Origin of the sequence: Lysinibacillus zambalensis (assembly GCF_040183165.1) — a bacterium.
GTDB lineage: Bacteria > Bacillota > Bacilli > Bacillales_A > Planococcaceae > Lysinibacillus > Lysinibacillus zambalensis.
On sequence record NZ_JBEGDG010000019.1, the window covers coordinates 1 to 57,671 of the forward strand.

The window sequence follows — 57,671 nt, forward strand, 5'->3', positions numbered from 1 at the left end:
TCGACTTGCATGTATTAGGCACGCCGCCAGCGTTCGTCCTGAGCCAGGATCAAACTCTCCATAAAAAGAAATTTGATTAGCTCAAATTGTTTTTGCTGGCATCATGTTTGATGTCCAAAATTTTGTTTCGTTCACCAACTCGAGGTTGGTTACTAAAAACTTTATTGATTACGTTTTGCTTGTTCAGTTTTCAAGGTTCATTTTGTCGCTGTTGTTTTCAGCAACTTTATCATCATAACTCATCTACAACAAGAAGTCAACAACTTTTTTTAAAATCTTTTTTCAAATCTTTTTTTAAAGTCGTCCTTCTTGTTAAGGACAAGTAATAATATATAATATAGCAATTTAAAAATCAAGCTTTTTTTGAAAAAAGTTTAAAAATCTTTTTCTCATCGACCACAAACAATAGAATTCCTACTATAACAATTAATCCACCAATAATTTGTGTAGCTATTAAATACTCTTTAAAAATGAAAAGAGCTAAAATGGCCGCGCCAATTGGTTCAAATAATATCGCAATAGAGACTACATTTGTACTAACGTATTTGATAGACCAATTAAATAGTGTATGACCCAATAAATTAGGCACGATCGCTAATAAAATAAACCATATCCAGTCCATAGTTGGATAAGGACCAAACGATTCACCTTTAATAAGAACATAGATAAATAACGTAATTGTACTAACAGCATAAACAAGCATGGTATATGTCACAAGAGATAACCGCTTACGTACATCTTGTCCAAATAAAAAGTAAGCAGTAACGAGTGCACACGCAATAAGTGCAAGCATGTCTCCATAAAATGCAGTACCGCTAAGTTTAAAATCTCCCCAACTTATTAAAATACTACCAACAATAGCAATCGCGCCTGCAAGTATTGTTTTTAGAGTAATGCTCTCTTTGAAGAAAAAATATGTACCTACAAATGCAAACAACGGCTGTAGTGTAACCAAAACTGTAGAACTTGCTACAGAAGTGTAATTGAGTGATTCAAACCACAAAATAAAATGGAACGCTAAAAATATGCCTGCAACTGAAGAAAATAGCCAATCTCGTCTTCTTAATTGTTTTACTTCATTAGTGTACTTCCAAAAAAACAGAGGAGCCATTATTAATACCGAAAACAACATCCGGTAAAACGCAATAACCCCTGCCTCTGCATTTGCTAACTTTACAAATATCGCAGATAAGGATACAGAAATAACACCTATAAATATAGGAATGTATGGGTGAATTTTTGGTTTCTCCATTAAATCCAACCTCCAATCATTTTTACCGGACATAAATACGTCTGGATACGACTTTGTGCTATCCATGATATCTACTTGAGACTTTAACTTATACCAGCATCTATTTAATCACCTATAACGTCGGAGACTTTCTGTAGCTACTTTCGATACCGAGACCGTTTGTAGCTGACGTTTCACTTTCGCCACATAAAACAATTGCTGAAAGAAACAAAAAATACTTATACATCATTCCTATCGTGATGTACAATACAAAAAAGTAATGTACATATAATAATGACACCTTGCATATCTCTTAGCAATACGAAATATCTGTGGAGGGTTGCGTATGGAAACCTTATTTGGAAATATGATTACATATGAAGTTGGCATAAAATTAGTAATTGCAGCCACATTAAGTTTAGTAATCGGCATCGAAAGGGAATTAAAAAAGAAGCCTGTAGGATTAAAAACGAGCTTAGTCATCGCCACTTTTAGCTGTTTATTAACTATAATTTCGATCGAGACCGCCTACTCAACACCCCCAAGGTCAGATATCAATATTACAATGGATCCTCTACGCTTGGCTGCCCAAGTTGTTAGTGGAATTGGATTTCTTGGAGCAGGTGTTATTTTAAGGCGCGGGAATGATAGTATCTCAGGTTTAACAACCGCTGCAATGATTTGGGGAGCTGCTGGGATAGGGATTGCAGTCGGTGCAGGATTTTATATGGATGCTACTTTAGCTGTTATTATCATTGTTTTCGGCATTGAGGTTTTATCGCCGTTTCTAATGAAAATAGGGCCAAAAAGAATTCGTATGCGAGAGATATCATTGAAAGTTCAGATTAAAAATGATGAAAAAAGTGAGTCCTTTCTAGAATTTCTAAAGGAAAACAATATTATTATCGAAAACATACGCATTCAAGATGTTCCAAATAATAATAATATTTTTCACGAATTAGATTTACGTTTATCATTAATAGTATCTGATAACTTACTGTCATTTTATCGTTCATTACGAGCACTACCCTATATAGAAAAAATTGAAATGGAAATTTTAAACTAGTTGGAGGATTCTTTCGTGGGAGAACTATTAAAACTATTAAAAAACGGGAATAAACCATCTTTGTTGGCAGCAGTTGTCAATGCCTTTTTAGGAATTATTAAAGGCATCGCCTTCTTCTTTACAGGTAATGTTGCCATGTTTGCAGAAATGATGCACTCACTAGGGGATGCAGCAAACCAATTATTTGTTTATATCGGCTCAGCACTTTCGAAAAAAGCACCGACAAAACAATTTCCTGGAGGCTTTGGCCGAATTGTAAATTTAGTTTGTCTTTTTGCTGTTATAATCGTGGCAATCCTTTCTTATGAAACTGTAAAAGAAGGCTGGCATCATTTTATACACCCAGCTGGAGAATCTAAAGGAATGCTCATTGCACTTGGCGTATTATTGATCGGTATTGTTTTAGAAGGATCAGTTCTTGCGAAAGCTGCTGTTGAAATACTACATGAGACCGGGCAAGAAAAAGTGGGAATACTAACAGCTATCCCTAAAGCTTTCCCTTATTTAAATCGCGCAAAACCAGCAACAAAATTAGTGTTTATGGAAGACTTAGTCGCTACAGGTGGTAACGTGTTAGCCTTCGCTGCTATTTTAATAGCGCACTTTACAGGTTGGGCAAATATAGAAGGGCTCGTTTCGATGATTATCGGCTTTATGATGTTCTATGTAGTAGCAAAAGTTTTCCTTGATAATGCACGAGGCGTTATTGGCGAAACAGACGAAGAAATGCTAAATCATATAGCTCATCTTGTTATGGATGACCCAAATATCAAAGATATTGTTCGTTTAGAGGTCGTTAAAGAAGGTGAATTTTTACACGTGGAATTAGTTGCTGAAGCTGATCCTAACTTATCACTTGCTTTCCTAGATGATGTCCGCGACCATTTAACAGAGGTCATTTTAAGTCAGAAGGGCGTATCAAAAGTGGCCATTCTATATGATGAGGATGACGGAAAACAAAATTGGGTGCATATTGGTGAAAGACCAGATCACCCAACACCCAAACAATAATATCATTATCCAGCATAATTTTTCTAAATAAGATAAATAGCCAATTGCCATGTTTCAGGCAGTTGGCTATTTTTATACAAATGAACGATGTCTCTAAGCAACGTAATGCGACATCAATTTTTTTATAAGGAAGCCTGAACATCAAAACTACGTTGCCTCCTATCCGTTTTCAATTAAAGTGAGTTTTGCAAAATAGCTCGCACATCTTTTTCCTGTAATTTTTTGAAGTTTCCAAATGGCCCATTTTGCATTGCATGTTCTACGATTTGATGGAATTTTGAATCATCGATTTCATAATCTGCAAGGTGACTCGGAGCTCCTATTGAAGTCCAGAATGCCGATAAAAGATCAATTCCTTCGTATGCTACTTCTTCTGGAGTCTTCCCTGCAGCGTCGACACCGAAAACGCGTGTTGCAATACCCGCAAAACGTTCTGGATTCACAGGTACACTTAGACGCATCCAATGTGGTTGTAATATTGCTAAACCGCCAGCGTGCGGAATATTGTATACTGCAGATACAGCGTGCTCAATATTATGTGACGCCCAATCACCTCGAGAACCAATTGATAAGAATCCATTTAATCCTATTGTTCCAGCTAATAAAATCGTTTCACGCAACTGGACATTCTCTAAATCTTCTATTAATTTAGGAGCTGTAGTAATAACTGTTCGTAATACTCCTTCGCACATTTCATCTGTAATCGGGGTATTCGTCGTGTTATGGAAATATTGCTCAATAACATGCGACATCATATCAACGATACCGTAAACTGTATGATTTTTTGGTACTGACACTGTATACGCTGGATTTAAAATTGAAAATTCCGGGAAAACCGCAGGGCTGCCCCAGCTTAGTTTTTCTTCTGTCTCCGCATTTGTAATGACAGAGCCTGAGTTCATTTCAGAACCTGTTGCTGCTAGCGTTAATACCGTTCCAAGCGGCAAAGCGTCCTGCACAAATACTTTACGCTTTACAATGTCCCAAGCATCGCCATCATATTTTGCCCCAGCGACGATTAACTTAGAACAGTCAATAACGGAACCGCCACCAACAGCTAGAACTAGATCAATTCCTTCTTTTTTACAAAGATCAATACCAAGTCTCGCTGTTTCCACACGTGGATTTGGCTCAACACCACTTAGTTCAAATATTGTTTTATCTGCTTCTTGTAACTTCTCGATGACAGCATTGTAAACACCATTTTTCTTAATACTACCTCCACCATAGACAACCAATACCTTTTTACCTTGCTGCGTTAACTCTTTTGATAGCTTTTCAAGTGCAGTTTCACCAAAATGCAACTTCACCGGATTATAAAATGTAAATGAATCCATTCAATTCGCCCCTTTCTAGTTGGATTTTCTCATATTTCTGTTAATGAACGCAAAGATTTAAAACCAAAATATTAGCTCCAATTTGTCACTTCAAACGTTCTAACTGTCTGTCCCCCTATTAGCCTCTCAAGCTAACTTATCGAATGACTTCATATAAGATGTCGAAGGTTTCATAATATGTACGTTCTCCAAATACGACCTAAGCAGAACCTCTTTCTCATGCAAAAAAGGAACGCATACAAAAAAACGAGTCATCCAATTAAGAATGACTCGACTTTCATATTATATTGATTAAACCCATCCACGGAAGCGTGAAGCTTCTGCAGTGCGGCGAACACCTACCATATAAGCTGCTAAACGCATGTTAATGTTACGTGTTGTCGCTGTTGTATAAACGTTTTCAAACGCATCAACCATTTTTTTGTATAGACGTTCTTCAACTTCTTCTTCTGTCCAGTAATAACCTTGGTTATTTTGTACCCATTCGAAGTAAGAAACTGTTACACCACCAGCAGATGCTAATACGTCTGGTACAAGTAGAATACCACGATCAGTTAAAATTCTAGTTGCTTCAGCTGTTGTTGGACCGTTCGCTGCTTCTACTACGATGTTTGCTTTAATGTTGTTTGCATTGTCCGCAGTAATTTGGTTTTCGATAGCAGCTGGCACTAGAATATCACAATCAAGCTCTAATAATTCTTTGTTTGAAATTGTGTTTTCAAATAATGTTGTTACAGTACCGAAGCTATCACGACGATCTAATAAATAGTCGATATCTAAACCTTCTGGATCATGAAGTGCACCATAAGCATCAGAAATACCGATTACTTTTGCACCTAAATCATGCATGAATTTCGCAAGGAAGCTACCTGCGTTACCGAAGCCTTGAATAACAACGCGTGCGCCTTTAATATCAATGCCACGTTTTTTCGCTGCTTCTTGAATAACGATTGTTACGCCTTGTGCAGTTGCACGGTCACGACCTTGAGAACCACCAAGTACTAGTGGCTTACCTGTAATGAAACCTGGTGAGTTGAATTCATCCATACGGCTGTATTCATCCATCATCCAAGCCATAATTTGTGCATTTGTAAATACGTCTGGCGCAGGAATATCTTTTGTTGGTCCTACGATTTGACTAACTGCACGAACATATCCACGGCTTAATTTTTCAATTTCATCCATAGACATTTGACGAGGGTCACAGATGACACCGCCCTTACCGCCGCCATAAGGCAGATCCACGATACCACATTTCAATGTCATCCACATTGAAAGCGCTTTAACTTCTTCCTCAGATACGGCCGGATGGAAACGAACCCCACCTTTAGTTGGTCCTACAGCATCATTATGTTGTGCACGGTAACCAGTAAATACTTTTGTTGTACCATCATCCATTTTCACAGGAATACGCACTTGGAGCATGCGAAGCGGTTCTTTTAACAATTCATACATTGCTTCGTCATAGCCAAGTCTATTTAGAGCCTCTTGAATGACTTCTTGAGTTGATGTGAACAGATTTAAGTTTTCAGACATTATTAAATCGCCTCTTTGTTTTTATAATGATAGTATATCGGCATCATTGTAACATACTTCCGAATTGAAATGTGAACATTTTGTTAAAGATTAAAAACTTTTTCAATTTGTTCGATTGACCAATCTAAATCTTCTTGAGAAATAACAAGTGGTGGCGCAAATCGAATAACAGTATCATGTGTTTCTTTACATAATAGACCTAATTCTTTAAGCTTTTCACAATACGGACGTGCTGCCTCTGTTAATTCCATTCCGATAAATAAACCACGACCACGAACATCTTTAATAACTGGGTTATTAATATCTCTTAATTTCCCTTTAAAGTATTCACCAAGTTGATGTGAACGCTCTGCTAATTTTTCATCTAGTAATACTTTAATTGAAGCAATAGATACAGCACATCCTAAAGGATTACCGCCGAAAGTTGAACCGTGTGATCCTGGATTGAAAACTCCTAAAATTTCACGATTTGCAGCTACACAAGAAATTGGGAATACACCGCCACCTAAAGCTTTCCCTAGAATGTACATATCAGGTTCTACTTCTTCCCAATCACATGCGAACATTTTACCTGTACGTGCTAAACCAGCTTGGATTTCATCTGCAATGAATAAAACATTGTTTTCACGGCATAGCTCACGAGCAGCTTTTAAGAAACCTTCTGGAGGAATAACGATTCCTGCTTCACCTTGGATTGGTTCAATTAAAAACGCTGCTGTGTTAGGAGTAATGGCAGCTTTTAATGCTTCTAGATTACCGTAATCGACTAACTTAACATTCGGTAACATTGGACCGAAGCCACGACGATATTCTTCGTCAGATGATAGAGATACAGCAAGCATTGTACGACCATGGAAGTTACCATTACATGCAATAATTTCAGCTTTTCCATCTTCTACACCTTTTATATCATATGCCCAACGACGAGCCGCTTTAAATGCAGTTTCTACCGCTTCTGCACCTGTATTCATCGGTAATACCATCTGTTTATTCGTTAATTCACCAACAAGCTCATACCATTCACCAAGGTTTTCACTATAAAACGCACGAGAAGTTAATGTTACTTTATCAGCTTGTTCCTTTAACGCAGCGATAATTTTCGGATGACGATGACCCTGGTTTACAGCAGAGTATGCGGATAGCATATCTAAGTATTTATTACCTTCCGGATCTTTTACCCAAGCACCCTCAGCCTCTGAGATAACGATCGGTAGCGGGTGATAGTTTGCAGCACCAAAATTTTGAGTTTGTTCAATAACTAGTTTTGTTTTTGTCATATAGTATTCTCTCCTTACTTTCATGATGAAAAATCTATGGAAGACTATGTTTTTCTATAAGTAAATTTAATAGGACAATTCCGCATTTTCTGAATATAAAAAAACAAGAATCTGCCTAGCTACTCCTAGATAAGCCGCTATACCATTATCGTCTGCGGTTCTTGCTCAGCCTACTTTATTAGGAGGAGTTTTGCAGATTCTCTTATTAGCCCCGGCCCCGGTCAGATTCAGTTTTGCGCTTACACAAAACCGAATCCGTGACATACACCGAGGGCTATACTTCTTCAGTTTGCTAAAGAAGTTATAGCATTTCTGAAGTTGTTTTTGCTTGCATGTGAAGTTGTAGATAGTCAGGGCCACCTGCTTTTGAGTCTGTACCTGACATGTTGAAGCCACCGAATGGTTGGTAACCTACGATTGCACCTGTACAACCACGGTTGAAGTATAAGTTACCTACATGGAAATCTTCACGAGCCTTTTCTAAGTTCATACGATTATTTGTAATAACCGCACCAGTTAAACCGTATTCAGTATCGTTTGCAATATCGATTGCTTGATCGAAATCTTTAGCCTTTGCGATTGCTACAACAGGACCAAAAATTTCTTCTTTCATAACACGTGCAGAAGGATCTACGTCTGCAAATACTGTTGGTTGGATGAAGTAACCAACTGAATCATCAGCTGTACCACCTGCAACAAGGCGACCTTCTCCTTTACCAATTTCAATGTATTCTGTTACTTTATTGAATGCCGCTTGGTCAATTACTGTTGCCATGAAGTTTTTGAAGTCTGTTGGATCACCAACTGTTAACGTGTTAGTAAGCTCAATTACACGATTAACAACTGTGTCATATACATCTTCAACGATAATAGCACGAGAACATGCTGAACATTTTTGACCAGAGAAGCCGAATGCTGATTTTACGATAGATTGTGCTGCAAGCTCTAAATCTGCTTCTTTATCAACAACGATTGTGTCTTTACCGCCCATTTCAGCGATAACACGTTTAATCCAAATTTGACCATCATTTAAAACAGATGCACGTTGATTAATACGTAAGCCTACATCACGAGATCCAGTGAAGCTAATGAAGCGCGTTTTCGGATGATCCACTAAGTAGTCACCTACTTCTGCACCAGAACCTGGTACAAAGTTCACAGCACCTGCTGGAAGTCCAGCTTGCTCTAACACTTCGATAAATTTATAAGCAACTACAGGAGTTGTTGAAGCTGGTTTTAATAATACAGTGTTACCTGTTACTAAAGCAGCAACTGTAGTCCCTGCCATAATTGCGAATGGGAAGTTCCATGGCGAAATAACAATACCAATACCTAGTGGAATATAGTCATAACGGTTATATTCACCAGGACGGCTCTCTACAGGTTGACCTTCTTTAATACGTAGCATTTGACGGCCATAGTATTCTAAGAAATCAATTGCTTCTGCAGTATCTGCATCAGCTTCAGCCCACGGTTTACCCGCTTCTTTTGTTAAAAGTGCAGAGAATTCATGTTTACGACGACGGATAATTGCCGCTGCTTTGAATAGTACGTCTGCACGAATAGCTGGATCTACTTTTTTCCAAGTTTTAAAAGTTTCGTCTGCAGCTTGCATCGCTTTTTCAGCTAGTTCTTTGTTTGCTTTTGATACGCGACCAATTACTTCTGTTTTCTTTGCAGGGTTATATGAAACGATTTTATCTTCTGTCGTAATACGTTCGCCACCGATAATAAGTGGGTAGTCTTGACCTAAATAACTTTCGACTTTATTTAATGCTTCTAAATATGCGTTGTAATTTGCCTCTTGAGTAAAATCTGTGAATGGTTCGTGTTTGTATGAAATCATACTAAATCCTCCCTCGTGAGATGTGTTTTAACTTTTTTCAGCCGAAGTCTCCCACCTAAGGTGGTGAGATCAATGCTAGTTTTAAGTTGCTTTTCAGCGGGTGTCCAAACGCCCGCTGAAAGAAGTTAAAGCCTCCGGCGGATGTCACGGAATTCGGAATGGAGTTCTTTGTGCAAGCACAAAGCCGAATCCGGACGCAATTATGCCGAGGCATAATTGATACGTGCAAAAACGTTGACGCAAAATATCTTTGCGTTTAGAATATTCTTACACTTATTATAATGCAAAATTTCGTTGCATATTTCAAGTAAAAAATTTTTGAGGTGCACATTTTATGAAAAATTCCGAACCTTTACTCCCTTTTTATGAGTTTATCGCAACAAATGTAACTGTTGGTATACATGCTGTAGACCTTTCTGGCAAAACAATTATTTATAATACGAAGATGAAAGAAATTGAGGGATTTCATTTTGATGAATTAGCCGATCGTTCTGTTATTGAGATGTTTTCTTTCCGCCAGCATGAAAGTACTTTAATGCGTGTGTTACAAACAGGTAAAAAAGAAGTTAATGTAAAACAAACATACTGGAATAAAAATGGTCATGAAATAACAACGATTAACGATACTTTTCCACTATATGTTGAAAATAAACTAATTGGAGCTATCGAGTTTGCTCGGGACATTACATCACTCGAAAAGCTAGTTTATCAGCCTCTTCGTCGATATGGTGAACCTTTAACATTCGATATGATAACAGCTGTTTCTGATTCGATGCGACAAGTTATCGCAAATGCCAAGAAAGCAGCAGCTGTGAAATTGCCAGTATTATTAATTGGTGAATCAGGTACAGGAAAAGATTTAGTAGCAGAAGGTATACATCATGCAGCTTCGACTGACCCTGAAGCATTTGTAACTCTAGTGAGTCGTCGCTCTGCTCAATCTGTTTTAGATAAATTACAGGAGCTCTTACAGGATGACAAGCCATACACTTTTTTCTTTGAACGCATTGATTTTTTAAGTCTAGATATTCAAGAGCAACTATTAGAGGTATTACAGTCTCTTCCACAGTCAAAATACATGCTCATTGGCAGTGTAGGAAGTGATCCCATTACTTTAATCGCAGAAGATAAACTGTCAAAATCACTGTATTATTTCTTTGCAACGATGGCCATTTCCATTCCTAATTTAACAGATCGAAAAGAAGATATTCTTCCATTCGTAGATGATTACTTTAACCGCCATCAAGAACGATTTGCTTCAAATGTCACGGAATTATCACCTGATGTACAGGATTTATTTTTGCAATATGATTGGCCAGGAAATTTAAAGGAGCTTGAGCTGTTACTAGATGAAACGGTGTCATTTATGACTACTGAATCAACAGTTACCTCAGATTTATTACCAATGCATTTCCGCTTCAAAGTACAGCAGCAAGGCGTATCTAATCACGAGCCGGAATTTTTTATGTTCCAGCAACAGAATGATGTTATGCCGCTCGATGCTTATTTACGTGAAGCCGAATCCTATTATGTGCAAAACGTCTTAAATTTATATGAAGGCAATATTACAAAGGCCGCTACTGCACTTGGCATGAGTCGTCAAAACCTACAGTACCGAATTCGAAAAATAAAAAATTCGCTATAATTAAATACTAAAAAACGAGGATACCTTCATATTTGAAAGCACCCTCGTTTTTTCATCTCGCATTAATAGACAGTTATTGTCCTGACTGCTCGATCCAGTCTTGTAATTTATCTTTTAAGGAATTAAAACCATTCGCATCCGATTCATCTACACGGTCCTGCAATGATTTACGTGGTGGCGCATCTTTTTTACGCAATGTAGCCGGGCGCTCCTGCAAAGCACGAATCGATAAACTAATTTTTTCAGCATCTTCATCGATTTCAAGTATCTTCACTTCTACCTCTTGCCCAACTGACAAAAATTCACTAACGTCCTTTACAAAGCCGTACGTAATTTCGGAAATATGTACAAGGCCTTGTGTATCTTCATCAAGCGCAACAAATGCACCGTACGGCTGTATACCTGTAACTTTTCCGTTCAACACGTCTCCTAATTCATATTTTTTTTCCATAAACTTTGCCCACTTTCTTTTTGTTTGCTACGTATATATCACCATAAATTATAACATACGTAAATAAGTGGGGCAAAAAATCATCCCATCAATCAGCGATCCCTGATATGCGATAATTACCTTCTTTGTTTTTCGATAATTTAATAAAAATTTGTCTACCGTACATATCCTGATACTCTCCTGAAACACGAACAGCAACCATTGGATAAATACCATCATATTCCCCTAATTGACTAAAAATATCCAAACTTTTAACTTTGTCTAACACACTTGTATTAATATTTGCTTCAGGCATTAATATAGCTTTTTTTAAAGATTCATCCCCTATAGTTTTTGCATATAAAAAAAGAGAAACCAAATTCAATGGTCGTAGTTGATCGATAAATGTTTCAGTATCACTTTTTTTATACTGCTCATATATACTCTTTATCTCTGATTCATCAATACTTACAATAGTAAAATCACTATTATTAACAAATCCTTCCGTTTCTTGATTTTGCAATATCATTGTCCAAATATCGTAGACTGTTAACTGAGCTAAAGTATCTGAGTGATTGTTCTGTAGTAGCTCAATCAAAATTGTTGAAGCAGTTTTTTTCATAACTTCCCCGTACTTCCCATCAGCTACTTTTTGTAAGAAATTCATATAATCTTGATGTGGTTTCCCATCTTTTGTTAAAGCAGGATAGGTTTCCGTTCCTTTCAACAATACCAACCATGTATTTTTATAGCTTTGTCTTAGAACCTCATAAGTAGATGAACCTGAGTTTATATCCGCTAGTAACGAGCGCTCCATTATTTTCAAAGATTTAGCCGTTTCTTCCCGCGTATACCTTAAATCATCTGCTAATAATAAATGCCCCTTTTCTAAATACTCGAAGTAACCAAAAATATCAGGATGTAATTGCTGAATAGAATCCTGTGCAAATTCACCATTAATCGGATTAGCCTTAAAATAAAACGAACCTTGATCATCTACTTTCAGTTCCATAAATTGATTGTTCGCAGCTTCAATAATTGCATTTAAATCTGATGGATATTGATTGTTATCCACTTCCTTCTTTGAGAGAGGTTCATATTGCACAAGAAGATTACTATAAAAACCTTCAAGTTCCAGGACCGTTTTTTCATATAAGTGATAAATCTCAAATGATTCATCAAAAGATAATTTTTCCCGTCCATTAATAGCTTCTAAAGCTCTCCTAGGTGTCATCAATTCATTAAGAACACTTTCTTCTGCATTTTCTAAATACTGGTTATCATTAATGAGTAAATGTAAATTGTTTCTTGTGTAAAAGTCTAACTTAGCATCAGCATTTTTAATAAATTCAAAGGCATTTAGTTCATCAATAGAAACTTTTAACTCTCTTCTTATTTGTTCTTTTTTACTATTATACTTTTTAGTAATATTCTCGACCCATTTTTTAGTTCCAGCTTCCTGTGTCTCTTCCTGAGAAAGATCATCTTCACTATTTGCGTTTTCTGATTGATTAATCACATACGACGAAACGAGAACACCTACTAAAAGTACACTTGCCATGCATGCTATCCAGACTGCCGGCTTTTGCCATCTTGAAGGGGGCTTTTTTGTTATTACTGTTTCTTGCGATTGTTGTGTTGCATCTTCTGCCTCAATTTGTGCGAAAACGGTTTCTGGATCTAACTTTTGTTCCATGCGATCATAGGATTTTTTTAGAAGCTCCATTCGTTTTTCAAACTGTTTATCATCCATTTTCAACACTCCCCTCCTGCATGATCACCGCTTTGAGCTTTTCCTTTGCACGTAATATACGAACTTTGACTGTTGATAACGAAATATTTAGTACCTCTGCTATCTCCTCATACTTTAATTCATGGAAGTAAAATAATATAAGTGGATAACGATATTTTTCATCGAGTTCATTAATAGCATTATGTAATAGCCTATCCTCTTCAAAATTAAGGACATGCTTTTCTGCTGAAGATGCGGGTATTTGTTGCTGTGCACTTAGTCTTTCTTCCTTTGCTTGCTCTCGTTGTTCTTTGCGATAATAATCACGCGTTGCATTCAATGTGATTTTATAGAGCCATGTCGTAAAACGATCCTGCTTAAATTGATGTAAAAAACGATAGAGCTTCACAAATACCTCCTGTGAAACATCTGCTAAATCATTACTATGTACGCCGCATTGAAAAGCAAACTTTTCAACTGTTCGTTGATGTATTCGGATTAGCTCTATATAGGCGCCTTTGTCTCCTTGCTGAGCCCGTTCTATTAATTCGGTTTCTGTCACAGTCATCCCCCCTTTACATATGTAACGAACCATTACTCCCAATTGTTACATATTTAAATATATTTTGGATTCCCATCATACCGTGTGGTTGATTCCCTTGTACTTCGCGGGTAGAAAATCCAAGTGCACTATCATTCGGCATTTTATCCGATGTAAAAATTTTAGATCGCTTTATTTTCGACTTTGTAAACTTTTAACAATGGCGATAATAATTATGTTCATCCAGGGGATTTTACTAATGTTTAAAATAGCTTTATTTTTATAGCTAAAAAAACGAGGTTGTCTCATAATTAAAAGACAACCTCGTTTTCTATAGAAAAGCAAAAACATAATTGTGCATCCACCAGAAGTTAAACCAATACAATATTGGTCACTCAGGTATTTTCACCTTTTGAAGAAGTTAAATAATGCATTTTGCTTCAAATTTTATCGCAATAAGTTTGTATGAAATGGCTACACAATCTTCATACGGAATCCATTCTTCAAACGAATGCTCATATGTTTCTTGAATAACCTTTGCAAGAACAGATGGATCGTCGATACCTTGCAATGCTGCTACAACATCTGCGGTTTCAGTATCATAATGATCTGGACCTAAGTGGAATGGATCCCACTCCTCTAGCAGATGTACGGCTGCTTGATTCATTTTTATATTTTCCAAAATACTCACCTATTATCCTTTTATCATACTCGTATGATACCATAGTAAATAAAAAAGAAAAGAGTGATTTGCTTGTCTATTTTTGATCAAACTATTAACCGTCGTTGTACAAACTCTGTAAAATGGGACGCAATGGAAAACGTATATGGGCTACAAGATGCTTCAGGCATACTCCCAATGTGGGTAGCTGATATGGATTTTGCTGCGCCATTAGCTGTATCAAAGGCGCTGCAAGAGCATGCTGAAAAGACTGTTTTTGGCTATAGCTTTGTTAGCGATGAAGCCGTACAGGCAATCGTAGACTGGCAAAATACTCAACATGATTGGCACATTGAAAAAGAATCCATTGTTTTCTGTAATGGTGTTGTCGCTGCTTTAGCCGATAGTATTATGGCATTTACTAATCCAGGAGATAAAGTTCTTATTTCATCACCTGTTTACCCACCATTCTATAACATCCCAAAAAGCAATGGCCGAGAGGTTGTTAATTGTCCTTTAGTAGAAAAAGACGGGACATATGTCTATGACTTTGTAGCCTTTGAGCAAGCACTTGCTCAAAATGTGAAAGCCTACATATTGTGTAATCCACATAATCCCGGTGGCTATGTATGGGATGAAGCTACATTAAAGGAAATTGTACGACTATGTGCAAAATATGATGTAGTAATTATTTCCGATGAAATTCATTCTGATTTAATGTTAGATGGCTCAAAACATACGCCATTAGCAAAAATCGCTGGCGATGAAATTGATCGCATTATTACATGTATGGCACCGACAAAAACATTTAACCTAGCTGGGATTCAAGTTGCCTATATGATCGTGACAGATAAGAAAAAGAGAATGTTACTAGAAGCAGTTCATATGGCTAGCGGGCAAGGCTCATTAAATACTTTTGCCGCTGTGGCACTTCAAGCCGCTTATACAGAAGGTTCGCCATGGTTAAACGAAATGCTACCTTACATTTCAGCTAATATGGACTATGTGATTGCCGAATTAGAACAATTACCTGGAATCCATATTACAAAACCTCAAGGCACTTATTTACTTTGGATTGATTATCGAGAATTAGAACTTGATGAAAATGAATTCATGCAACGATTGCTTGAACATGGCAAACTAGCATTAGAGCCAGGTACAAAATATGGCGAAGAGGGTCGCGGCTTCCTGCGTATGAACGTTGCTTGCTCATTTGAGACAGTGAAAGACGGTGTTCAGCGCTTTAAGCAAGTACTTCAGTAATAGGAAATAAATAGCAAAGGATATCTCAAGGTTTTTTTGAGGTATCCTTTTTTGTTTAGAATTATATCTCATATGGAGTTTAAGTTTTTGAAGAATGGAGCGAAGATAAAATTTTAACATGAGATTAATGAGAAAATATGATGCCTCGCAATCCTTAATGGCTGCGAGGCATCTGGTACAATCAATTATGCCTCCGCATAATTGCGTCTGGAGGCTTAACTTCTTTCATTTGGGTGTTTGGACACCCAATGAAAGAAGTTAAATATTTTGCTGATTGTTTGTATTATTTTTCTCTGAAAGAATACGTGCTTCGAGTTCCTTTGATTTCATTTCTTGTCTCTTAGAAATCTTACGGAAAACGGTAAAGACAACAATACATAATATAAGCATTATTAAAAATTCAAAAGCTGCAGGAACATAGCCTGATTTATCTTCTGGGAAATATAAAAATTGATACATTAAATGTTTCATGTTTTACACGTCCTTACAATTATTATTCAAAAACTGTAATTGACTCGATTTTCACATCTTCTACTGGTTTATCGCGCATGTCTTTTTCTACGTCTGCAATTTTGTCAACGATGTCCATACCTTCAACAACATGACCAAACACTGTATGTTTATGGTCTAACCAAGGAGTACCACCATTTTGAGCATATGCTTCAATAATCTCTTCTGGGAAGCCAGCACCTTGTAATTGACGAAGCATATCACTTGGAAGGTGCTTCATTTGTACGATAAAGAATTGTGAACCATTTGTGTTTGGACCCGCATTTGCCATTGAAAGTGCACCGCGAAGATTAAATACGCTATCAGAGAATTCATCCTCGAAAGAGTTACCCCAGATTGATTCACCGCCCATACCTGTACCAGTTGGGTCACCACCTTGAATCATGAAGTCTTGGATTACACGGTGGAAAATGATGCCGTCGTAGTAACCAGATTTTGCATGGCCTAAGAAGTTTTCAACCGTTTTCGGTGCATGCTCAGGGAATAATTTAATTTTGATGGCACCTAATGTTGTTTTCATTTCTACAAGTACTTCGCCTTCAAGTACTTCTGTTGTTAATTGTGGAAACATTGAAGTCTCTCCTTTAAAAGTAAAATTTCAGTTTCAATGAAAATGATAATACTATCATTTCTGACCTCATTTTAGTCTAACATACTTCTTAATGGTTTTCTTCACCAAAGTATTGACGATTTTTTGCACTTTTAACTTTTTGGCTAATAAGCAAAGTGTGGGGTTGATTTCCGTTCCGACTGGGCGACTCCTTATGGACGGTGTAATAGGTGAGACTCTAGAGCGAGCAAGTTGAGGAACGAAGGCTAAAAACATCAGGTCCTGTGATAACGCCTTCGTGACCAACATCCTATTGGCCCGAGACCCTGCAGCGTAGCGGGTGTTTACTGTGCGAAAGCGTAGCGACAGCAACAATGTTTTATCTGTGCGAAAGCGTAGCGACAGCAACAATGTTTTATCTGTGCGAAAGCGTAGCGACAGCAACAACAAAGCGCCCAGCCGAACGGAAATCACCCCCACGTTATGATGACGAACTTACTTTATGAAAATTTATTATCGTATTTAAACATACCAAGAGTTGTTCATACTGCTAGCCAAGGTTTTTGATAAAGTGCAAATAGGTCGGAACGAGTATTTGGAAACCATCCAAAATATGTTATTCTTTTGAGTGACTCATATTTAGAGTGGAGGCACACATGAAAAAGGCTTTTGGTTTTATTATCATTTTACTATCCTTACCTGTCCTTTGGTGGATTAGTACAAATATTAGGACGGAAATCCATGCGGCAAAAGCGCATGAGAAGCAAATTGCTAGCGCTATTCACTTACCGGAAGTTCAACCACAGCTTCCAGTAACACTTATTGATCAAAACGGCAATACATTTAGCGAGGAATATGTCGAATGGAGGCAACCTCTAACACTACAAGAAATCCCAAAAATTGCCCAGGAAATTTTCATCGCTAGTGAGGACGCTCATTTTTATGAGCATATCGGCTTTGACCTCAGTGCTATCGTTCGTGCAGTTGTTGCTAACTCAAGCACAAATTCAACGTCTCAAGGTGCCAGCACTATTACACAACAACTCGTTCGTATGCGTTATTTATCCGATGAAAAAACATATGAGCGAAAATTAACAGAAGTATTTTATTCCTATGAGCTTGAGAAAGAATTTGATAAAGACGCAATTTTAACGATGTATCTAAATGAAGCCTATTTTAGCAATCAAGTTTATGGAATTGGCGGAGCAGCTACCTATTATTTTCAAAAACCACTCCAAGAATTATCTATAGCTGAAATTGCATTTATTGCGGCTATTCCAAATAATCCCTCACTTTATAATCCTTTAAAAAATTTTGATAAAACAAAAGCTAGACAAGAGCGGTTATTAGATACACTCGCAACGAGCGGCGCTATTACAAAAGAAGATGCTAATACACATAAAGCTGAAACGATAACATTAAATGTAAAGAATAAAGCGCAAAGCTACCCTATGTACAGCACTTACGTCCTACAAGAGCTTAAATGGTTAGTTGCAGAAAAAGAAGGCTATGCGGATCGTCTTGCAAAAACACAAAGCGAAGAAGAAAAGAAAAAAATCAAAGCGCAGCTAGACAATCGACTCAAAACATTATTTCAAAATGGATTAACGATTTATACAGCGCTTAATCCAGACAAACAAGCAAATGATGAGAAAAAGATGACTGCCATTCTAGGCTCAGGCAAATTACAAGCAGCCGGAGCAGTTATTGATAATAAATCCCGTGAAGTAGTTAGTCTTTATGCAGGGAAAAACTATGAAAAGTTTGGTTATCATCGAGCCTTTCAAGGAACGCGTCAGCCAGGCTCTGCCTTTAAGCCATTAGCGGTATATGCACCTTTCTTTGAAACGACAGCACATACACCTGATTCTATAGTGAGTGGTGGCAGTTATTGTGTCGGTTCATTTTGTCCACAAAACTATGGCGGCTTTAAATACGGTGATGTACCCATTCGAGTAGCATTTCAATATAGCTACAATACATCGGCTCTCCGTCTGTTGAACACAATCGGAATTGATACAGCATTTAGTTATTTAGATCGCTTTAACTTCCGCTCCATCGTGGCAAAAGACCATAATTACGCTGTCTCCTTGGGAGGCTTAACGTATGGTGTTACAGCACTTGAGCTAGCAGACGCTTATACAAGCTTTATAGATGGCTCATACGTGCAGGCCCATAGCATCCGTAAAGTAACAGCGGCTGATGGAACGGAGCTTTACAGCTGGGATCCAGCACGCGATCAAATTTGGTCACCGAAAACTGTTAAGAATATGCGTTCAATCCTTTCAGATGTTGTTACTCGAGGTACAGGACAAGGCGTTTATAGTAGAAGTAACTATATCGGTGCGAAAACAGGAACAACTAACAACTATCGCGACTACTGGCTTGCAGGATTAAACGATGAATACACAGCAGCAGTTTGGCTGGGTTATGATAAGCCACAATCTATGGAAAGATTAGAAGACTATAAGATTCACCATCAACTATTTAATGTTTTACTACAGTAAATAGTCATAAATCCTCAATGAAAAGGAGCAGCCCTAAGTGAAATTCATCACTCTGGGCCGCTCCTTTCATTGCTTTAACGTTTCTATGTAATTTTAAATTTAATGGTTCATCACCAAAAGTTATGGATGACTTTTGTTAAAACATCTACTGTGTAAATAAGTTGATTGTAGTGGAGGCTTGGCGACTCCTTGGGGATTAGCAATAGAGGAACGAAGGCTAAAAGCATCACATCCTGTGATAACACCTTCGTGACCAACATCGTGTTGGCCCGAGACCCTGGAGCGAGCATCACGAGTGAAGCGGCTCATCGGACGCCCCCAGGAAGCTTTGCTCTGTGCGAAAGCGTAGCGACAGCAACAACAAAGCGCCCAGTCGGAACGGAAATCAACCACACGTTTTAGTGATGATCCCATTTAATGTGCAAACGGTAAGCTTGCCAAGATGCCATTATACAATTTTAAAACAACATAAATTATTAGCGATAATAGTATTGTCCACATAAATAGCTCAAATACTAGTAAGCCAATCGTTCCACCCATCGACATAAACTGACTCATTTTATAGATAAGGTAAATAAAGTAGATAAAAACGGTTAAGACAAAAATACCTACTAAAACGTAAATAAATTGAATAGCGAAAGCTGAACATATTGCACCAACTAATAATATGATGTATCCGCCTCGCGCTTGATGAACTGTCGCACCATCATTATCTTTTGAGAAAAATAACATTCCAAGCTCATGAATAGTTTCCCCTACTAATTTTAATGCTGAAAATAACATAAAAAAGATTCCCGCAAAAACAATTAGTAAAAAAACACGGAGCTCGAAATCGGATAAAAACTCCCGCATGCCAGAATATACACCAATTGCATGAAAAACTTGCAATGATTCACTTACAGCATACATACCAAACGTCAAACTAAATAACAAAATCGTGATTAATGGTAGATAACCATAAATATAAGGGTTTTTCATAAAAAATTTTTTCCTCTATTTTTATTGATAACTTCTTATTTATAATATATCCAAAATTCTTCCACTATCGCAAGCTAAATCCTATGAGTGCATATGCATTCATACAAAAAGTGCGTTATAATTAACCTACTTACTTGCATAAAGGAGGATTTTTTTGTTACAAGTACTTTATATTTTCATTCCAATGCTTGCTGCAATATTTGTGCCATTTTTATATAAACGCATTAAAAATATTCACACAGGCTGGTTTGTTCTTGCAGTCCCTGCTACACTCGCGATTATTTACGCTTCATATATCGCAAAAGTAGCAGATGGTAAAGTTTTTCTTGAAGAGCTTCCTTGGATTCCATCGCTTGATATTTCCGTCGTTTCTTATTTAGACGGACTTAGCTTGCTATTCTCATTACTAATTACCGGAATTGGCTCGTTAGTCGTACTTTACTCTATTTTTTACTTAGACAAACATAAAGAAAGATTACATAATTTTTATGTTTACTTATTACTATTTATGACCGCAATGCTAGGAGTAGTACAGTCAGATCATTTAATTTCTTTGTACTTCTTTTGGGAGCTAACATCCATTTCGTCATTTTTACTAATTGGCTACTGGTATTCTCGTGATGCATCTCGCTTTGGTGCACTTAAATCAATGATGATTACAGTCGGCGGCGGCTTAATGATGTTAGGGGGATTCATCCTTCTGTATTTAATGGGGGGAACGTATTCAATCCGTGAACTTATTGTCATGGCACCTAATTTAGTGCAGCATCCAATGTTCACTTGGTCACTCGTTTTAATACTTTTAGGCGCATTTACAAAATCTGCACAATTCCCATTCTACATTTGGTTACCAGATGCAATGGAAGCGCCAACACCAGTAAGTGCATACCTTCACTCTGCAACAATGGTAAAGGCAGGTATTTATTTAGTTGCACGCTTTACACCAATTTTCGCAGTTTCTGAGCTTTGGGTATGGCTCGTTACAGGCGTAGGTATTTTAACGCTATTCTGGGGTTCGTTCTTCGCTGTGAAACAAACAGATTTAAAAGGAATCCTTGCGTTCTCTACAGTGAGTCAGCTTGGCCTTATTATGTCATTGCTCGGAGCTAGTGCCTTAGCATTTCATGGCAATGGGGCAACAGATACGATTAAATTTGCTGCTTTTGCGGCGATCTTCCACCTGATCAACCATGCAACATTTAAAGGAAGCTTATTCATGATTGCAGGTATTGTCGATCATGAAACAGGTACACGTGATATTCGTAAGCTTGGTGGCTTAATGAGTATTATGCCGCTTAGCTTTACAGTTGCGGCAATCGGAAGCTTATCAATGGCTGGTCTACCGCCATTTAACGGCTTCTTAAGTAAGGAAATGTTTTTAACAGCAATGCTTGCACTGCAAAATTTTGAATTTTTTGGCTTTGACACATGGGGAGCACTCTTCCCGATTGTCGCTTGGGTTGCTAGTATTTTCACATTTGTCTACAGCTTCTATTTTGTTTTTAGAACATTTACTGGTAAATATACACCAGAGAAATTACCTCATAAACCACATGAGGCACCGATTGGCATGCTGATTTCACCGATGATTTTAGCAGCATTAGTGGTAACAATATTCTTTATTCCGAACCTAGTAGGGGATACTTTTGTAAAGCCAGCAGTACAAGCTATTCAGCCATTCTTATATGATTCACCAAAGGATATTAATATTCACGTGGCGGCTTGGCATGGTGAAATTACACCTGAATTAATCATGACATTTGGCATAATAATTATTGGGGTTCTATTGTTTGTATCATTACCGAAATGGCAGGGTATTTATCAAAAATTCCCACGATCTTTAACATTGAATAATGCATACGACAAAATAATGCTTGGACTAGACGTAGGGTTAAATCGTGTATCACGTCTATATATGACGGGCTCTATGCGTCATTACCTGCTATATATGTTTAGTAGTATTGCAGCGATTGTCATAGGTTCTTTATTTGTGAAGAAGGCCTTTACAGTCTCCTTCCAAGATACTGCACCTATTCGTCCTTACGAAATCATTTTAGTCGTAGTATTAGTCATTGGAACAGCTATTACAATTCTGGCAAAGTCACGCTTAACAGCGATTATAGGCCTTGGTGCTGTCGGCTACACAGTAGCATTGTTCTTCGTTATTTTTAATGCTCCTGATTTAGCATTAACACAACTTGTCATTGAAACGATTTCTGTAGCGCTATTTTTACTAGCGTTTTATCATCTACCGAAGCTTGGAAAACGAGAAGAGCGCATGAGATTCCAATTGAATCGGGCAATTGTTTCCATTGCTGTCGGTGTTATGGTTACGCTTATAGCACTGTCTGCACATTCACAAAAATTGATTCCAACGATTTCGAAGTATTATGAGGAAACAGTTTATTCAGAAGCTGGCGGTGGAAACATTGTCAATGTAATTTTAGTAGACTACCGTGGCTTTGATACATTATTTGAAATTACAGTGCTAGGAATTGCCGGCATGGCCATTTTAGCAATGATTAAGCTACGCATGAATAGAAAGGAGAAATCGCATGAAAACAAATGATGTCATTATACAATTTACAACAAAAATTGTATTCTTCATTATTTTCTTCTTCTCCATTCATATCTTCCTTGCTGGTCATTACACACCTGGGGGCGGCTTCGTCGGTGGACTTTTAACATCGAGTGCTATCGTACTTTTAGTCCTTGCCTTTGATTTAAATACGGTTCGTAAAGTTTTACCAATAAATTATACGTATTTAACTGCAATTGGCTTACTTCTAGCCCTAGCAACAGCCGCTTTCCCAATGTTTGTAGGTAAACCGTTTTTCACACATTTCTTTGATTATTTCGATTTACCGCTTCTAGGCAAACAGTCATTACACACGGCTATGCTTTTTGATAGCGGTGTCTATTTGGTTGTTGTCGGCGTTACGATGACCATTATTCAAACGATTGGGGAGGATGAATAATGGAAATAATTATGGCGTTTGTCATTGGCTTTTTGTTTATGGCAGCGGTTTATTTAATCTTATCCAAAAGCTTATTGCGTATTATTATCGGGACAGGTCTTTTAAGTCATGGTGCTCATCTTCTCATTTTAACGATGGGCGGGCTTGGTGGAGAAGCACCACCTGTTTTAAAGGAAGGGGCAAAAACTTTTGCAGACCCATTACCACAAGCGCTTATTTTAACTGCGATTGTTATTAGCTTTGGGGTAACTGCTTTCTTCCTTGTACTTGCTTACCGTTCTTACCAAGAACTCGAGACAGATGATATAAGCTTAATGAGAGGAAGTGATGAGGATGAATAACTTCCTTCTACTGCCCATCATCATCCCGTTTTTCTTCGGCATGATTTTAATGTTTGGGCAAAAAAATTTAAAATACCAACGTTCATTCGCATTACTAGGAATAGGACTTGCACTTATATCAGCCATTTCACTGCTTATAAAGGTGAAGAATGATGGTATTCAAAAGGTGACGTTCGGTGACTGGCCTGTGCCGTATGGTATAACGATGGTTTCAGATATGGTGTCCGCACTACTTGTCACAACAACGCTACTGATTGCCATCTTTGTTGTTTGGTATGGCTTTGGTTCCATCACTAAGGAACGTGAACGCTTCTTCTATTATCCTGGAATCATGTTTATTTTAACTGGGGTTAACGGGGCATTTACGACAGGCGATATTTTTAACCTTTTCGTATTCTTCGAGGTATTGTTAATGGCCTCTTATTTGCTCATCGTTCTTGGGGGCGAAAAAGGACAGCTTAAAGGTTCCATTAAATATATTTTAATTAATGTTATTTCATCTGCATTATTTGTTATAACAGTTGCCTTCCTATACTCAGTAGTAGGTACATTAAACATGGCAGATATTGCAGTAAAAATTGCTGACATTAATCAGCCAGGTATTGTTACGGTTATAGCTGTACTATTTTTAATGGTATTTGGGTTAAAAGCGGCTATTTTTCCTCTATACTTCTGGCTTCCAACTTCTTATGCGGCAGCTCCAATACCAGTGCTAACGCTATTTGGTGCACTATTAACAAAGGTTGGCATTTACGCGATTACTCGAACATATACATTGTTCTTCGTTCATGATTTATCATATACGCATGATCTACTAATGGCATTAGCAGTTGCAACAATTATTGCGGGCTGTATCGGTGCTCTTGCCTATCACGATGTGAAGCTTATCATTATCTATAATATCGTCATTGCTGTAGGTGTTATTTTATTCGGTGTATCTCAAATGAATGAAATCGCCCTAAAAGGTGCCATGTTCTATTTAATTCATGACATGCTTATAAAAGCAGCGCTCTTTATGTTGATAGGTATAGTGATTTACATTACGGGCACATCTGATTTACGAAAAATGGGCGGTCTTATGAATAAATATCCTGCCCTCGGTTGGTTCTATTTAATTGCAGCATTTGGTTTAGCAGGGATTCCCCCACTTAGCGGCTTCGTCGGAAAGCTGTTAATTGCTCAGGGAGGCTTTGAAGCAGGCAGTAAATGGAGCAGTATTTTTATTTTAGCTTCGTCACTTCTCGTGTTATTGTCAGTTATTCGTATTTTCCTTTATGCCTTTTGGGGTGAGGAAAAAGAAACGACAGGTACTGTCGATAAAAAAGTCTATCATACATTATTCGTGCCTACTGTTATTCTAGTGCTCATTACCGTAGCCTATGGTGTTGGTTCTGAATGGATTACCCCATTTATGGACGATGCAGCAAAACTATTAAGTGATCCATCTATTTATATAGATGCTGTATTGAAGGAGGATTAGTGATATGGCATTTCAAATTATTTTAAATGTTATGCTTGCCTTTGTTTGGATGTTCCTTTCTTCTAATTACACAGCAACAGGCTTTATCATTGGGTTCATTCTCGGTATTGTATTACTCATTATTATGCGTAGATTTTTTACAACCCGTCTTTACGTCTACCGCATATGGGCAATCATTAAACTGACTTTACTCTTTTTAAAAGAGTTAGTGTTAGCGAATATACAAGTGCTTCGAGTGGTCTTAAAGCCAAAGTTGGATATGCAGCCTGCGTTCTTTGCCTATCCTACTGTTTTAACACAAGAATGGGAAATTACATTATTATCGAGTCTCATTACGTTAACACCTGGTACTGTAGTAGTGCACGTATCAGATGATGCAAAAACGTTGTATGTACATGCTATAGACATGAGTGATGTCGATGAAGCAATTACTGCAATTCGGGATTCATTTGAGAAAGCGATTTTGGAGGTGAGTAAATCATGACAACGTTTATTATTACTGCAATTGTGGTGATTTGCTTATCGATGGTTGCAGTTATTTATCGAATGGTAAAAGGACCTTCTGCATCCGACCGTGTGGTAGCATTGGATTCATTAGGTGTATCAGTCATCTCGCTAATTGGACTGTTTTCAGTATTGGTTGAAACAAGCTTCTTTCTGGAGATTATATTATTGTTAGCGATCTTATCGTTTATCGGTACGGTTGCTTTCTCTAAATTCATAGAGAAAGGAGATATCATTAAACGTGACAATACTCGCTAATAGTTTAGTTATCTTTTTCATTTCTATCGGGGTGCTATTTATTGTCGTGACTGCCATTGGTCTTGTCCGTTTACCTGATTTGTACACACGTGCTCACGCTGCTTCAAAAAGCGCAACGCTCGGTGTCATGTGCGTACTTATTGGCGTATTCTTTCACTTCTGGCTCATTGAAGATCACTTTAACCCCCGCATTTTGCTTGGTATACTGTTCCTGTTCATCACAGGTCCTGTTGGAGGACATATTATGACTCGCTCCTCATACATCGCTGGTGTAAAGCCTTGGAAAGGCACAGTACACGACGAGCTTGGTCCTGAAATTGTTCGAATGAAAAAGGAACAAGGCATTAAATAACTTTACAAAAAAAGTGGCAATGAATAGACTTCATTGGCCACTTTTTTAATTGTTTGATAGCATAAAAAATTCCTTTTCTAAACCAATACCTTCCCAAAAGTTTAATGCTAAGTCATTTTCTAAATCTACATAAACATTTACTACAGTAGTATCATGTTCGTCATTAAACCAATTCACTAAATCATCTACAAGACGTTTAGCAATCTTCTGTCTTCTATATACTGGTACTACATAAACTTCGTCTATTTGACCATAGTTCATATCGTAAATAAAATCTTTTTTGATCGATGCCAATCCAAAACCAATCATTTCATTATTTTCATTCGTTGCTATATAAATGGCCCCATATTTTGATTCAATATATTGTTCTAGCTGTTCTTGAATTGCCTTCCTTTCACTCTCCCCTAATTCACAATCTGCCGTTTCTATCGCATTTTCATTCCATAGTTCCAATATTTCATTTAATAATTTCTGGTTTACAACATCCTTAGTTAATAGTTGAATATGTATGCTCATTTCTTTCATCTCCTATAACGTTTGATGATTTAATCATCTCACAATATATGGAATAATTCGATTAAAACAGGAGAATTTCTCATATAAAAAATCTGCCACCTTAAAAGTAAGCAGATTCTTTATATGAGAAATTTATTAAATATAAACTCATCACTATAACGTACGGTTGTAATCCTAAATATATCCTTTTGAAGTTAATATATCTGTGAGCTGTTCTACGCATTCTTCGATAGAATGGAGTTCTGTGTCTAAAATAATTTCTGGAATTTCCGGTTCTTCATAAGGAGCACTAATCCCAGTAAAATTAGGAATTTCCGCATTACGTGCTTTTTTATAAAGACCTTTTGGATCACGCTTTTCACACGTTTCAACAGAACACTTCACATACACCTCTATAAATTCCCCTGCTTCCACAAGCTCACGGACAACTTGACGATCTTCTCGGTAAGGTGAAATAAAAGCAGTTAGAACAATTTGTCCATTTTCTACAAAAAGCTTAGATACCTCTCCAATACGTCTTATATTTTCCTTTCGACCAGCTTCATCAAATCCTAAATCCTTATTTAAGCCATGGCGAACATTATCACCATCTAAGACAAATGCTTGATTGCCACGTTCAAAGAGTCGGCGTGCAAATGCATTCGCCACAGAGGATTTTCCGGATGCTGATAAACCTGTAAACCATAAAATAAAGCTTTTATGCTTGTTTTGTGTACGACGCTCCTCTTTCGTAATAGACGCTTCGTGCCAAACGATGTTTGAACTCACTTTATAACCTCCTGACGCATTCCTTTAATTAGTACATCCACAACCTCTTGACGACTAAATGTACCTGGAGGCACTTCGCCATTACGCAACATTTCACGAACCTTAGTACCCGATAAAATGACATGCGCTGAGCTTTCATGTGGACAAGTTTTCGTCGTTGCCATCCCCTCACATTTATTGCAATAGAAGCTATGCTCAAATTTTAATGGAATAATTCCTAATTCATCTTCCGTAAATTGTTCAAAGATTTTTTGTGCATCGTATGTACCATAGTAATCGCCAACACCTGCATGATCACGCCCAACGATAAAGTGTGTACAGCCATAATTTTTTCGTACAAGTGCATGGAAAATAGCTTCCCTTGGTCCTGCATAACGCATGGCAGCTGGAAACACCCCTAATTGCACACGATTTTCAGGATAATAATTTTTCAGTAAAACTTCGTAGCTTTCCATGCGAATTGCTGCTGAAACATCATCTGATTTCGTTTCCCCAACTAGTGGATTTAAAAATAACCCATCAATTGTTTCAAGTGCAGCCTTTTGAATAAATTCATGTGCTCGATGTACAGGATTCCGTGTTTGGAAGCCAACAATTGTTTTCCAGCCCCTTTCTGCAAAAAGCTGGCGTGTTTCAAACGGATCAAATGAATAGGCTGGGAACTTTTGCTCTAGACGTTTTACTAATGTAATTTTTCCGGCCACATAAATACTTGGACGTTCATGCAACTTTTTAACACCAGGATGCTCCAAATCCTCGGTGCCGTATATTAACAATGCCTCTTTCCGTTTATTTGGCTCATAAATGTCAGCAACTTCAATAACGCCATAAACAACATCACCATATACTAATTTTGCCTCATCACCCTTCTGCAATGTTGCAGCTACATCCTTTACTACAGGTAATGTAATCGGAATACTCCATACCACGCCTGACGCTAAACGTGTATGTTCAACAACTGATTCATAATCTTCCTGCGTTAAAAAGCCTTCAACCGGACTGTAACCGCCAATAGCAATTAGCTCTAAATCACTAAGTGAAATGGCATCAAGCTCAATAACTTTATTTATATGCGTTATATCCTTTTCTGGATTAAAGGCTTGCACTAATAGTCCACCATGTGGTTGTAAACTCATAAAAATCTCCTCCTAATTTTATTGAATTACTCAGTTTTATATTTAATCAAGCGTGTTAATTAACCATTTTTATCCACTATAATTAATTAGAAGGCTCTGGCTTTCCCACGGGAGTCGAGTAGCCCTGCGCTACAATCAGTTAAAATGGACATACATTAGTAAAATATCAACAAAAAAATCATTTTATCAGCCCATAATAACCCTATATTTTCCTAATCCATACGCCTAATATTTAAGTTTATTTACATTGATTTTTCATCTTAGGCAAATTGGGCTTCTTCGATTAATTCCTTCCTTATAGAAATGATTGGGAATTCTTCTGAATTGACTGGCTTCCTTACAAGTGGTCCGGGTCACCTCTGATTTGAACAACTCCTCTTTAAAAGTGGTCTTGACCCCAGTTGATCCAAAAGTAATTCGGGTATTTAAATTCCTTCTCCCGCATCGTATATTGAACGCTCTTCTTCACGCATTGTTCGCATTAAGCTAATGACACCAAGCGTTCCAACAATAACACTGCCAATTAGTACGATGATATAGAAATCTTTCTCTAAGAATAGCTGTACTAAAAAATAGGAGATGGCTAAAGAAAGGATTGGAGAAACAATCCAAATGCGGATTATTTTTTTCACAATATGCTTATGAAAAATTTGTTTTCCGTTTTTGGCCATCCCCATTCCGATAATTGAAGAGGATGTTACTTGTGTTAACGGCACGGGAAGTCCAAAGATAGAGCTTATACCGACTAGTAATGCACCTGTACTCGATATTAGTATCCCTTCTGCTTTCTCAAAGCGCATAATTTTTTTCCCGTTTGTTTCAAGCACTCGTTTTCCAAGTAGCATGGCACCAAGCGCTACAAATGCCCCACCAAGCAATATTCCTGTTGTTACACTCATCATTCCTGCACCAACGAGAGGTCCAACTGCATTTGCTACGTTATTCATCCCTGCTGAAAAGGCTTCGAAAAATCCAGCGAACACAAGTAGGATCGTTAATATTGAATGATCTTTTAACCAACCCTTAACACTTAATTTATACAGCCACTTCCCAAAGACAAATGCAATGATAAACGCTATGATTGGCACTATTACCCAAAATGATATGATGACGAGCAATGATTTAATATATAACACTTTGTAGGCAATCCCTACACCTACAACTGCTCCTACTGTCACTTCACTTGTCGATAATGGGATGCCTAAAAGATTGGCGAGAAATAGTGAGCTTGTCGCAGAAATCAAAATAATAATGACAATCTTTACTGTAATGTACTCCTGCGGCATTATGCCAGAGCTGATTGTTTTTACTACTTCTCCACCTCCAAGGACTGCCCCCAAAAAAACACCAACTGAGCAAATGAGCAATGCTTGCCAAGCTTTTTTGATGGCACCTGCTCCGTAAGCAACTCCCATTGAGGCTGCCGCTCCACTAGCACCTATGTTCATCGCAAAAAATAAACTAATTGTTATTGCTATATATTCAAGCATGGTAAAACTCCTTTATTCATGTAATCCACACTCCGTTTTACCAGACCCTTGCCATCTGCCTGAACGCAAATCATCCATTGTAAATGCCGGTTTTGTACAGTGCTCGCAGCCGACGCTTGGATAGCCTCTGTCATGCAATGGATTGTACGGTAAACTATGCTTTGAGACATAGCGCCAGACATCCTTCCAAGTCCAATGAATAAGTGGACAAATTTTAATGGACTGAAACTTATCGTCACGATTGATAAAGTTCGTATTTTGCCGGGTTGGTGATTGCTCACGACGTAACCCTGATATCCAAGCCTTTGCGCCCGCCAACGCTCCATGTAACGGCACAATCTTGCGAATTTCGCAGCATTTATTTGGATTAGAACTCCATAATTCATCACCATATTGAGCTGCTTGTTGTTCGAGAGTAAGTGCTGGTTTTTGCATAATAATGTTCAGCTTCGGATATTTTTCTTTTACTTTATCAATCGTTTCATATGTTTCCTTAAAATGAACATCTGTATCTAAAAAGATGATCGTAGCATCGGGCTTCACCTTTGAAATAAGGTCAATTAAGACAATTCCCTCAATCCCAAAGCTACATGCATAGACGATATCCTCGCCATATTCAGCGTAACTCCACTGTAAAACCTCTAGTGCAGCCTTATAGGTTTCGTCTACCTGAAAATTCAATGTTGGCTCATGCCAAGTTGCATATGTTAACATATAATCCCCCTCTTAACGAAAAAAGGCGTTCTAACGAAAGACATATATAGACATGTCTTCGTTAAAACGCCTCTAGTTTGACTAGCCAGCTATTTAACTTCTTTCAGCAGAAGTTTCCCACCTATATAGGTGGTGAGATGAATGCAGTTTTAAGTCACTTTTCAGCGGTATCCAAAAATCCACTGAAATAAGTTAAAGCCTCCGGCGGATGGAAAAGGAGTTCGCAAAGGATGTTAGCCTAAAATCATCGCATCCATGCGATAACGGCTAACTGACCTGCATCGGTAAAAACGCCACGTCCTGTGGCATTACCGAAATGACCGACATCGTGTCGGCCCTCGTGTAGGACTAAGCACAAAGCCGATTCCGGACGCAATTATGCCGAGGCATAATTGATTGATTGTTCACTAGTATTGGCTACCACGTTCTACAATCATTTTTCTTATTACCAAATATATACTAAAGCACACCTAGTAGTCAACTAGGTTTTTTACAAATAATTCATTTCAATGAGCCCAAATTTTTATACTGTACTCTTGCATATGATGATAATCAAAAGATGTATTTTTAATTCCTTGTTGACTAATAAGAAATATATGTTTAATGTATAACTAAGCTTTGAATCAATCCAATATAAAAATGCTGATCAGAGGATCTGAAGGCCATCTACTTAAGACGATTATTATTCGTTCTGGTAGATGGTCTTTTGTATTTCCTAAATCAAAAAGGAGCGTAATTTTATGAAAAAAAGGAAACATCTTTTCCAATCGTTAGTACTTATCTCTGCATTAGCTCTAACATTAACAGGTTGTGGTAGCAGCTCTTCTGAAAAAGATATAGGTGCTCAGGATACAAAAAAATCTGTAGAACTATTAAATGTATCCTATGATCCAACACGTGAGCTTTACGAGGAATTCAACAAAGATTTTATAAAAAAATGGAAGGATGAAACCGGTCAAGATGTAACGATAAAACAATCACATGGGGGCTCTGGTAAACAGGGGCGAGCTGTAATTGATGGTCTAGAGGCAGGTGTTGTTACACTAGCACTAGCTTACGATATTGATGAGATTGCACAAGCTCGAGACCTATTAAATAAAGATTGGCAAACAGAATTTGAAAATAACTCTTCTCCTTATACATCTACTATTGTCTTTTTAGTACGCAAAGGCAATCCAAAGGGCATTAAAGACTGGGGTGATTTAACAAATGACGATGTATCTGTCATTACACCAAATCCTAAAACATCTGGTGGTGCACGGTGGAATTATTTAGCCGCTTGGGCCTATGCAGGGAAATTATATAAAAATGATGAGGCAAAAATAAAAGAATTTATGAAAGCTCTATATAGCAATGTAGAAGTACTGGATTCTGGTGCACGCGGTGCTACAACAACATTTGTTGAACGTAAAATTGGTGACGTCTTAATCGCATGGGAAAATGAAGCATATTTATCGCTCCATGAATTGGGTGACGAGTTTGATATCATTACACCTTCTTTAAGTATTTTAGCTGAGCCACCTGTGGCAATCGTTGACAAAATCGTTGATAAAAAAGGTACACGCGAAGTAGCAGAGGCTTATTTAAAGCATTTATATAGTGAGCGTGGCCAAGAAATTGCTGCAAAAAATTACTATCGACCACGAAATGAAAAAATTCTAGCAAATTATCAAGAGCAATTCCCAAAACTTGAACTCGTTTCAATCGATGATTTCGGTGGTTGGGGAGAAGCCCAAACGAAGCATTTTAAAGATGGTGGTACATTCGATGAAATTTATGTACCTCAATAAGGAGGCTTGTGATGAGTAGTTTAACTGTTAATAAAAAAACACGCCGCATTATTCCAGGTTTCCACCTTTCCTTGGGCTATACGATGCTATATGTTAGCTTGCTAGTCTTATTGCCGCTATCGATGATTTTTATTCATACAATGTCCTTAAGCTGGGCGGAGTTTGTTCATATTGTGACCGCTCCTCGTGCAGTCGCTTCCTATAAGGTAAGTTTCAGTACTGCACTCGCTGCTGGTTTATTAAATGTTATTTTTGGCACAATCATCGCATGGGTGCTTGTACGCTACCACTTTCCGTTTAAACGAATCATCGATGGACTTGTCGATTTACCATTTGCTTTGCCAACTGCTGTAGCTGGAATTGCCTTAACGTCACTCTATGCACCAAATGGTTGGATTGGCCAATTTTTTAATTTTAAAATTGCCTTTACACCACTCGGCATTATCATTGCCCTTACATTTATCGGGCTACCATTTGTCGTTCGTACTGTGCAGCCTGTCTTACAAAATATTAGCGTTGAGGTTGAGGAAGCCTCTGCAAGCCTTGGAGCGACTCGTCTACAAACCTTTCGTAAAGTGATTTTTCCAGAGCTTGCTCCTGCCATTTTAACAGGATTTTCATTAGCCTTTGCACGTGCACTAGGAGAGTATGGCTCTGTTGTTTTTATCGCAGGTAATATGCCGATGAAGACTGAAATTACGCCATTAATCATTATGACTAAGCTCGAGCAATATGACTATGCTGGTGCAACTGCTATTGCAGTGGTGATGCTTGTCACGTCCTTCATCCTATTATTTAGCATTAATTTAATACAATGGTTGGCAAATCGTCGCTTTGTACATTAGGAGGTATTTATGGAACAGTCTACATTTATTCAGCAAGTTGCTCCTGAAAAAAATAATGCAGTGACAAAGTCTGCTGCCTTACAAGAGCCACGTTTTGTCCGATATACGCTAACATTTATTGCGCTAGCTTTTTTAGCATTTTTCATTGTGCTTCCACTAGTATCCATTTTTTTCACTGCCTTTCAAAAAGGAGTCGACGTATATGTAGCAGCTATCACACATCCAGATGCATTGGCAGCTATTAAGTTAACCTTAACTGTCGTCGCGATTGCCGTACCATTAAATGCAATCTTTGGCGTTATGGCTGCTTGGGCTTTAACAAAGTTCAACTTTAAAGGGAAAAATCTATTACTTACAATCGTCGATCTTCCTTTTGCAGTATCTCCCGTTATTGCAGGTTTAGTGTTTATTTTGTTATTTGGCTCACAGGGGCTATTTGGGGATTGGCTATTTGAGCATGACATAAAAATTGTTTTTGCACTACCTGGTATTGTCCTAGCTACTATCTTTGTCACATTGCCCTTTGTTGCGCGGGAGCTCATTCCTCTTATGCAGACACAAGGTACTTCCGAAGAAGAGGCGTCCATTTCACTTGGTGCTAATGGTTTTAAAACATTTTGGTATGTGACATTGCCAAATATCAAATGGGGCTTATTGTATGGCCTTATACTTTGTAATGCTCGGGCAATCGGTGAATTTGGCGCTGTTTCTGTTGTATCAGGGCATATTCGTGGAATGACAAATACAATGCCTCTTCATATTGAAATTTTATACAATGAGTATCAATTTGCAGCAGCTTTTGCCGTTGCTTCACTGATGAGCGTGATCGCTATTATTACACTTATCGTTAAAGATATTGTTGCTTGGAAATCAAAATCTACTTAAAGGAGGTATTGTCAGCATGAGTATCCACATTAAAAATGTATCGAAAAAATTCGGTTCCTTTCAAGCTTTAGAAGATGTTTCTCTTCATATTCAATCAGGTGAACTGGTTGCCCTTCTCGGCCCATCTGGTTCTGGCAAAACTTCTTTACTACGAGTTATTGCTGGGCTTGAAACGTCAGATGTTGGAGAGATTTTATTTGACGGCCAATCGATGATCGATCGCCATCCAAAGGAGCGCAATGTTGGCTTTGTGTTCCAGCATTATGCACTTTTTCGCCATATGACAGTTTTTGATAATGTCGCTTACGGTCTTAAAGTACGTCCTCGTAAAACAAGACCATCTAAATTAGAAATAAAGAACAAAGTGATGGAGCTTCTAAGACTCGTCAAACTAGAAAATTTTTCTGATCGTTATCCAACACAGCTTTCGGGTGGGCAACGTCAGCGAGTCGCACTTGCTAGAGCTCTGGCCGTGGAGCCCAAGGTGCTCTTATTAGATGAACCTTTTGGAGCATTGGATGCTAAAGTGCGCAAGGAATTGCGTCGTTGGCTTCGAAAGCTTCACGATGATTTTCATATTACAAGTATTTTTGTCACACACGATCAGGAAGAGGCACTTGATGTTGCAGACCGAATTGTCGTGATGAACAACGGCAAGATAGAGCAAATTGGTAGCCCAGACGACGTATACACAAATCCAAAGAGCCCTTTTGTTTATGATTTTTTAGGTAATGTGAATCTCTTTAAAGGACGGTTACATAATGGGAAGCTCCTACATGGTGAATTTGCGATTGATGTACCTGACGTACAGGTACACACAGAGGATCATGCAGTAGGCTATGTACGTCCCCATGATATTCATATTGAGAAAACAAATGTATCTGGTACTGTCCCCGTCAAAGTAAGCCATATTCATTTGCTCGGACCTATCGTGCAGGTTGAGCTACATCGTGAAGATATGGATGAATTTTTAGAGGCAGAACTGACTAAAGAACAATTTACTAATCTTCAGCTCAAGGTTGGTGACCATGTATTTGTCAAACCAAAGCAATTAAAAGTCTTTATCCCCGAAGACTTTTCCATTTAAAAAAGCCGTGTAGCAAATTTCTTTGCTACACGGCTCATGTTATTAAAAAACTATTATGTCATTGAAATTTAGATGCCCCACTAAATATAGTATGGCTCTCCTGCAAAACGAGGGGTTGATTTCCGTTCCGACTGGGCGCTTTCCTGGGGGCGTCCGATGAGCCGCTTCACTCACGTTGCTCGCTCCAGGGTCTCATCTGTGACGCTGATCCCCAAGGAGTCGCCCAGTCTCCACTCCAATCAACCACTTCACATAGAGTGTATCTTCTGGCATGTATAGTGATAGAACGGAACTTCAGCAATGTATCAACCACTCGTTTTGTAGAAGAGACTTATTTTATTTTATATGACACCTTAATTTTTAACACACTAGTTTTTAAACAACATAAGCCCTGTAGCAGAGAAAGTTTGCTACAGGGTCATTATTTTATTTATGATGAAAATCTCGTCCGTCGTACACAGCTGTTACATAACCCGCACGAATAACAAAATCACCGAAATGCTCGCCATCTAGACGTTCCTTCGTATAGTGGAGCAGGATTGGACGAAGCTCCGCTAATATCTCCTCCTCACCTATATTTTCACGATATATTTTATTGAGACGCTCACCAGTAAAACTTGCTCCTAAATACATATTATATTTCCCTGGACCTTTACCGATAAACCCAATCTCGGCCATTGCTGCACGCGAGCAACCATTTGGACAGCCTGACATGCGAATAACGATTTCTGTATCGTTTAAGCCCGCTTCTTCAATAATTGTTTCTATTTTTGTAATTAGAGAAGGCAGGTAACGCTCGGCTTCTGCCATAGCTAAACCACATGTTGGTAATGATACGCAAGCAATCGAATTCCGGCGCAATGCAGAATAGTGCGCTCCATCTGTAAGGTTATATTGCTCAATAATAGCAGCAATTTTTTTCTTCTTTTGCGGCGTCACATTACTAATCATTAAATTTTGGTTTGGCGTTAAGCGAAAATCACCTGAATGCACTTTCGCAATTTCACGTAATCCTGTTAACAGCTCATAATTTTCAAAGTCCTTAATACGACCATTTTGAATAAATAATGTATAATGCCATTGATCTTCTGTCCCTTTAATCCAACCAAACTCATCACCCGTGCGATTAAACGTAAATGGACGGGCCTCTTGAATAGTCCAACCTAGACGACGAGTTAGTTCTTCGTTAAACCACTCAAGTCCTCTTGCATCAATTGTATATTTAAAACGTGCATTTTTACGAACCGAACGATTCCCATAATCGCGCTGAATCGTAATAATTTTCTCCGCTGTTTCCAGTAGTTTATCAGGTGTGATAAAGCCAATTATGCGAGCAAGCTGTGGGTATGTTTCATGATCGCCATGTGTCATGCCCATTCCTCCACCAACAGCTACGTTAAAGCCTACTAGCCTACCCTCCTCCACAATTGCAATCAGCCCTATATCTTGTGAGAATACGTCCACATCATTACTTGGCGGAATCGCAATACCAATTTTAAATTTCCGTGGCAAATATTGCGCACCATATATAGGTTCAACTTCTTCTTCCTGACTATCAACTACCTTTTCGCCATCTAGCCATAGTTCATGGTAAGCTCGTGTTCTAGGTAGTAAATGCTCACTTAATTTGGCAGACCAATTATAGATTTCCTCATGTAATGCGGATTGATTTGGATTCACATTACACATCACATTACGATTGACATCTCCACAGGCTGCAAGAGAATCTAATAACACCTCATTAATTTCCTGCATATATTTTTTAACATTCCATTTTAAAATGCCGTGCACTTGAAATGCCTGACGTGTCGTTAATTTTAAGGAGCCATTACCATACTTTCTCGCCATTTCATCCATTACTAGCCATTGTGCTGAAGTTGCTGCTCCGCCCGGTGTACGGACACGCACCATAAATTGGTAGGCAGGCTCAAGCTTTTGGCGCTGGCGTTCATTCCGAAGATCACGGTCGTCTTGTAAGTAACTACCATGGAATTTCATTAGACGGTTATCATCCTCTGGAATACCTGAACTTAATGGATCGTTCATCGTACGCTCTAATGTTCCGCGTAGATAATTACTATCGTTTTTAATACGCTCTACATCACTAGGCTTCCCCGGTTGTGGAGGTAAAATAATTTTCCCTGTCATTTGTTATCGCTCCTTTAATCAATTATGCCTCGGCATAATTGCCGCTGTCGCTTCGCTTTCGCGCAGAAAACACTTGTAGCTGTCGCTACATAAAACACTTGTCGATAGAAGTTAATAAACGTCACGTTGATAGCGTTTCTGCTGTTTTAGCTCATTGACAAAGGCTTTAGCTTCCTCTGGCGTTTTTTGTCCCTGTTGTTCAATAACGCGACGAATTGTTGCATCAACATCAGCCGCCATCGACTCTTTATCGCCACAGACGTAAATGACAGCTCCTTGCTCTAGCCATTCGTAAAAAGCGACAGCATTTTCCTCAATTTTATGTTGAACATATATTTTTCTATCTGTATCACGTGAGAAAGCGACATGCAATTGACTTAGTGTGCCTGAAGAAAGCCAACCTTGCCAATCTGTTTGATAAAGAAAGTCTGTGACAAAGTGTTGATCACCAAAAATTAGCCAAGCTTTCCCTCCGATTCCTAATTCCTCACGCTCCTCTAAAAATGCACGGTACGGGGCAACACCTGTTCCAGCACCAATCATAATAATCGGTGTATCCTCATGCTCTGGTAGTTTAAAGTTCGGATTTTTATGAACATATACCGGTAATGTGTCACCAATTTGAATACGTTCTGCTACGCTTCCGGAGCAAACGCCAAGACGTTGACGTCCATTCGTCTTATAGCTTACTTTCCCAATTGTTAAATGTACCTCTTCACTATTTGCTTTTTGACTACTAGCAATAGAATATAGACGTGCTGGAATTTTACGTAGTAAATCTACAAATTGCTGCGCATCCCATGTAAATGGTGCAAAGTCTTCCACAACGTCAAGTAAATCTCTTCCTTTTGCATAGTCCTTCCAAGAATTAGAGTCCTCTAATAGCTTTGTAAATTCCTGATGGACCGTATAGGCACCAATTTTTTTTAATAATGGCTTAGATAACACTGTAATTTCTAGTTTTGTTTGCAATACATCCTTTAATGGCAGTGTCTCTTCAAAGACGTTTACCTCAGTTTGTGGATCAAACTGTAACGCTGTGATTAAAGCATCGACTAGCCTTTCATCATTTTCCGGTTGAATACCGATACTATCTCCTGGTTCAAAATAAAAATTTGCACCTTCGATGGATAATTCAATATGACGTGTTTCTTTATTTGATCCTCTGCCATTTAAATTAATGTTTTCAAGTACTTCAGCATAAAACGGATTTTTACGAGAATATGTAGTGTCTCCTTGTGCTGTTTTATTTTGTGTAGTCGTTATATCAGCTACATCTGTCTGTTGCAGCAGCTCCTGCTGAACAGCTGAGAACCAACGTGCTGCCTCGACATCATAATCTACATCACAATCTGTGCGAGGTACGATTCGAGTTGCTCCTAACTTTGCAAACTGTTCATCAAAATCCTTTCCTGTTTTACAGAAAAATTCATAGGAGCTATCGCCTAAGGCTAGCACTGAATAATAAAGCTGCTCTAACTTAGGAGCTCGTTTGCTATGCAAAAATTCGTAGAACTGTATCGCTTGGTCAGGTGGATCCCCTTCTCCATGTGTGCTAACAATGAGTAAAAGATTTGTTACCTTTTTTAAATTATTTGGTCTAAATGTTGCTAACGACGAAATTGTTACGTCCACATCATTATCTTTCAAAGCTGAGGCATATTTTTCAGCTAACCCCTGACTATTTCCAGTTTGTGAACCATATAAAATCGTTACTGTTTTGGTGATTGTTTTTACTATCGGAGATACTTCTTCGACAACAGGATCGATAGTTACTAGTGGTGCACTTAAAAAGCCATTTAACCATATCCTCTGTTCTCCTGTTAGTTTTGGGAGCAGCTCATTTAACAGCTTTACCTGCTCCTCATTAAATGGACTATTTACTACTTGCAGTTTCAACCTTGCCACCTCACGTATTCGTATCATTTTCTTCTGTTGATAATTTGTCTTGCTAAATTATGCCTCGGCATGATATTGGTCACTCAGTCGTATGTTGATGTTTCGCTTTCGCACAGATATAACCCTATTGCTGTCGCTTCGTTTTCACACAAATAAATTGTCGCTGGATGTGGGGTTCTTAGACTGAGTTCCTTTATATCAGCGGGTGTCTTTTGTACCGAAAGCGTAGCGGCTGGTACAGTCGTTTGGACACCCGCTGTTAAAAGTTAAAATTATCGAAGTCGTATTTTTTCCTTCTTTTCAATTTGAACCACATAGGAATTTTGCACAATCAATGTAATTGATCCGTGGTTCACAGTATTTAAAATTTGGCGTACATTATCTAATGCTAGATTTACATTTTCAGTCCTTTTATCTACCATTACAAAACACCTTTCTTAGTAAATTTTAATAATTGATAAATACGTTCCACTAAAACTGCCCTTACATTGTCGTCATAGCCTAAACTTTCACATAAAACAACGTTCTGATTCCCATAATCTTGTAATCGCCTTGTTATGCTTTGGCGCAAAATCCCAGTAAACAACAAATACGGCACTATAAACACTTGATTGTCCCTATTCTGCTCTTGTTGTAACCAATCTTCAAAAGTAGGACCCATTCCATATAGAAAGCACGTGTCTACAGCTTCATAAGCGTATTTATCACGTAATCTTGTTGCAATGTTGGCTAAATCACTCTGTACTGCAGGATCACTACTCCCGCGACCTATAAGTAAAACACTTGCATCGTTAGACGGGCACCTTGCTTCTAAAATTCTAGTCTGTAATGTATCAATTAATAATTCATGGACACCAAGTGGTTCACCGTATGTAAATCGCACTTGCGGATGCTGTTTTTTTGCTTTGTCAATCTCACTTGGAATATCGTGCTTTGCATGCTGAGCGGCAAGCAATAAAATAGGTACGATCGCTATAGCTGTAGCCCCTTGGTTAATACAGCTTGCGATCCCTTCAGCAATTGTCGGAGTCGCGAGTTCTAAAAAACTAATTTCTTGAATCGGTATTTCAATCTCTTGTTGTACGCTCTTTAGAAAGGTAACGGCTTGCTCCACTCCCGCCTTTACTCTACTTCCATGAGCGATATATAAAATGGCTTGCATGAACCCACATCCTTACACAGAAACTTCTGCTAACTGTGGCTGCGGAATGTTTTGCTCAAACCATTGAATTGTTTCCCTCAAAGTAACAACTTTTCCTACTACAATTATGCTTGGATTTTGTATATTTTCTCGCTGGACTAGGTCTTCAATATTAGCTAAAGTTCCCGTGACTGTTTTTTGTTGAGAAAATGTACCCCAATGGATGAGTGCTACTGGGGTTTCCTTATCTCGCCCATACTTGAGCAGCTGCTGACGGATATAGGGAAGGTTACCGACCCCCATATAAATAGCAATCGTATCAATCCCTTTTACAAGACTTTCCCATTGGATTCCATCATCCTTGCCCTCTCTCATATGCCCAGTGACCATCGCAAAACTTGAGCCTAGGTCACGATGTGTAACAGGAATTCCCGCATATGCCGGTGCCGCTATCCCTGAAGTGATGCCAGGCACTATTTCAAATGGAATATTATGCTGTGCTAGCACCTCTGCTTCCTCAGCTCCTCTTCCAAAAACGAATGGATCCCCTCCCTTTAATCTCGTCACAATCAATCCTTGCTGTGCATAGCTGACAAGTGCTTGATTAATTTGCTCTTGAATCATGGCGTGCTGCTGAGGTAGCTTACCGCAAAAGATGAGTTTAGCCTCTTGTTTAGCATAGGATAGTAGGGTCTTATTAATGAGTCTGTCATACAGGATGACATCAGCACATTCGATACACCTTAATCCTTTTACTGTGATAAGATCAACATCACCAGGTCCAGCACCCACTATAAAAACTTTCCCCATTTGATTTCACTCCCTTCCCTCTTTTCTTAGAGATAAAAAAAAGACTCAAATTATCCATAGGCAAAAGCAATGCCTGTGAATAATAAGAGCCTCTAGTTTACTAGTCAGCTACATATTTAATTCTTACTAATACAATAAGAATAATAAATAATTTAGTATATTCTGTCAACACTTTATTTAATACCTAGAATATGATATTTATTTAATCTATTAAAGAAAAAACCAGGTGTCGCTTACTGACATCTGGTTTTTTGAGATCTATTTTATTTGAATTAATATCTACGATGCCCTCCAAACGGTGGACCTGGTCGGAAAAATGGTGGACCTGGTCGGTAAAACGGTGGAAATGGGCGATAGAAAGGCGGATAAAATGGAGATGGGCCAAACTGTGATCCAAGAAAACTTCCTAAAAAACCTCCCAAAAATGGCCCACCGATTGGCCAAAAGCCACCTCCTGGATAACCTCCGAAGAATGTCATAAGCTTCCTCCCTTTTTTACTCTATCGTATGTAGGGGGATGCATATATCACACGTCCATCGCCTATTCTATTTTTCTTCTCCTAAACGTTGCACAAAATTTGCTAGTGTACGTACCATTACACCTGTACCACCTTTTGGACCTAAGTCATGTACAGCCATCGCATCGGACGTTCCTGCAATATCTAAGTGAATCCATGGTGTATCACCAACAAACTCACCAACAAAGCCTCCGCCAAAAATCATGTGACCATCACGACCAGGAGAATTATTTAAATCAGCGACGTCTGATTTACGAATTCGTTTCTTATCATTTTCTGTTAAAGGCATACGCCACACAAATTCATCTGTCTCCTGTGCAGCTTCCATGAAAGCTGCAAAGAATTCATCATCATTAGAAAGTGCACCTGTTTTATCCATACCAAGTGCTGTAATCACTCCACCTGTTAACGTTGCAACATCAATCAGGGAAGTAGCTCCTTGTTGTTTAGCATATGTAGTAGCGTCTGCCAATACTAAGCGTCCTTCCGCATCGGTATTTAACACTTCGACCGTCTTACCACTATACGTCGTGATGACATCATCTGGCTTAAATGCTGTTTCAGATACCATATTATCAGTAGAGCCAATAACAGCTAAGACATTTTTGTTAGGACGTAGTTCACCGATAATTTTCATGGCACCTAGCACAGCTGCAGCACCGCCCATATCGCCCTTCATGCCTACCATTGAATCTTTTGGCTTTAAGGAATAGCCACCTGTATCATACGTAACCCCTTTGCCAACAAGACCAATTGGATCATCAAAATCTTCAGTCGCTTTATATTTTAATGTTATTAAACGAGGTTCTTCATGGGAGCCTTGATTGACACATAATATACCGCCCATTCCAAGCTCCTCTAATTGTGCTTTATCTAAAATTTCCACTTCAAAATTGTACTCGACCGCAAGAGACTCTGCGTAATTGGCTAAGTCTGTCGCTGTCAGTAAGTTTGGTGGTAAATTAATTAAGCTACGTGCTTCATTTACAGCATTTGCATAAATAGCGCCAACCTCAAAGCTTGCCACCACTTCATCTAAATCATTAGCAGTAGTTACAAGATGAATCGCGTCAATACGTTTATCTACTTCATTTGATGTTGTTTTATAATGAGGAATTGCATAATAACCAAGACCAGTTCCTTCACCAGCTAAAAATGCAACATCTGTTACAGTAATCGACTCTGTCGTAAACGATTCAAGCCAAATGGAATATTCTTTAACCTTTAAGTCCCTTAGTTCCTTCCCAAGCAACCCAAATGCTGTACGAATGTCGCCTTCTGTTAAGTCTTTACGGTCATCTAAACCAACAAATAAAATGCGTTTAAGATTAGCATGGCTCTTCAAAAATGGCAATTTCGTCATTCTTTTTAACGCAGTAGATACATCCCCTGCACTAATCCACGCATCAATAGATTCTCCATAAAATGATGAAAAGCTTGCCCATTCCTGCATTTGTTCACGATGTTTAGGGACGCCTACTACTAACACTTCAGTAGAAATCGTTTCAAATGTTTTTGCTTCTTTTACAATATGCATGTACATTCCTCCATTCAGTATTCTATTATACCTAAATTTCAGAAAACGCGTAATATTTGGCTTTTAGAAAATAATGAATGTTATAATAAAAGCAATTATAAGTGAAGGTTGTGATGATCATGAGTTTACTTCAAAATACCCCTTTACTCGTTGCCCTTTTTGCTGTTCTCTTCGCACAGTTTGTAAAAATCCCTATTCATTTTTTAATGACTCGAAAGATTGACTGGGGATTATTTACTTCCACCGGGGGTATGCCTAGTTCACACTCCGCTTCCGTAACAGGACTAACAACCTCTATAGCCTATGAAACAGGATTAGATTCCCCAATTTTTGCCGTAGCCGCTATGTTTTCATTTATCGTCATGTATGATGCGAGTGGAGTACGTTTCCAGGCAGGTCAACATGCAGCAGTATTAAATCAACTACGAAAGGACTTTGAAACACTGCTTCATGATTTAAAAAAATGGCCGCAAATGGATGGCCAAGAAAAAATGGAGGAGCTAAAAACATTACTAGGCCATAAACGGAGCGAGGTATTTTTTGGAGCATTAACTGGAATCTTTATCGCCATCATCACATACCAGTTTATTTTGTAAAAATAGACACATCCTCATGCCGAGGCTGTGTTTTTTATTTATCGGAACATTTTTGTGATTTATCGGAAACATTTCACGATTTATCGGAAGCATTTGTGATTTTATCAGAAACTTTTCAAGATTTATCGGAAAAATTCAATAAAAAATCAGCAGATGCCCAAGCATCTGCTGAAAGAAGTTAAAACATTCGATAACCGCTTTTACGTAAATAAATCATGACAATTCCCGCAACAATTGAACCAACAAAGCCACCCGATAAAATGGACACATCAACAAGGTGCAATGCTTGTAACTTATCTAAAAGTGCTGGAAATGCAGAACCTGGCTTGAAAATATAATCTAAAAAGCTTACATCATCGACAATAAAAATAACAACAATTGGATACACGATTGCCATTAACCATGTCATTCGCAGAAGCATATTCAATAAAAATCCAATACCAAAGAACATAACGAAAAATAACAAAATTGAAATGATTAACTGTACTAATGAAACTGGACCATCCATGTATGTATAACCTCCGTTTTCCTCTCATTAGTTTACATGATTACTACAACGCTTTCAATGAACATATCCTTGATTTCGCTTGTTCGTCATATTTAGGACAATCACTAAGTATATTCCATTACAGAGACGCCTCTCGTGGCAAGGTGTGTTTGCGAAGTAGCAAAAATATCGCCAATTTTGGGGTAACTAACTTTTGCTATGTATATAAGTTAATCTTCGTTCCGACTGGGCGACTCCTTGGGGATTAGCGATATAGAGGAACGAAGACTAAAAGCATTACATCCTGTGATAACGCCTTCATGACCAACATCCTGCTACTGCCGCTACGTTAGCACTACGCTTTCGCGCAAAAAACATCTGTTGGCCCGAGCCCCTGCAGCGAAACAGATGTTTTCTGTGCGAAAGCGAAGCGGCAGCAACAAAGCACCCAGTTGGAACGGAAATCAACCACACGCTATGTTCATCCTCCATACATAGAAAATTAAAAAACTATTGAAAACTAGTATACAACTAATTTTCAATAGTTTCTCGCTTTTCATTATGAAGCTGTTTGCGATAATAAAAACTTTGGTGACTTCCAAAGCTCTGCCCATTTTTTAATGGCAGCAATAACAATAATAAAGCCTAACATTAACATAATGACAGACAATATACCATTTAACATATTGTAACCAGCCGCCGCTGTATTCCAATACACATTTTTAATCATCCAAAAGCCCGCTACATTTACAGTGACATATAAATAGGCTAATGGGATAAAGCATGTTAAGGCGTAGATTCGCTTATCTGCAACTTTTAATACGATTGTTACACCACATACTAAACCGATTGTTGCCATCAACTGATTCGAAACGCCGAATAATACCCAAATTGAACTTATATCTCCTGAATACAATAAGTAGCCCCACATGAAACATGCAAGTGCACTTGCAAAGATTGTACCCGGAATCCAATTTGTCCGCTTCAGTGGCTTGTATACATTACCACCAAAATCTTGGATTAAATAGCGCGCTACACGTGTCCCAGCATCAATAGCCGTTAAAATAAAGACCGCTTCAAACATGATTACGAATTGATAGAAATAAGAAGATAGTTCAGCAAACCAAGGAATTCCTGTGAAAATATCAGTCATCCCAACTGCAAGCGTTACCGCTCCTCCTGTACGTCCTTCTAAATCCATCCCAATACTTTCAGCTAAAGCATGTAAATGAACAGGCTCCATTCCTAATGTAGCAAAAACTGCTGGGGCTGAATTAATCGCAAAATAATCTGCTGGATGAAGGGCTGTTGCTGCGATTAAAGCCATTACACCTACTAAAGATTCTACGAGCATCGCACCAAAACCGACGATGCGAATATCTTCCCAGCGATCAATCATTTTCGGTGTTGTCCCAGAGCCTACAAAAGCATGGAAGCCAGAAATAGCCCCACAAGCAATTGTAATAGAGACGAATGGCCATACTGGACCAGCAATTACTGGACCACCACCATGAATAAACTCGGTAATTGGTGGGAATTGAATAACTGGATTAACGAAAAAGACCCCGATGATTAAAGCAATAAATACACCAATTTTCATGAAACTACTTAAATAATCACGCGGCGCTAATAAGAGCCAAACAGGTAATGCCGCTGCAAAAAATGCATAGATCGGTAAAATAATAGCTAAAGTATCACGGTCAAACGTTAAAAAATCGCCAAATGCTGTTCCTTGAATCATCGGTCCAAGAAATACACCGATCATCAACAAAATAAAGCCAACTGTCGATGTAACAATTAAATTTCCTGTTTTACGATAAGCAATACCAACAAGCATCGCTATTGGAATAGTAATCCCTACTGCAAAAGTTCCCCATGGATTTCGCTCTAACGCACCAAGGACAACCATCGATAGCCCAGCCATTGTAATAGTAATAATGAAAAGCATGGCAAGGCCTGTACAGAATCCTGCAACAGGTCCTAATTCCTTCTTCATGACCTCAGATAAAGACTTACCACCATGGCGCATTGAAGCGAATAACACTACTGCATCATGAACCGCACCACCGATTACCGCACCAATTAACAGCCAAAGGAGCCCAGGCAAATAGCCAAATTGTGCAGCTAAAATAGGTCCGACTAACGGTCCAGCTGCTGCGATTGCAGCAAAGTGATGCCCAAATGTCACCCATTTATTCGTCGGAACATAGTCTTTACCATCCTCCATAGCGTGTGCTGGGGTGGGCGTATCATCTTTTATCTTAAGTACCTTCTTTGTGAAAAATATGCCATACAAACGATAGCTTATCATCAGTACACAAATAGAACCTATCACAATTGTAATAGCATTCATTTTATCACTCCTTTTACTTTTTCCACATCATAGCAAATAAATTGAACAATTATTCACAAAATTCACCAAAATGCAAGAATTCCAAGTTGAAAGGGTGTTTTCTACTGTTGAAATGCAGTTATTTTGATAGCTGAAATATCTTTCGCACATCCTTCATATAAAGCCTGCTGACTGGAATCGAATCCCTATTATGCAAAATCAAATTGTATTTTGAGCTGCTCCATGGCTCGAGCTCTTCAATATGCTCTAAATTGACGATAAATGCCCGATGGACCCGCACAAAGCCTTTTAAAGTAAGTTTATTCTCCAAAGCTGCTAATGACTCTGAAGCAAAATATTTCCCTTTCTCCGTGACAACAATCGTCTTACTATCTTCAGATGTACAATATAAAATTTCCTGAATTTTAATAAGTAAAATTCGATCATTCACATAAACTGTTAATTTATCAAGCTTGTCCAATTGTATATCCTTTAATTTTTCCATCGTCTTAACCTGTGTTGTTCTTTTTTTAGCCACCAGCTTTTCAACAGCACTTTGTACACGCTCTGGCTCAAAGGGTTTCAAAATATAATCAAAGGCATTCACTTCGAATGCCTGCAATGCATATTCATCATAAGCAGTAGCAAAAATAATTTCAGGCTTACGTATGCTTAGTTGCAGCTGTTTTGCCAATTCAAGGCCATTGTTTACGCCTAGCTGTATATCTAAAAACACGCAATCAATCTGCTCAAACTGTGAATCCAACAGTATTTCCTCCAGATCCTCCGATTCACCAATGATCTGCACTAAATTTGTTTGCTCCAATAAAAATCGCAATTCAGCCCTTGCTAACGGTTCATCATCTACAATATAGACATTTAACATTTCTCTACTCCCATCTTGTGGCTTTTAATGGCAGCTGTATCATAATTTTCGTGCCAACATCCAACGTACTTGAAATGTGAAAATCTGCATCAGTTCCATAAATTTCATGGATGCGCTGATAAATATTCCATAAAGCTGTCCCGGTTCCTTGTTCGGATTGCATGATCGTTTTGCCAAGCTGTTTAACCTGCTCTTTTCTCATCCCACAGCCATTGTCTTCTGTTAGCAGTACTAACTTATTATTGATTCGCTGCACCTTAACGTCAATCTTGCCTTCCTTGCGATTTTTAAAGGCATGATAAATGGCATTTTCAACAAGTGGCTGTAAGGTAAATGGGGGGATTTGTACGTCAAACAGTGATTCATCCAAGTGAAACTTCACATTATAGCGGTTTGGAAATCTTTTTTGTTCAATCGACAAATAAGCCTCTACATGGTCAATTTCATTTTTTAACGGAATCAGCATTTGGCGAGCTCCCTGCAAATTACTTCTGAAAAACGTACTAAGCTTTATCAATAAAGCTCTAGCCTCATCAGCATCCGTTCGGATCAGACTTGAAATAGTATTGAGACTATTAAAAAAGAAATGAGGATGAACCTGTGCCTGTAGCGCTTTAATCTCGGCATCCTTTAATAACTTTCTTTGCTGCTCAATTTCAGCATATTCAAGCTGCGAGGAAAATAGTCGACTGAGTCCTTCAGCTAGCTCCTTTTTCGCTCCTGTTAATGAAGAAACATTGATAAAATATAGCTTTAAGGTACCTACCGTTTTGTGCTGTACTTTTAATGGTAAGACAATCGCAGCACTTAGCGGACAATCTTCATATGGACAATTGATTTCTTTTGCGGACGTCGCTGTAATAATGCGTCCTTCTACTAATACTCTCTTCGTTAAAGCTGTTATTATTTCTTGATGAATGACGTGATGATCCTCGCCTACTCCTACATGTGCTAAAATTCCATTTGTATCTGTAATCGCGACTGCTTCAACCTTAATCTCTCTTTTAATAATCTCCGCAACAGTTCGGCATGATTCTTCATTTAACCCTTTACGAAAATGTTCGATAGTTTGTTGCGCAATAGAAAAGGCTTGATGCGTTTGTAATGCTTTTGTACGTTCTTCCTCATCAATAAACGTCTTAATAATAATGAAAAATATTAAAATCCCAAGGGCATTCATAATAATCATTGGTAGCGCGATTAAAGAAACTAATTGCAAAGCTTGTTCAAAAGGCTTTGCTATTATTAAAATAACAATCATTTGTAAAGTCTCTGCACAAATTCCGATCATAACAGCCTTTTTATAGGAGAAGGTTTGACGTATTTTTAATTGCCTACTTAAACCACCTGTTATGAATCCTGCTAGTATAGTCGAAACACCACAGGCAACCGCTGTAAATCCGCCAAGGGTAATACGATGAATCCCCGCAATAATCCCCACACTAACGCCAACAAGTGGCCCACCAAAAATACCCGCAATTGCTACGCCAATTAGCCTCGTGTTTGCAATTGCCTCCTCTGCATTTATAGTGCTATGTATCATTTGATTTAAAGGATAAATAGTACCACTTTCAATTTTTATCCCTGTATAGCTGCTCACTATACTTAAAGCACTAAAAATGATAATAAGCCAAACCTTTTCCTGAATCCCTTGATCCTGAAAGAGCATGCCCCGAAAGAGGCGCCACCTTGACATTAAAAAGGCAAACACAATGATTAGCCCTACTCGCTCTAACATAAACAAAAATAGCTCCATCATATGCCCCCTCCTCTATCGCTCTATTTTTTAAAGAACAATTTATAAGAGGAATAACCAAAGACATCTCCTGGATTAATACCTTCTATCCCCTCTAATTGGTGCTTTTCAAATTGGTTAGATGCCATTTCCTTTAACATCACTGATGTCATCTCATCTTGAGCTAGCTCCTTTGGAAACATCCATTTCGCTTCTAATAATTCTTTTTCCTGAAGACAAATCTTCTGTTGCTCATCTTTCATCCGGCAATAAAATATCGCCATATTATCACTAATGTCACCACGAATCACACCCGTTCGAAAACCAATTAAGCCTGATACATAGCAATCAATACCCGTTTCTTCTTTTAATTCCCGAACAACAGCCTCATCTACCGTTTCACCAGCATTGACAAAACCAGCCGGCAATGACCATCTTCCCTTTAATCCGCTATAGGCCTTTTTAACAACTAGCCATTGGCCTAACTCATTTACTGTAACTCCTGCAACACCTAACCAAACTTTTCCTCTGTCTTTTTTCATAATCATCTTCACCTCTATATCACTATTATAACGGCCAATTTTCCATATATAGAAGTATTAATTCAGAATTTTATGATTACTACTCACTCTCAAACATAAAGTATACATGTACGCCAATTTTGTAAATATGTTATACTAGATAAAACGTAGAATATTCACTCTATTTAAAGGAGGGAGTTTTACGTTAAACGAATTATCACCTAATGGAAAGCTTTTTATTTTTGCGATAGCGTTGCTTTTACTATCGCCCGTCATTGTTTTCATGTTGCCACTTACTGTTTCCCAAACGTATTATTATAGTAGTGATACTATCGTGCTGAAAATCCAATAAGTAACTTCATTATGCTTTTCCTAGCAATTACACTAATCATTTTAACGTTGATCATACTTGGTTTCAAAAGAAAAAATATACCTATTTGATTACGATTATAACAATTGTGAGCGGTCTGATTTTAGACTATTTTTCTCTTTTAAGTTATATCGCTATACAGAATACACAAATTGTTTTCAAAGAATATCTCCATAAAACTACATATGAATGGCAGGATATTAATGAAGTCATTTATGAGTATGAAATAGGTACAGGTGTGTGGACACCTGCTGAAAGAAGTTAAAAAGAAGCCACTTTCGAGTAGAACGAAAGTGGCTTGTGAAATTTTTCTATGCATCTACCTGCTAAATAGTCGCCTAACCTTATTATGTTATAAGATATGTTCCAAACATTTTCCATACCTAAACTACGAATATTTACGCTTCCAGCTGCTCCATATCCCAATTAAGTTTTAATATATTTTTTAAATTGTTTACTTGGTCTACTCCTATAGTATTAATTAGCTGCTGTTCAATATCAGCTTTATAACATTCGTTCTTTTCAAAACATTCTTGACCAAATTCAGTCATACGAATTGCTTTATGTTTTTTACTATGTTCGACATCAGTAACCTTCACTAATCCTTTTGCTTCCAAACTTTTTATAAATTTATGGGTTGCTTGTCTTGTAAATTCAACACCCTTAGCAACGTCTGAAATCATAAATTGTTTTTTATAAATTATCCCTAAAATACACCATTCAGAGTTAGAAATATAAATATTATGATGCTTATTCCACTTCTCTTCAGCAAGTCGTCGAAGTAGTTCGTGACGTTCGCTCAACAAGTCAATTACATCTCGATTCTGCAATTCGTCCTTCAACTGGTTCACCTTCATTCCCTATTTTTCGTTACTAATATACAAAAAAACAACCGCAATCGTCAATCAAGTTGACAAAATTCTTATAATTGCTTACAATTAATTTAGTCAACTAAGTTGACAATATAGTTTGTTGGAGGGAATATACATGTACAATGTTGGCGATGTAGTCATTTATTCATCACATGGACTTTGTTCTATTGAAGATATTTGTGAACAAACCTTTAACGACATTACAAAAACATATTACGTTTTACAACCACTAAATGAACCACAATTAGTCATTCGTACCCCTATTGACAATTCAAAAAAACACCTTAGAGACATTATTAAAAAAGAAGAAGCACTCAATATTTTACATTCATTCACATCTCCTGGCGTAGAATGGATTGAACAAAACACTCATCGATCTAGATTTTATCTAGAAATATTTAAATCCGGTAATCGCCAAAAACAAGCAAACCTTTTAAACACATTGTTACGAAAAAAGATTGAATATAGTGAAAGCGAAAAAAAATTCCCTAACCAAGAAGAGAAATTACTGCAATCTTTACAAGAGAACATTTTTTCAGAGTTCTCATTAGCTCTTAATAAATCCTCAGATGAAATTTATGATTATGTACTAACACAGCTTCATTAGCAGTGAGATATTGGTACATTAATAGGGCCACGATTTAGAAATATCGTGGCCTTATTTTTCATTTAAAAAGAAATGTAAAAAGGTTCTGCTCCATCAAAAATCGTTATCTTTCTTGATTGTATTGGCTTCCCTTGTACCATTCATTTGTATGAATTTTTTATATGAATCAATGAACATAGAATAGCCTGTGGCAAATGATAAGGTAATATCAATTACATTATTTTACCAGTTAACAGACTTCCAAATTTTTGAGAAAATAGTTGTAATACATAAGAATTTCGAGGTATCAATTAATTGAAGAAAAGCATTTTTACAAGCATTATATATATGGTTGTTTTTGTAGGTATGATCATTTCTTTATTTATTGCGTATAAGGATATTGGAAGTGTATTTGCAGCTAAGTTTATATTGTATTATTTAATTTTTCTTGTTTTATTCATTATTTATATAGTAACCGTAACAATAATTAATTTTATAAGGTTAAATAAGATGGCTAAAAGAAAGAGATACTTTTTTCTTATAATTCATTTCATTCTAATTAGTAGTTGTACCTTTATTTTTTACTATATAAAAGAACCATCAAAAATAACTTTTTACAATATTGTACTTAAACCATCATTTATATCATTCATTTTTGTTTTAGCTGATTTACCATTCTCAACGAAAAAAAAAGAAATATGATTGAACTAACTGGATCTTTCAGAATTGGACTTGCATTGATAATTAACTTTCAGATTTGCAAGTCCTTTTGTTACGCCCTAAAACGATTGAAGGCTCGTTGAAAAATTAATCTCACTCCAATGAAAAGTGAATTAGACCTTATCATTATTTTCCCTACGGTAAAGTTGAATCTCTTAAACCATAAAAAAAGCCTCCTTAATTCGTTATGTTTTAGCAACATACAAATCAAAAAGGCTCGGTATCTTTAACCCTAAATCAGTCTTTTTAAGGTTGTGTTTACACATTTTAAGGATTGTGTACGAATCATTTCTAACCGTTATTTACTATCCTACTTCAGCATTTAAACATTTACTTTTTAATCACAAATTTCAGGTGTACCTTCACGTTTTGCTGTTTTGAAAGACGTGCCACAGCCACATGATGCTATAGCATTTGGATTATCGATCGTGAAGCCACCGCCCATTAGCGATTGTTTATAATCAATTTTTGTCCCCATTATAATCGGCGCATCTTCACGGGAAACAAGAATTGTTAAACCATGTTGTACATCTTCAAAATCTTCTTCTTTTTTCTCTTGATCAAAATGCATGCCGTATGATAGACCACTGCATCCGCCACCATTAACAACTACACGTAAAAACGCTCCTTGCTCTTCATTGTGCTCCATCATTTCATTAATATGAAAGACAGCTGCTTCAGTAATTTCAATTACTTGCTTTAAACTTGTCATCCCAATCACCTTCCTTCTTACTTATTATCATATCAATTTTGACTATTGTATGACAAATATTCAGCTTTGATTGGAGTGGTGGCTGTATAACTCCATGTCACTTTTCTAAGACGCTCCCAGGAAAGTGCACAGTCGGAACAGAAATCAGCCTCACATTAATATGACAAAGCTGATATTAGTAAAAATTCTAATATTTTTCACATTAATAGTAATTTATATTCATGTTTATAAAATTAACATTGGTATAATAGTTGTAATGACTCGATGAAAGAGGTATCAAATATGGAGATTTCACCTTATTACGAAAAAAAAACCCAATGTCTTCATTGCAAAAAAGAATTTCCTACATTAAAAGTACGCTCTAAATTCATTAAAGTAGATCATACAGAAACAGACTTTCAACCAATTTATGCAGACGGTGTAAATGCCCTTTATTATAATGTATTTGTTTGTGAACATTGTGGATTTTCATTTACAGAAGACTTTTCAAAATATTTTGCCCCCGGCACGCAAGATGAAATTCGCACACAAATTACAGAAAAATGGGTACACCATGATTTTAAGGGAGAACGTACTGTATTCCAAGCGATACAAGCTTATAAATTAGCGTTCCTTTGCGGTACGATTAAAAAAGAGAAATTTGTTGCTATAGCCGGGCTTACATTACGTCTTGCATGGCTATATCGTTCACTAAAAAACGAAGGCCAAGAGCAGCGTTTTATGACAATGGCCCGAGATTACTATATGGATTCTTATTCAACTGAGGATTACAGCTCTACTCAAATGTCAGATGTACGAATTATGTATATGATCGCAGAACTATCACGACGCATCGGTGATTTAGAAAATGCTACTCGCTTTTTCTCAAAGGTCATTGAAAAGCAAAATATCGGTGGAGAAGCGAAGATCATTGATATGGCTAAGGAACAATGGGCGATTATTCGAGAAGAAAAAGAACAAGCTCGCCAAGTATAAGAAAAAAAGTTCTAGCGTGAATGAATCAGCTAGAACTTTTTTAGTCGTTTTAGAATACTTGCTCTACTTCAATAATACCTGGTACTTCTTCTAATAATGCGCGTTCGATACCAGCTTTAAGTGTGATTGTTGAACTTGGGCAACTACCACATGCACCTAGTAAACGTAATTTTACAATGCCGTCTTCTACATCTACTAATTCACAGTCTCCACCGTCACGTAGTAAGAATGGGCGTAATTTATCTAATACCTCTTGAACTTGATCGTTAATTGTTGCTTCTGCCATTTGTCTCGACTCCTTTCCTTATAATGATTATAATGTTAGCAACAGAAAAAATCCAATATTGAATCACGAGGAGTGGAAATGCTATGAGTCAAACGAAACCACAGATTGAAATTTACGGAACAGAGGTAATTTGCGCCAGTTGTGTTAATGCACCATCTTCAAAAGATACATATGAATGGTTACAAGCAGCCATAGGTCGAAAATATCCAAACCAAGGATATGATATTCGCTATATCGATATTGAAGGACCAATTGAGAATGAGCGCGATCAAGATTATGCTGCACGCATTCAAGAAGATGAATTTTTTTATCCGCTTGTCCTTATAAACAATGAAGTAGTGGGTGAGGGCTATGTGCAATTAAAGCCTGTATTTACTGCACTTGAAAAGCTGGGTTTCACGCCTGATGAAACTGTTTAATCTAAGCACAAAGCCGATTCTGGCCGTATTGTTTATGTGCGCGCAAGCGTAGCGACAGCGGCAGTTACGTCGAGGCATAATTGATAAAAAAATAAGGGATTGTTTCGAAGTAAATTTCGAAGCAATCCCTTTTTAATTTAATCATTTTGACGTTTATAATACCATAATAGTCCTGATTTCATTAAGCGTGCGATACGTCCTGTTACTGTTGTATCTGCTAAATAAACAAAGCCTTGTTTTTTACCAAGCGCTCCCATGAAACCTTTTAACTTGATATCAGGCATTTTTTCAGGTAAGCTTTCGCCTTTCCAACGCATGCGAAGTACTTTTACGATTTGTTCTGCTTGTTCCTCTGCTAACTGCGCAGTTGGAGGTAATTCTGAAGCAGCACAGTCACCTACAATATATACATGCTCGTCATCAAGAAGATTGAAATATTGTGTTACAAGAGGACGACCTTGTTTATCTTTCTCAACTTCCAAATCACGAACAATTTTGACTGGCTGTACACCAGCAGTCCATACTACAGTATCGAGTGCAATTTCTTCATCGTGATTGTAAATTTTACCTTGTTCGATTTTTGTAATATTTGAATTGGCAATCACTTCAACATCATTCTTTACGAACCAGTCTTTTACATATTTACTTAGCTTTTCTGGGAAGTCCTTTAGTATACGTGGACCGCGGTCGAATAGCTTTATTTTTAAATCTGAACGGCTTTCACGTAGCTCACTTGCAAGCTCAATACCACTTAAACCCGCTCCTACAATTCCGACTGAAGAGCCTGCTGGTAAACCACAAAGTGCTTGGAATGTTGAACGTGATTTCGCCATTGTCTGAATGCTATATGTGTACTCCTCTGCACCTGGTACACCATGATATTTATCCTCACAGCCAAGACCAACTACTAAATCATCATATTCAATACGTTGTCCATCTTCTAAAATGACTACTTTTTCCGCACGATTAATTTCAACAACTTCTCCGTATACAGCTTTTAAACGTTCATGCTCCGGGAAGCATACACGAACTTCTTTATCTGTTGCAGTCCCTGCTGCTAATGCGTAAAATTCTGTTTTTAAACTATGGAAAGGGGCTCTGTCTACTATTACAACTTCTTTATCTAATGGAAGGTTTGGTAATAGTCGAAGCATGACACGCATATTGCCGTAGCCGCCACCTAAAAGTACTAATTTTCCCATAATAGTCTCCTTTTATATCTCTTATATTAATTGTTCACAAAGTATCCACAAATGAGTATAACCGATTGTGAGAAGTTTCACAATATCATAATGCAATTTTGTGAAAGATTTCACAAAATAAATGATAACTTGCCTTTTTCGAACGGCTTTTGAATGATTACATCCCTTTCATCACTTTTGCAAAGATAGTTTAACACTGTAGCGAGTCATCATTTTGTATGCATCCTGCTTTAACACTGAATATCGGCTTTTATCTCACGGCCAACTCAAATTATTGACGAATGTTTTAAAAGCGAGTAGCATTACCTTGGTGAGGTGACACGTATGAATCCAATGGTTGAATTTTGTATAAGTAATTTAGCGAATGGCTCTCAAAAAACATATGAAGTACTAGAACGCGATCCGAACATCGATGTTTTGGAATATGGCTGCCTTAGTTACTGTACAAAATGTTCAGAATCATTTTATGCAATCGTCAATGGTGAATTAGTTGAAGCTGGTTCTCCTGAAGAGTTGACGAATGCCATTTATCAATTTATCGAAGAAAATCCATTATGGTAATGAAGGCTTAATACCTCATTGATATAATGTTGAAACGCTTACTATTCAATTTGAACATATAAAAAGGATGTTATGCCAAAAAAATCGACATAAGCATCCTTTTTTTATGTTTGAACTTTTTATACGGATATTTAGACAGCAATTGAAAAGTAACTATAAACCCGAATTCATCTCACACCTAGTGAGACTTCGGATGAAAGAAGTTAAATTAATGCTTCTACCACATAAGTAGGTTGCTGTTCCTTCTCAAGTACAACCTTTGAAGGTGTAACACCTGTATTTACATGGATTGTGTCACAGCCAAAACGAATCCCACACATAATATCTGTGTCGTAATTATCGCCAATCATCACCATTTCATCTTTCATAAAGCTATGCTCTGTTGCAATGACTTCAAGCATTGCAGGAGATGGTTTACCGATATAGAGTGGCTCAACGTCTGCAACCTCACCTACTAATCGGGCAAATGACCCATTACCAGGGAGAAATCCATGTTCTGTTGGGAATTTAATATCTTGATTCGTAGCTATAAACGTTGCCCCATTTTGCACAGCAATCGTTGCCTTCGCAAGTGCCATATAATCTAGATTTCGATCAATTCCCATAACAAATACCTCTGGCTCATCCTCGGTAGGTTCAATGCCTTCATTAAATAACGCTTTACGAATACCATCAGAACCTAACATGGCTACTTTTTTGCCAGGGAAATTCAAGGCTACATATTTCGCTGTAACTAATGCACTAGAGTAAATATGATCTAACGGTGCATTCACACCTATAGCGTTTAAAGCTTCCTGCAGCTGCTCCCTTGTCTTAGAAGAATTGTTTGTTACGTAAAATGGCTCAATTCCAGCTTGTTGTAACTGATGTATAAAAGTTATCGCAGAAGGAATTCCGTCCTTTCCACGGTACACTGTCCCATCTAAATCAAAGCAATAGGCCTTGTAGGTTTTCATTGATGATCCTCTGGTAAAAATGCTGAAACAGGGCCAAGTTCATTTGTTAAATAACTATTCACAGCTGGTGAGAATTGTTTTAATGCTGGTAAAGTAGCTGTTAATACATTCACAACTTCCTGAACATCTACATCTGT

The 57,671-nt window shown here is 37.8% G+C and carries 58 protein-coding genes and 1 rRNA gene (1 of these 59 running past the window's edge); 22 read left to right on the forward strand and 37 right to left on the reverse strand.

The genetic code is table 11. The annotated features are described in order from the left end of the window. Positions 1–65: ribosomal RNA gene (locus ABNX05_RS19855) — 16S ribosomal RNA — on the reverse strand; the annotation flags it as partial. A 287-nt stretch (positions 66–352) separates the two neighbouring features. Beyond that, entirely contained in the window at positions 353–1,252 is a 900-nt protein-coding gene (locus ABNX05_RS19860) for a DMT family transporter (RefSeq protein ID WP_079561553.1), read from the reverse strand. 325 nt (positions 1,253–1,577) lie between these two features. Between ABNX05_RS19860 and ABNX05_RS19865 the strand changes: the two genes are divergently transcribed. Next, positions 1,578–2,297: an MgtC/SapB family protein gene (locus ABNX05_RS19865; protein WP_349661294.1), complete on the forward strand. Its 720-nt coding sequence runs from the start codon at positions 1,578–1,580 to the stop codon at positions 2,295–2,297. 15 nt (positions 2,298–2,312) lie between these two features. Continuing rightward, entirely contained in the window at positions 2,313–3,308 is a 996-nt protein-coding gene (locus ABNX05_RS19870; RefSeq protein WP_349661295.1) for a cation diffusion facilitator family transporter, read from the forward strand. Between the two features lie 173 nt (positions 3,309–3,481). On the opposite strand, the gene ABNX05_RS19875 is transcribed toward ABNX05_RS19870, so the two are convergent. The 4 genes from ABNX05_RS19875 to pruA all read right to left on the reverse strand — a co-directional run bounded on the left by ABNX05_RS19875 (position 3,482) and on the right by pruA (position 9,304). Next, the gene (locus ABNX05_RS19875) at positions 3,482–4,645 is read right to left on the reverse strand and encodes an iron-containing alcohol dehydrogenase (protein WP_349661296.1); all 1,164 of its coding nucleotides are present in this window, start codon (positions 4,643–4,645) and stop codon (positions 3,482–3,484) included. A 291-nt stretch (positions 4,646–4,936) separates the two neighbouring features. Next, positions 4,937–6,181 (reverse strand): Glu/Leu/Phe/Val family dehydrogenase, encoded by a 1,245-nt coding sequence (locus ABNX05_RS19880; RefSeq protein ID WP_197144309.1) that lies wholly within the window; start codon positions 6,179–6,181, stop codon positions 4,937–4,939. Between the two features lie 83 nt (positions 6,182–6,264). Next, entirely contained in the window at positions 6,265–7,458 is a 1,194-nt protein-coding gene (locus tag ABNX05_RS19885) for an ornithine--oxo-acid transaminase (protein WP_349661297.1), read from the reverse strand. Positions 7,459–7,759: 301 nt separating this feature from the next. After that, complete coding sequence (pruA, locus tag ABNX05_RS19890; protein ID WP_349661298.1) at positions 7,760–9,304, reverse strand: L-glutamate gamma-semialdehyde dehydrogenase; 1,545 nt, start codon at positions 9,302–9,304, stop codon at positions 7,760–7,762. Between the two features lie 334 nt (positions 9,305–9,638). Here pruA and ABNX05_RS19895 point away from each other — a divergent pair, with 334 nt between their 5' ends. After that, positions 9,639–10,949 (forward strand): AAA-type ATPase lid domain-containing protein, encoded by a 1,311-nt coding sequence (locus ABNX05_RS19895; protein WP_349661299.1) that lies wholly within the window; start codon positions 9,639–9,641, stop codon positions 10,947–10,949. 73 nt (positions 10,950–11,022) lie between these two features. On the opposite strand, the gene yugI is transcribed toward ABNX05_RS19895, so the two are convergent. The 5 genes from yugI to ABNX05_RS19920 form a co-directional block, all read right to left on the reverse strand. Then, positions 11,023–11,400 (reverse strand): S1 domain-containing post-transcriptional regulator GSP13, encoded by a 378-nt coding sequence (gene yugI / locus ABNX05_RS19900; protein WP_349661300.1) that lies wholly within the window; start codon positions 11,398–11,400, stop codon positions 11,023–11,025. Positions 11,401–11,488: 88 nt separating this feature from the next. After that, the gene (locus ABNX05_RS19905) at positions 11,489–13,132 is read right to left on the reverse strand and encodes a hypothetical protein (protein ID WP_349661301.1); all 1,644 of its coding nucleotides are present in this window, start codon (positions 13,130–13,132) and stop codon (positions 11,489–11,491) included. Further along, positions 13,125–13,673, reverse strand: a complete 549-nt coding sequence (locus ABNX05_RS19910) for an RNA polymerase sigma factor (RefSeq protein ID WP_349661302.1) — start codon at positions 13,671–13,673, stop codon at positions 13,125–13,127. The genes ABNX05_RS19905 and ABNX05_RS19910 overlap by 8 nt, the downstream gene beginning before the upstream one ends. A 13-nt stretch (positions 13,674–13,686) precedes the next feature. Further along, entirely contained in the window at positions 13,687–13,815 is a 129-nt protein-coding gene (locus ABNX05_RS19915) for a hypothetical protein (RefSeq protein WP_349661303.1), read from the reverse strand. 258 nt (positions 13,816–14,073) lie between these two features. Then, positions 14,074–14,334, reverse strand: a complete 261-nt coding sequence (locus ABNX05_RS19920) for a DUF1871 family protein (RefSeq protein ID WP_079561543.1) — start codon at positions 14,332–14,334, stop codon at positions 14,074–14,076. Between the two features lie 72 nt (positions 14,335–14,406). On the opposite strand from ABNX05_RS19920, the gene ABNX05_RS19925 reads away from it, so the two are divergent. Beyond that, positions 14,407–15,576, forward strand: a complete 1,170-nt coding sequence (locus ABNX05_RS19925) for a MalY/PatB family protein (protein WP_349661304.1) — start codon at positions 14,407–14,409, stop codon at positions 15,574–15,576. A 258-nt stretch (positions 15,577–15,834) separates the two neighbouring features. Here ABNX05_RS19925 and ABNX05_RS19930 read toward each other — a convergent pair whose 3' ends face one another. Beyond that, positions 15,835–16,047 (reverse strand): hypothetical protein, encoded by a 213-nt coding sequence (locus ABNX05_RS19930; protein WP_349661305.1) that lies wholly within the window; start codon positions 16,045–16,047, stop codon positions 15,835–15,837. A 22-nt stretch (positions 16,048–16,069) separates the two neighbouring features. Continuing rightward, positions 16,070–16,657 (reverse strand): peptidylprolyl isomerase, encoded by a 588-nt coding sequence (locus ABNX05_RS19935; protein ID WP_349661306.1) that lies wholly within the window; start codon positions 16,655–16,657, stop codon positions 16,070–16,072. A gap of 635 nt (positions 16,658–17,292) precedes the next feature. Here ABNX05_RS19935 and ABNX05_RS19940 point away from each other — a divergent pair. Continuing rightward, on the forward strand, positions 17,293–19,143 hold the full coding sequence (locus tag ABNX05_RS19940; protein ID WP_349661307.1) for a transglycosylase domain-containing protein: 1,851 nt from the start codon (positions 17,293–17,295) through the stop codon (positions 19,141–19,143). Positions 19,144–19,557: 414 nt separating this feature from the next. On the opposite strand, the gene ABNX05_RS19945 is transcribed toward ABNX05_RS19940, so the two are convergent. Beyond that, positions 19,558–20,121, reverse strand: a complete 564-nt coding sequence (locus ABNX05_RS19945; RefSeq protein ID WP_349661308.1) for a DUF5366 family protein — start codon at positions 20,119–20,121, stop codon at positions 19,558–19,560. A gap of 154 nt (positions 20,122–20,275) precedes the next feature. Here ABNX05_RS19945 and ABNX05_RS19950 point away from each other — a divergent pair, with 154 nt between their 5' ends. The 7 genes from ABNX05_RS19950 to mnhG are packed head-to-tail and all read left to right on the forward strand — an operon-like array spanning position 20,276 to position 26,034. Further along, a complete protein-coding gene (locus tag ABNX05_RS19950) occupies positions 20,276–22,690 on the forward strand; it encodes a Na+/H+ antiporter subunit A (protein WP_349661309.1) in 2,415 nt (804 codons plus the stop codon). Beyond that, a complete protein-coding gene (locus ABNX05_RS19955) occupies positions 22,677–23,099 on the forward strand; it encodes a Na(+)/H(+) antiporter subunit B (RefSeq protein WP_049669152.1) in 423 nt (140 codons plus the stop codon). The genes ABNX05_RS19950 and ABNX05_RS19955 overlap by 14 nt, the downstream gene beginning before the upstream one ends. Next, complete coding sequence (locus tag ABNX05_RS19960; protein WP_053593262.1) at positions 23,099–23,440, forward strand: Na(+)/H(+) antiporter subunit C; 342 nt, start codon at positions 23,099–23,101, stop codon at positions 23,438–23,440. The genes ABNX05_RS19955 and ABNX05_RS19960 overlap by 1 nt, the downstream gene beginning before the upstream one ends. Next, positions 23,433–24,920 carry a Na+/H+ antiporter subunit D gene (locus ABNX05_RS19965; protein ID WP_349661310.1) on the forward strand — a complete coding sequence of 496 codons (1,488 nt, stop codon included), beginning with the start codon at positions 23,433–23,435 and terminating at the stop codon, positions 24,918–24,920. The genes ABNX05_RS19960 and ABNX05_RS19965 overlap by 8 nt, the downstream gene beginning before the upstream one ends. 4 nt (positions 24,921–24,924) lie before the next feature. Continuing rightward, positions 24,925–25,404: a Na+/H+ antiporter subunit E gene (locus tag ABNX05_RS19970; RefSeq protein ID WP_349661311.1), complete on the forward strand. Its 480-nt coding sequence runs from the start codon at positions 24,925–24,927 to the stop codon at positions 25,402–25,404. Beyond that, the gene (locus ABNX05_RS19975) at positions 25,401–25,682 is read left to right on the forward strand and encodes a Na(+)/H(+) antiporter subunit F1 (protein ID WP_079561532.1); all 282 of its coding nucleotides are present in this window, start codon (positions 25,401–25,403) and stop codon (positions 25,680–25,682) included. Before ABNX05_RS19970 ends, ABNX05_RS19975 begins: the two co-directional genes overlap by 4 nt. Continuing rightward, positions 25,666–26,034, forward strand: a complete 369-nt coding sequence (gene mnhG, locus ABNX05_RS19980) for a monovalent cation/H(+) antiporter subunit G (protein ID WP_349661312.1) — start codon at positions 25,666–25,668, stop codon at positions 26,032–26,034. The genes ABNX05_RS19975 and mnhG overlap by 17 nt, the downstream gene beginning before the upstream one ends. A 45-nt stretch (positions 26,035–26,079) precedes the next feature. Here the strand turns inward: mnhG and ABNX05_RS19985 are convergent, their stop codons facing one another. From ABNX05_RS19985 to ABNX05_RS20005, 5 genes are all read right to left on the reverse strand, one after another. Beyond that, complete coding sequence (locus ABNX05_RS19985; protein ID WP_349661313.1) at positions 26,080–26,550, reverse strand: GNAT family N-acetyltransferase; 471 nt, start codon at positions 26,548–26,550, stop codon at positions 26,080–26,082. 174 nt (positions 26,551–26,724) lie between these two features. Next, positions 26,725–27,318: an adenylyl-sulfate kinase gene (gene cysC, locus ABNX05_RS19990; RefSeq protein WP_349661314.1), complete on the reverse strand. Its 594-nt coding sequence runs from the start codon at positions 27,316–27,318 to the stop codon at positions 26,725–26,727. Further along, positions 27,315–28,454: a sulfate adenylyltransferase gene (gene sat, locus ABNX05_RS19995; protein ID WP_349661315.1), complete on the reverse strand. Its 1,140-nt coding sequence runs from the start codon at positions 28,452–28,454 to the stop codon at positions 27,315–27,317. Before sat ends, cysC begins: the two co-directional genes overlap by 4 nt. A gap of 425 nt (positions 28,455–28,879) precedes the next feature. Next, on the reverse strand, positions 28,880–29,944 hold the full coding sequence (cysP, locus tag ABNX05_RS20000; RefSeq protein ID WP_349661316.1) for a sulfate permease: 1,065 nt from the start codon (positions 29,942–29,944) through the stop codon (positions 28,880–28,882). A gap of 12 nt (positions 29,945–29,956) precedes the next feature. Beyond that, positions 29,957–30,658, reverse strand: coding sequence for a phosphoadenylyl-sulfate reductase (locus tag ABNX05_RS20005; RefSeq protein ID WP_349661317.1), 702 nt, complete (start codon positions 30,656–30,658; stop codon positions 29,957–29,959). A gap of 740 nt (positions 30,659–31,398) precedes the next feature. On the opposite strand from ABNX05_RS20005, the gene ABNX05_RS20010 reads away from it, so the two are divergent. Genes ABNX05_RS20010 through ABNX05_RS20025 form a run of 4 tightly spaced genes read left to right on the forward strand, consistent with a single transcriptional unit; the run spans position 31,399 to position 35,265 of the window. Beyond that, complete coding sequence (locus ABNX05_RS20010) at positions 31,399–32,448, forward strand: sulfate ABC transporter substrate-binding protein (RefSeq protein ID WP_349661318.1); 1,050 nt, start codon at positions 31,399–31,401, stop codon at positions 32,446–32,448. A gap of 11 nt (positions 32,449–32,459) precedes the next feature. Continuing rightward, positions 32,460–33,293 (forward strand): sulfate ABC transporter permease subunit CysT, encoded by an 834-nt coding sequence (cysT, locus tag ABNX05_RS20015; RefSeq protein WP_349661319.1) that lies wholly within the window; start codon positions 32,460–32,462, stop codon positions 33,291–33,293. Between the two features lie 9 nt (positions 33,294–33,302). Further along, positions 33,303–34,178 carry a sulfate ABC transporter permease subunit CysW gene (gene cysW / locus ABNX05_RS20020; protein ID WP_349661320.1) on the forward strand — a complete coding sequence of 292 codons (876 nt, stop codon included), beginning with the start codon at positions 33,303–33,305 and terminating at the stop codon, positions 34,176–34,178. Between the two features lie 16 nt (positions 34,179–34,194). Next, entirely contained in the window at positions 34,195–35,265 is a 1,071-nt protein-coding gene (locus ABNX05_RS20025; protein WP_349661321.1) for a sulfate/molybdate ABC transporter ATP-binding protein, read from the forward strand. A gap of 426 nt (positions 35,266–35,691) precedes the next feature. Here the strand turns inward: ABNX05_RS20025 and cysI are convergent, their stop codons facing one another. From cysI to ABNX05_RS20060, 7 genes are all read right to left on the reverse strand, one after another. Continuing rightward, complete coding sequence (cysI, locus tag ABNX05_RS20030; protein ID WP_349661322.1) at positions 35,692–37,413, reverse strand: assimilatory sulfite reductase (NADPH) hemoprotein subunit; 1,722 nt, start codon at positions 37,411–37,413, stop codon at positions 35,692–35,694. Between the two features lie 111 nt (positions 37,414–37,524). Continuing rightward, positions 37,525–39,312 (reverse strand): assimilatory sulfite reductase (NADPH) flavoprotein subunit, encoded by a 1,788-nt coding sequence (locus ABNX05_RS20035; protein ID WP_349661323.1) that lies wholly within the window; start codon positions 39,310–39,312, stop codon positions 37,525–37,527. Between the two features lie 272 nt (positions 39,313–39,584). After that, positions 39,585–39,734 (reverse strand): YezD family protein, encoded by a 150-nt coding sequence (locus tag ABNX05_RS20040; RefSeq protein WP_079561519.1) that lies wholly within the window; start codon positions 39,732–39,734, stop codon positions 39,585–39,587. Then, entirely contained in the window at positions 39,734–40,474 is a 741-nt protein-coding gene (locus tag ABNX05_RS20045) for a sirohydrochlorin chelatase (RefSeq protein ID WP_349661324.1), read from the reverse strand. The genes ABNX05_RS20040 and ABNX05_RS20045 overlap by 1 nt, the downstream gene beginning before the upstream one ends. 12 nt (positions 40,475–40,486) lie before the next feature. Then, complete coding sequence (gene cobA / locus ABNX05_RS20050) at positions 40,487–41,263, reverse strand: uroporphyrinogen-III C-methyltransferase (protein ID WP_349661325.1); 777 nt, start codon at positions 41,261–41,263, stop codon at positions 40,487–40,489. Positions 41,264–41,535: 272 nt separating this feature from the next. After that, positions 41,536–41,742, reverse strand: coding sequence for a uroporphyrin-III methyltransferase (locus tag ABNX05_RS20055; RefSeq protein ID WP_197144264.1), 207 nt, complete (start codon positions 41,740–41,742; stop codon positions 41,536–41,538). 67 nt (positions 41,743–41,809) lie between these two features. After that, positions 41,810–43,318: a leucyl aminopeptidase gene (locus ABNX05_RS20060; protein ID WP_349661326.1), complete on the reverse strand. Its 1,509-nt coding sequence runs from the start codon at positions 43,316–43,318 to the stop codon at positions 41,810–41,812. A 113-nt stretch (positions 43,319–43,431) separates the two neighbouring features. On the opposite strand from ABNX05_RS20060, the gene ABNX05_RS20065 reads away from it, so the two are divergent. After that, positions 43,432–43,914, forward strand: coding sequence for a divergent PAP2 family protein (locus tag ABNX05_RS20065; RefSeq protein ID WP_323648097.1), 483 nt, complete (start codon positions 43,432–43,434; stop codon positions 43,912–43,914). 178 nt (positions 43,915–44,092) lie between these two features. On the opposite strand, the gene ABNX05_RS20070 is transcribed toward ABNX05_RS20065, so the two are convergent. From ABNX05_RS20070 to ABNX05_RS20090, 5 genes are all read right to left on the reverse strand, one after another. After that, the gene (locus ABNX05_RS20070; protein WP_349661327.1) at positions 44,093–44,422 is read right to left on the reverse strand and encodes a YuiB family protein; all 330 of its coding nucleotides are present in this window, start codon (positions 44,420–44,422) and stop codon (positions 44,093–44,095) included. 538 nt (positions 44,423–44,960) lie between these two features. Next, positions 44,961–46,754: a carbon starvation protein CstA gene (gene cstA / locus ABNX05_RS20075; protein WP_349661328.1), complete on the reverse strand. Its 1,794-nt coding sequence runs from the start codon at positions 46,752–46,754 to the stop codon at positions 44,961–44,963. 118 nt (positions 46,755–46,872) lie between these two features. Then, the gene (locus ABNX05_RS20080) at positions 46,873–47,619 is read right to left on the reverse strand and encodes a LytR/AlgR family response regulator transcription factor (RefSeq protein WP_349661329.1); all 747 of its coding nucleotides are present in this window, start codon (positions 47,617–47,619) and stop codon (positions 46,873–46,875) included. Positions 47,620–47,623: 4 nt separating this feature from the next. Then, complete coding sequence (locus tag ABNX05_RS20085) at positions 47,624–49,375, reverse strand: LytS/YhcK type 5TM receptor domain-containing protein (RefSeq protein ID WP_349661370.1); 1,752 nt, start codon at positions 49,373–49,375, stop codon at positions 47,624–47,626. A gap of 23 nt (positions 49,376–49,398) precedes the next feature. Further along, positions 49,399–49,896: an NUDIX hydrolase gene (locus ABNX05_RS20090; protein WP_349661330.1), complete on the reverse strand. Its 498-nt coding sequence runs from the start codon at positions 49,894–49,896 to the stop codon at positions 49,399–49,401. A gap of 416 nt (positions 49,897–50,312) precedes the next feature. Here ABNX05_RS20090 and ABNX05_RS20095 point away from each other — a divergent pair, with 416 nt between their 5' ends. After that, entirely contained in the window at positions 50,313–50,510 is a 198-nt protein-coding gene (locus ABNX05_RS20095; protein ID WP_349661331.1) for a hypothetical protein, read from the forward strand. A gap of 133 nt (positions 50,511–50,643) precedes the next feature. Here ABNX05_RS20095 and ABNX05_RS20100 read toward each other — a convergent pair whose 3' ends face one another. Then, a complete protein-coding gene (locus ABNX05_RS20100; RefSeq protein ID WP_349661332.1) occupies positions 50,644–51,102 on the reverse strand; it encodes a MarR family winged helix-turn-helix transcriptional regulator in 459 nt (152 codons plus the stop codon). 130 nt (positions 51,103–51,232) lie between these two features. On the opposite strand from ABNX05_RS20100, the gene ABNX05_RS20105 reads away from it, so the two are divergent. Further along, positions 51,233–51,724, forward strand: coding sequence for a CarD family transcriptional regulator (locus ABNX05_RS20105; RefSeq protein WP_349661333.1), 492 nt, complete (start codon positions 51,233–51,235; stop codon positions 51,722–51,724). Between the two features lie 1,036 nt (positions 51,725–52,760). Here ABNX05_RS20105 and ABNX05_RS20110 read toward each other — a convergent pair. Continuing rightward, positions 52,761–53,135 carry a HesB/IscA family protein gene (locus ABNX05_RS20110; RefSeq protein WP_349661334.1) on the reverse strand — a complete coding sequence of 125 codons (375 nt, stop codon included), beginning with the start codon at positions 53,133–53,135 and terminating at the stop codon, positions 52,761–52,763. 282 nt (positions 53,136–53,417) lie between these two features. On the opposite strand from ABNX05_RS20110, the gene ABNX05_RS20115 reads away from it, so the two are divergent. Beyond that, entirely contained in the window at positions 53,418–54,110 is a 693-nt protein-coding gene (locus tag ABNX05_RS20115) for a DUF2225 domain-containing protein (protein ID WP_349661335.1), read from the forward strand. A 49-nt stretch (positions 54,111–54,159) separates the two neighbouring features. On the opposite strand, the gene ABNX05_RS20120 is transcribed toward ABNX05_RS20115, so the two are convergent. Further along, a complete protein-coding gene (locus ABNX05_RS20120) occupies positions 54,160–54,396 on the reverse strand; it encodes a NifU family protein (RefSeq protein ID WP_010857481.1) in 237 nt (78 codons plus the stop codon). An 83-nt stretch (positions 54,397–54,479) separates the two neighbouring features. Here ABNX05_RS20120 and ABNX05_RS20125 point away from each other — a divergent pair, with 83 nt between their 5' ends. Then, on the forward strand, positions 54,480–54,815 hold the full coding sequence (locus ABNX05_RS20125; RefSeq protein ID WP_349661336.1) for a YuzD family protein: 336 nt from the start codon (positions 54,480–54,482) through the stop codon (positions 54,813–54,815). Between the two features lie 137 nt (positions 54,816–54,952). Here ABNX05_RS20125 and ABNX05_RS20130 read toward each other — a convergent pair whose 3' ends face one another. After that, positions 54,953–56,017, reverse strand: coding sequence for an NAD(P)/FAD-dependent oxidoreductase (locus ABNX05_RS20130; RefSeq protein WP_349661337.1), 1,065 nt, complete (start codon positions 56,015–56,017; stop codon positions 54,953–54,955). A gap of 324 nt (positions 56,018–56,341) precedes the next feature. On the opposite strand from ABNX05_RS20130, the gene ABNX05_RS20135 reads away from it, so the two are divergent. Beyond that, entirely contained in the window at positions 56,342–56,578 is a 237-nt protein-coding gene (locus tag ABNX05_RS20135; protein WP_079561500.1) for a YuzB family protein, read from the forward strand. Between the two features lie 203 nt (positions 56,579–56,781). Here the strand turns inward: ABNX05_RS20135 and ABNX05_RS20140 are convergent, their stop codons facing one another. Continuing rightward, positions 56,782–57,534 (reverse strand): TIGR01457 family HAD-type hydrolase, encoded by a 753-nt coding sequence (locus tag ABNX05_RS20140; RefSeq protein WP_349661338.1) that lies wholly within the window; start codon positions 57,532–57,534, stop codon positions 56,782–56,784. Further along, positions 57,531–57,671 carry the 3' end of a DUF86 domain-containing protein gene (locus ABNX05_RS20145; protein ID WP_349661339.1) on the reverse strand. It continues 312 nt past the right edge of the window, so 141 of the gene's 453 nt are visible here — the last part of the coding sequence; its start codon lies off the right edge, out of view — the gene reads right to left on this strand; its stop codon occupies positions 57,531–57,533. The genes ABNX05_RS20140 and ABNX05_RS20145 overlap by 4 nt, the downstream gene beginning before the upstream one ends.

Bases quoted from the DNA above. Each gene is read 5' to 3' on its own strand.
- ABNX05_RS19860 (WP_079561553.1), bottom strand. From the start codon at position 1,252: ATGGAGAAACCAAAAATTCACCCATACATTCCTATATTTATAGGTGTT.
- ABNX05_RS19865 (WP_349661294.1), top strand. From the start codon at position 1,578: ATGGAAACCTTATTTGGAAATATGATTACATATGAAGTTGGCATAAAA.
- ABNX05_RS19875 (WP_349661296.1), bottom strand. From the start codon at position 4,645: ATGGATTCATTTACATTTTATAATCCGGTGAAGTTGCATTTTGGTGAA.
- ABNX05_RS19880 (WP_197144309.1), bottom strand. From the start codon at position 6,181: ATGTCTGAAAACTTAAATCTGTTCACATCAACTCAAGAAGTCATTCAA.
- ABNX05_RS19885 (WP_349661297.1), bottom strand. From the start codon at position 7,458: ATGACAAAAACAAAACTAGTTATTGAACAAACTCAAAATTTTGGTGCT.
- pruA (WP_349661298.1), bottom strand. From the start codon at position 9,304: ATGATTTCATACAAACACGAACCATTCACAGATTTTACTCAAGAGGCA.
- ABNX05_RS19895 (WP_349661299.1), top strand. From the start codon at position 9,639: ATGAAAAATTCCGAACCTTTACTCCCTTTTTATGAGTTTATCGCAACA.
- yugI (WP_349661300.1), bottom strand. From the start codon at position 11,400: ATGGAAAAAAAATATGAATTAGGAGACGTGTTGAACGGAAAAGTTACA.
- ABNX05_RS19905 (WP_349661301.1), bottom strand. From the start codon at position 13,132: ATGGATGATAAACAGTTTGAAAAACGAATGGAGCTTCTAAAAAAATCC.
- ABNX05_RS19915 (WP_349661303.1), bottom strand. From the start codon at position 13,815: ATGCCGAATGATAGTGCACTTGGATTTTCTACCCGCGAAGTACAAGGG.
- ABNX05_RS19930 (WP_349661305.1), bottom strand. From the start codon at position 16,047: ATGAAACATTTAATGTATCAATTTTTATATTTCCCAGAAGATAAATCA.
- ABNX05_RS19935 (WP_349661306.1), bottom strand. From the start codon at position 16,657: ATGTTTCCACAATTAACAACAGAAGTACTTGAAGGCGAAGTACTTGTA.
- ABNX05_RS19940 (WP_349661307.1), top strand. From the start codon at position 17,293: ATGAAAAAGGCTTTTGGTTTTATTATCATTTTACTATCCTTACCTGTC.
- ABNX05_RS19945 (WP_349661308.1), bottom strand. From the start codon at position 20,121: ATGAAAAACCCTTATATTTATGGTTATCTACCATTAATCACGATTTTG.
- ABNX05_RS19955 (WP_049669152.1), top strand. From the start codon at position 22,677: ATGAAAACAAATGATGTCATTATACAATTTACAACAAAAATTGTATTC.
- ABNX05_RS19960 (WP_053593262.1), top strand. From the start codon at position 23,099: ATGGAAATAATTATGGCGTTTGTCATTGGCTTTTTGTTTATGGCAGCG.
- ABNX05_RS19965 (WP_349661310.1), top strand. From the start codon at position 23,433: ATGAATAACTTCCTTCTACTGCCCATCATCATCCCGTTTTTCTTCGGC.
- ABNX05_RS19970 (WP_349661311.1), top strand. From the start codon at position 24,925: ATGGCATTTCAAATTATTTTAAATGTTATGCTTGCCTTTGTTTGGATG.
- ABNX05_RS19975 (WP_079561532.1), top strand. From the start codon at position 25,401: ATGACAACGTTTATTATTACTGCAATTGTGGTGATTTGCTTATCGATG.
- ABNX05_RS19985 (WP_349661313.1), bottom strand. From the start codon at position 26,550: ATGAGCATACATATTCAACTATTAACTAAGGATGTTGTAAACCAGAAA.
- sat (WP_349661315.1), bottom strand. From the start codon at position 28,454: ATGAGTTTACAACCACATGGTGGACTATTAGTGCAAGCCTTTAATCCA.
- cysP (WP_349661316.1), bottom strand. From the start codon at position 29,944: ATGCTTGAATATATAGCAATAACAATTAGTTTATTTTTTGCGATGAAC.
- ABNX05_RS20005 (WP_349661317.1), bottom strand. From the start codon at position 30,658: ATGTTAACATATGCAACTTGGCATGAGCCAACATTGAATTTTCAGGTA.
- ABNX05_RS20010 (WP_349661318.1), top strand. From the start codon at position 31,399: ATGAAAAAAAGGAAACATCTTTTCCAATCGTTAGTACTTATCTCTGCA.
- cysT (WP_349661319.1), top strand. From the start codon at position 32,460: ATGAGTAGTTTAACTGTTAATAAAAAAACACGCCGCATTATTCCAGGT.
- cysW (WP_349661320.1), top strand. From the start codon at position 33,303: ATGGAACAGTCTACATTTATTCAGCAAGTTGCTCCTGAAAAAAATAAT.
- ABNX05_RS20025 (WP_349661321.1), top strand. From the start codon at position 34,195: ATGAGTATCCACATTAAAAATGTATCGAAAAAATTCGGTTCCTTTCAA.
- cysI (WP_349661322.1), bottom strand. From the start codon at position 37,413: ATGACAGGGAAAATTATTTTACCTCCACAACCGGGGAAGCCTAGTGAT.
- ABNX05_RS20040 (WP_079561519.1), bottom strand. From the start codon at position 39,734: ATGGTAGATAAAAGGACTGAAAATGTAAATCTAGCATTAGATAATGTA.
- ABNX05_RS20045 (WP_349661324.1), bottom strand. From the start codon at position 40,474: ATGCAAGCCATTTTATATATCGCTCATGGAAGTAGAGTAAAGGCGGGA.
- cobA (WP_349661325.1), bottom strand. From the start codon at position 41,263: ATGGGGAAAGTTTTTATAGTGGGTGCTGGACCTGGTGATGTTGATCTT.
- ABNX05_RS20055 (WP_197144264.1), bottom strand. From the start codon at position 41,742: ATGACATTCTTCGGAGGTTATCCAGGAGGTGGCTTTTGGCCAATCGGT.
- ABNX05_RS20060 (WP_349661326.1), bottom strand. From the start codon at position 43,318: ATGCATATTGTAAAAGAAGCAAAAACATTTGAAACGATTTCTACTGAA.
- ABNX05_RS20065 (WP_323648097.1), top strand. From the start codon at position 43,432: ATGATCATGAGTTTACTTCAAAATACCCCTTTACTCGTTGCCCTTTTT.
- ABNX05_RS20070 (WP_349661327.1), bottom strand. From the start codon at position 44,422: ATGGATGGTCCAGTTTCATTAGTACAGTTAATCATTTCAATTTTGTTA.
- cstA (WP_349661328.1), bottom strand. From the start codon at position 46,754: ATGAATGCTATTACAATTGTGATAGGTTCTATTTGTGTACTGATGATA.
- ABNX05_RS20080 (WP_349661329.1), bottom strand. From the start codon at position 47,619: ATGTTAAATGTCTATATTGTAGATGATGAACCGTTAGCAAGGGCTGAA.
- ABNX05_RS20085 (WP_349661370.1), bottom strand. From the start codon at position 49,375: ATGGAGCTATTTTTGTTTATGTTAGAGCGAGTAGGGCTAATCATTGTG.
- ABNX05_RS20090 (WP_349661330.1), bottom strand. From the start codon at position 49,896: ATGAAAAAAGACAGAGGAAAAGTTTGGTTAGGTGTTGCAGGAGTTACA.
- ABNX05_RS20100 (WP_349661332.1), bottom strand. From the start codon at position 51,102: ATGAAGGTGAACCAGTTGAAGGACGAATTGCAGAATCGAGATGTAATT.
- ABNX05_RS20105 (WP_349661333.1), top strand. From the start codon at position 51,233: ATGTACAATGTTGGCGATGTAGTCATTTATTCATCACATGGACTTTGT.
- ABNX05_RS20110 (WP_349661334.1), bottom strand. From the start codon at position 53,135: ATGACAAGTTTAAAGCAAGTAATTGAAATTACTGAAGCAGCTGTCTTT.
- ABNX05_RS20115 (WP_349661335.1), top strand. From the start codon at position 53,418: ATGGAGATTTCACCTTATTACGAAAAAAAAACCCAATGTCTTCATTGC.
- ABNX05_RS20120 (WP_010857481.1), bottom strand. From the start codon at position 54,396: ATGGCAGAAGCAACAATTAACGATCAAGTTCAAGAGGTATTAGATAAA.
- ABNX05_RS20125 (WP_349661336.1), top strand. From the start codon at position 54,480: ATGAGTCAAACGAAACCACAGATTGAAATTTACGGAACAGAGGTAATT.
- ABNX05_RS20130 (WP_349661337.1), bottom strand. From the start codon at position 56,017: ATGGGAAAATTAGTACTTTTAGGTGGCGGCTACGGCAATATGCGTGTC.
- ABNX05_RS20135 (WP_079561500.1), top strand. From the start codon at position 56,342: ATGAATCCAATGGTTGAATTTTGTATAAGTAATTTAGCGAATGGCTCT.
- ABNX05_RS20140 (WP_349661338.1), bottom strand. From the start codon at position 57,534: ATGAAAACCTACAAGGCCTATTGCTTTGATTTAGATGGGACAGTGTAC.